We start from the raw sequence: 51,282 nt of genomic DNA on the forward strand, positions 1-51,282 counted from the left end.
CTGCCAATGCCGCAGCAGCCGCTACGGCGTCCTGCGGAGCCGCCGTTCCCGCGTTCGGGGACGCTTGACCCTGAACGCCCGTCTGCAAGGCTCCAGCCATGGCTTGGCTGAACGGAGCCACGCCGGCCGCCTTGCCTCCGGCCGCTTGGACAGATGTCCCCGAGCCGGTCGCAGCAGCCGGTTGAGTCGTCGTGATCTCCATGGTTCACCTCCTATTCTATTTTCCCGCCATGAGCTTGCTCACGAGCTGAGACGTCAGCTTTTTGTCCAGTCCCGACATCTCCTGAACGATGGACGAGCGTTTGGAATCGCTGACCGAGCCAAGAATCCGAAGCACTTTGCTCGGGCTCACATCCGACATCGACAGCAGCAGCTGCGCCGCCTTCGCCGGATCCATCGATTCAAACGTTTTGCTGAGCTGATCTTCGCTGAGCAGTGCGGAGCCGGATGCAGGAGCTGCGCTTGAAGCCTGCTGGATTCTCGATTGCAGGGCAGCAATCTGCTGATCCTGGACCGGAACGGAATCCTTCAGTCTCGCTGCCGTTTCGGCTGCCCGCTTTGGATCCATCTTGGCCAAGATCGCTCCTTGGGCTCGGCTGTCCATCGAGTTCAGCACGAGAACGGCTTCATCCAAGGTCATATTCTGAATGATCGGAGCCGCTTTGCTTGGCGTCATCGAGGCGAACATTCCCCCAAGCTCCGCAATTTTGGCTTGATATTCGCTGCTGCTCAGCTTTTTCTGCTCGTCGCTTTTGATCAGCTGGTCGAGCTTGTCCTGCAGGTCGTTGATTTCCTTCTCAAGGGATGCCTTCTCCGCCTCGGCGGCCTGAAGCTTCCCTTTGGCTGCCTGCAGGTCTCCCTGCAGGCCGGCGATCTGCTTGCGCTGAGCAGCCCCGTTGTCCGGAGCAGGGGCGCCGGATGCGCTCCGGCTCTCCGGAATGAGCGACCCGACTACCGGTATGCTGCGGCCGGTATCCATCAGCCGCGAGCGCAGCGACGGATTGAACACCACTAGAAGCACAAGCACAAGCACCAGCGTGAACAGCAGCGGCGTAACAAAAAACAGGAAGCGTTCCATTCCGCTGTAGCTTTGTTTCTCACGTTCTTCTGCCAACATTTCATCCCTCCCGGGGGCATGAGTCGTCCCCGACTGCTTCATCTTGCCTTCTGCTAAAGCGCTGCGCGCGAATGGCGTTGGACCGCGATTTCATCGAGTTCCGCCTGCTCTCCGGCAAGCTGTGCAGCCTTGAATCGGTTCAAGGCTTTTTCTTTGGATTTCAGCCAGATCTTCTCCTGGATCTTGCGTTCGGCCAGACGATGCCTGGAGGATTCGACTTCGTTCTCTGCCGCCTGTACGACTTGCTGCTTGCTTCCGATGCAGGCATCCAGATGGGAGAGGAACCGCTGGATCGCTTGCAGCTCCATGAGCGGACTGCCTAGCATGCCGAGCTCTTCAAGCTTCCCTTCCCAGCGCAGACGCTCCGCGTTCAGCTCGGACAGGGACATCTCCTCCGCATGCAGCAGATCAAGCGCGGCCGTGAGTCCCCATTTGGCTTGCGTCGTCTCGCTTTGCTTCAAGTTGACAATGCTTTGATAGGCATAGCGGAATGAAGTCACGTCTCTGTTCAGCTCCCGTTGAATTGCCGGATCAGATGGTCCAGCGTCTCGTCAAAATGGGCTTTTTCATTCGTTCGTTGCTGCGTGAAATCCAGAATTCCGTCCATTTGGCTCATCGCCTGGTCGATTTCCTTGTTCGATCCGGGCTGATACGCCCCGATATTGATCAAGTCCTCCGAATCTTTATAGACAGCGAGCATCTTTTTGAGAGCGGAAGCCGCCTCCTGATGCTCGGGCTCTATGATCTCCTTCATGACCCGGCTCACCGAGGCGAGCACGTCGATCGCCGGAAAATGGCCTTTCTGAGCCAAGTCCCGGCTTAAGACGATATGTCCGTCGAGGATGCCTCTCACGGCATCCGCCACCGGCTCATTCATGTCGTCCCCATCCACGAGAACGGTATAAAAAGCCGTTATGGACCCCGTCGGCCCCGTTCCCGCTCTTTCAAGCAGCTTGGGAAGGCCGGCGAACACAGACGGCGTATACCCTCTCGTCGCCGGAGGCTCTCCGACCGCCAGCCCGACTTCCCGCTGCGCCATCGCATACCGGGTGACGGAATCCATCATCAGCATGACGTTCATCCCCCGGTCCCGGAAGTACTCCGCTATCGTCGTTGCGATCACCGCGCCCTTGATGCGGATCAAAGCCGGCTGATCGGATGTCGCCACGATTACGACGGAACGGGCCAGTCCTTCCGGTCCCAGATCCTTCTCGATGAACTCGAGCACCTCGCGTCCCCGTTCGCCGATGAGAGCAATGACGTTGACGTCGGCTGCCGTATTGCGGGCGATCATGCCCAGCAGCGTGCTCTTTCCGACCCCCGATCCGGCAAAAATGCCGACGCGCTGGCCCTGTCCTACGGTAAGCAGACCGTCGATCGCGCGAACCCCGATGCCCAGCGGCTGCTGGACGCGCGGTCTGAAGAGCGGATTGCTCGGAGGAGCGGTCGTCGGATAGCGGATCATGCGGCTGGGAATGAAGCTGCCGTCAAGAGGCCGCCCCAGGCCGTCCAGCACTTTACCGAGCAGCTCCGCCCCGACCTGGACCGTAAGCGGCTTGCCTGTGCCAACAACGTCGCATCCGGGCGCGATCGCATTGAGATCTCCGAGCGGCATGAGAATCAGTCTGTTGTCCCGGAAACCGACGACTTCGGCAAGGAGCGGGGGCGCCCCTTTTCCGGGATAGATCTGGCAGACATCCCCGATGCCGGCATCGGGTCCTTCGCTTTCGACGGTAAGTCCGATGACCTGGGTTACTTTGCCGTTGATGCGCACGGGATCGATGCCGGCGAGCTGCTCCGTATATCTCGAAGCCTTGGGAACCCTGGAGCTCATGAAGCAGGCGCCTCCTGACCTTCGCGCTGGGAAGCGATTCCCATCAGCTCCCGCTTGATTTCGGACAGCTGCGTGTCGATGCGGGCGTCGATGCTGCCGAATGCCGTCCGGATCACGCAGCCGTGATCCTTGACCGATGCGTCGGGCAGGATCTGCAGCTCGGCCTGAGAATCGATCGACAGCTCCAGCTCGTCCCTGGCGGCGAGAACCGATGAAAGCTGCGCGGGACTGACGCACAGAACGATGCTTCCATTCTCTCTTCGCCGGGAAAGCATGCTCCGGATAAGCTCGATGGCGATTTCGGGCTCAAGATCCAGCTGCTTGCCGACCAGCTTCTCTGCAATGGCGCAGCTCAGCTCCACGAGGAACGGCTCCGCCTCCTGGATGATCTGCTCCTTCATTCGGAAGGAGGATTCAAGAATGGAGGAGGATTCCTCGATTCTTTGCTCCCATTCCTTCCGCAGCGCGGCTTCGGCATCCCGGCTGCCTTGGCTGAAGCCCTCGCCATATCCGGCCTGGCGGGCTTCTTCTGCGATTCGTTCATCGTCCGCCCGTCTGGCATGCCACCAATCCTCGGCTTCCTGACGGGCCTGTTCCAGCAGCTCCTGGGCCTGCCTGGCCGCATCCGCCAACGTATCCTCGGCGACGCTCTGGGCGTCGCCGAGAATCTGGCTGCGCAGAGCTTCCGTAGCGGCATCCGGGCGGATCTCGCCGCGGTAGGCCAGCTCGCCGAAGCCGTCCGAAGCGGTGTCGGCACCGCTGGCTGCGGCAGGTTTCCGGTAAAATCTTTCCAGCCGCTGAAGCTGTTCCTGAGGGACTACCTGCGAGGATTTGAACAGATTAGACAATGATGTCATCTCCTCCGCCGCGGGCGATGATGATGTCGCCGGATTCCTCCAGCCTGCGGATCGTTCCTACGATGCGAGTCTGGGCTTCCTCGACGTCACGCAGCCGCACGGGACCCATGAATTCCATTTCTTCCTTGAACGTCTCGGCCATCCGCTTGGACATGTTCCGGAAGATCGCCTCGCGCACTTCCTCGCTTGCCACCTTGAGCGCAAGCTGAAGGTCGGCGCTCTCGATATCGCGGATGATGCGCTGGATGGAACGGTTGTCGATGCTGACGATGTCTTCGAAGACGAACATCCGCTTCTTGATCTCTTCCGCCAGCTCCGGGTCCTGAATTTCCAGGGAATCCAGAATCGTCCGCTCGGTGCCGCGATCGACGCCGTTCAGAATCTGAACGATGGAGTCGATGCCTCCCGCGTTCGTGTAGTCCTGGGTCACCGTAGCGCTCAGCTTCTGTTCCAGCACCCTCTCCACCTGGGAGATGACCTCAGGAGAGGTGCTGTCCATTAGCGCGACCCTGCGGGCGACTTCCGCCTGCTTCTCTTGGGGAAGCGAGGACAGAATATGAGAAGCCTGCTCCGGCTGGAGGTAAGAAAGCACGAGAGCAATCGTCTGGGTATTTTCGTTCTGGATGAAGTTCAGGATCTGGGTCGGTTCCGCCTTGCGGGCAAAATCGAAAGGCCTCACCTGCAGCGTCGCCGTAAGCCTGCTGATGACTTCCAAAGCCTTTTGCGAGCCGAGCGCCTTCTCGAGGATATCCTTCGCGTACGCGATGCCGCCTTGGGAGATATACTCTTGAGCAAGGCAGATCTGATAGAATTCGCTCATGATCGTGTCCCGCTCCGAGCTGTCGACCTTCCTCACGTTGGCGATTTCCAGAGTCAGCTGCTCGATTTCCTCTTCCCTCAGATGCTTGAAGATCTGGCCGATACATCCGGGCCAAGCGTAATCAGCAGAATGGCAGCCTTTTGGCGCCCGCTCAAGCTTTGCAGCGCTTTAACCATGAGTTGCCACCTCTATTCCTCTACTAGCCAGGTGCGAAGAAGGTTGACGAAATCATCCGGCTTCCGCTTGGCGAGTGTTTCCAAATTCTTGCGCACTTGATTCTCATTCGTGACGCTCTCCAGGTTGATCGAAGGATATTCGACTCTCGGCGCCATTTCCTCAATGATTTCCTCTTCCTTGGCGCGGCGGCGGCGAACGGCGAGCACGATTCCGCCGATAAGCGCGGCAGCTGCGACAGCGATGGCGGCGATCCATCCGGCGGTAAGGCCTTTGCCGGAAGCGGATGCTCCTGCTGCGGCAAAATTTTGACCGATGACAGAAACCTTTTTGGCTATGAGCGCGTCATTACTAACATCCTGTCCGGATTCCACCAGCTGGGAACGGACGAAAGAAGTTAGATATTGGGTGATTTGATCCTTTGTTTCCTGGTTTAATAATGAAGTAGGAATGCCGACGCTGATGCTGAGGTCTTTGACGGAGTAAGGGCCGCCAATGATCGTATTTTTGTAGCGGTTCGGCTCATAGTTGGTTGTGCTGGAGGTTTTTTCCGCCGTGCTGCTGCCCCCGCTCGATGTCGAGGAATACCCGGGTACATCGGTTTCTCCAGTGCCGGCAACGCCGCCGGCGTTCCCTTCCGTTCCTTCCGAGCTTTCGCTCGATTGCTGCTGGCTGATCACGAGACCGTTGTTGTTGTTGTTGTCGAGAGGCTTGACCAGGCTTTCCTCGCGGCTGACCTGATCGAAGTTCAGGCTGCTCAGCACGCTGACGGCAAGATTATCGCCGCCTACCATCGTTCCAAGGAACTGCTCGATATTCCTCTTCAAATCGCTCTCGTATTTCTTTTGGATCTGGAATTGAGAGTTCGCGCTGCCCGAGTTGTTCAGCGTCCCGCCGATTTTGGAGGAGGCTGTCAGCTCGCCTTGAGGGCTCGTAATCGTGATATCCGCGATTTTAAGATTCGGCACCGAAGTTTTGACGAGATTGAAGTAACCGTCGATCTCATCCTGGCTGGGCCGGAATCCCGGCTTGAATTTCATGACGATGGAAGCCGACGCGCCGCTGGTTTCTTCCGTTTGGGCAAATACGCTTTCCTTCGGAAGATTGACGACGACTTTGCTGGAAGCGACTCCCTGCATCCCGTTGAGCAGCTGCTGGATCTCTCCGTTCAGGGCGCTGCGGTATTTGACGTTGAATTCGTTGTCGGTCATGCCGAACTGTGAAGAACCCGTATTGAACGCGGCGAAGCCGATCGATCCATTCTGGACCAGACCTTGCGATCCCGCTGCGACCCGCACGCGATCTGCTTCGCTGCTCGGAACGGAAATTGAATTGCCGCCGTCTCCAAGCCGGTAAGAAATGCTGCTGCTGTCCAGATAATTCATGATTGCCTGGGCATCGGTGCTGTCGAGATCCTTGAACACCGTTTCGTATTGCGTTTTGGTCAGGATCGAAGTAAGCAGAATGATCGTCAGCAGCAATACCCCGATCGTCGCTCCCAGCCAAATCTTTTGCTTCTTGCCCATCGCTCCCCAGTAATTTTTGGCGGAATCGCGCAGGCGGGCCATCTTTTCGTTCACATCTTCACCCCGCAGAATGCTATTGCAATGCAGTCAGCTTTAAATTTGCATGCGCATGATGTCCTGATAGGCCTCTACCGCCTTGTTCCGGACCTGCGTCACCAGCTGAAGGCTGAGCTCAGCCTGCTGCGAGACAATCATGACTTGTGAAATATCCGCTTGGCCAACCAAGTACTGGTTGTTGACCTGATGCACGGTTTTTTCTTGCGCGCTGACACTGTCCAGGGCGTTTTTGAGCATCGTCCCGAAGCTTTCGGTCACTTCGCTCGGCGATGCGGCTTGCGTCTTGGCCGTAATAGCCGGTGTGTTCAGAGGAGAGACCTGTGCAAGCGTTATAGGCTGGATCATTGTGGACTATCCTTTCGGCTTTTATTTTCCGATTTCAAGAGCTTTGACGAACATCGTCTTCGTTGCATTCAATGCGGTCACGTTCGCCTCGTAGGAACGGGACGCCGAGATCATATCCACCATTTCCTTCGTAACGTCCACGTTCGGCATCTTCACATACCCGTTCTTGTCCGCATCGGGATGAGACGGATTGTAGACCAGCTTGTCCGGAGTGCGATCCTCCTGGATCCGGCTTACTTTAACCCCTTTGGACGCCTCTCCCATCTCATTTTGAAGCATCGATGCGAAGCTGCCTTCCTTCATGGGCTCCAACACGACCATTTTGCGCTTATAGGGCTGGAACTCGCCATTTACATAGGAGGCTCGAGTCGTCTCGGCATTCGCGATATTGGATGAGATCACATCCATTCGGAGCCGCTGGGCGGTCAATGCGGAAGCACTGATGTCAAATCCGTTGGTCAGCTTCATTTCTTACCCTCTCCCGTCGATGGCAGTCCGCATCATCTTGATCTCGTGATTGATCTGTTGAATGTAGGAATTGTAGCGGAGCTGATTTTTGGCAAGCAATGCCATTTCGCGATCAGGATCCACGTTGTTTCCATTATTATTCATGACAGATTTTTCATCCGTGACAAGCTGCATGGTTGGAATCTGGTCATTTCGACCTATGTCCATATGCATTTTTTGGGTCTTTATACCTGCTAAATCGTGGTTTTTCTGGCCGTTCAGCTGGTCATTCAGCAGCTCCTCGAATACCAGTTCCGAACGTTTGAAGTGCGGCGTGTCAGCATTGGAAATATTATCCGAGATTACCTGCTGCCTTGCTTCAGCGGCTCTCATTGCCCCTACAAGTCTGCTGAAATCCGCGCCGTTCAAGACATTCAATGCTGTTTCACCACTTTCTTCCTTAATGGTTTATCACTTATTCAACAAATCTTCAGGCATTCCTGCATCTTCGACATAAAATAATTAAAAAAATGAGAGATCGATGTCGAGATTTGCCGAGTACGATAATCTTCCTAAAATTTCATATTTATTACAATGAGAAAAAAGCCCTATCTTTATATAAAGATAGGGCTTTCCTGGGTATAAAGAACCTCTTTTACTTCTTCATCTTGCCTAATTCTTCCAAAAGTTGATGGTTCAGGATGCGGATGTAAGTGCCTTTCATTCCTAAAGATCGCGTTTCGATAACTCCAGCGCTCTCGAGTTTGCGGAGCGCGTTCACAATCACGGATCTGGTTATACCGACCCGGTCGGCGATCTTCGACGCAACGAGCAACCCTTCCTTGCCTTCCAGCTCCTCGAAAATATGCTCGACAGCTTCCAGCTCGCTGAAGGACAGCGAGCCGATCGCGACTGCGACGACAGCTCTGCTGCGCGCCTCAAGCGCGATTTCTTCGGCTCTCTCCCGCAGGATTTCCATGCCTACGATCGTGGACCCGTATTCGGCGAGGATGAGATCCTCATCGTCGAATACTCCGCTCAGACGCGTGAGGACGACGGTACCGAGCCGGTCTCCGCCGCCGGTGATCGGAACGACGCACATCATCTCCTGGGCGTTCATGAAGCGGAATACATCCGCGATGCCGGGATCGGGAACGACATTGGTCTCCGGCTCCCTCATTTGCAGGAATCGGCCGTTTGTCTCCTGAGGAAAGCGCAGCTCGGCTTCCGCTGCCAGGCTCCGGAACTGATCATGGTCGAAACGGTCGACTGCGGCGCAGCCAAAATCTTGCCTCTGCGGCTGACAACGAAAATGTTGGCTTGAATGACGGAGCTGAGAACTTCCGCCATCTCCCTGAAGCTGAGTGCCTTGCCCGCCGCTTTTTGCAGCAGCCGGTTCAGCGATCTTGTTTTGGTCAATAATGTCATCTTTCTGCTTGCCCCCCGAACTACCCTACAATATATATTGGCTCAAATCCCGGTCTTGCGCAATGGAGGATAGCTTTTCCTTCACATACTCCGGCGTGATGAGCAGACTTTCCAGCGTTAGGTCCGGCGCCTCGAAAGACAAGTCCTCGAGCAGCTTCTCCAGAATCGTATGGAGCCTGCGCGCGCCTATGTTTTCTGTATTGCGGTTGACGTCAGCCGCGATGGACGCAAGCTCCGCAATCGCCTCATCCGAAAATTCGATTGCGATTCCTTCCGTCGCCAACAGCGCGGTGTATTGTTTGGTCAGAGCGTTTTTGGGCTCCTTGAGAATCTGCACGAAGTCCTCCAGCGTCAGCGATGTCAATTCCACCCGAATCGGGAATCTTCCCTGAAGCTCAGGGATGAGATCGGACGGTTTGGAAACGTGGAACGCTCCTGCGGCGATGAACAGGATGTAGTCGGTTTTGACCGCTCCATATTTCGTCATGATGGTAGAGCCTTCGACGATCGGCAGAATGTCGCGCTGTACGCCTTCACGAGACACGTCAGGACCCGACCCCTTGGAAGGACTCGCGATCTTGTCGATCTCGTCCAGGAAGACGATTCCGGACTGCTCCGCCCTTCTCACCGATTCGCCGATGACCTCGTCCATATCAATCAGCTTGGCCGCCTCTTCCTGCGTCAATACCTTGCGGGCTTCCTTGACCGTAAGCTTGCGGCGCTTGGTCCGCTTCGGCATGAACTGTCCCAGCATCTCCTGCATGTTCATGCCCATCATTTCATTGCCCTGCCCCGACATCATATCCATCATCGTCGGCGAAGTATCCTCGACATCAAGCTCCAGCAGATCGTTTTCCAGCTCTCCGGCTTTAAGCTTTGCGCGGACAGCCTGCCTTTTGCCCAGAATATCGGGATCGTTCACCTTCTCTTCCTCATCGTCCTTGGACCCTTGATTGCCGAAGAGCATTTCAAGAGGATTTTTGCCGCCCTTGGACTTGACCGGAGACGGAACAAGAAGCTCGACGAGCCGTTCGTTGGCCTGCTCTTCCGCCCTGTCCTTCACCCGTTCGGTCCGTTCGGCCTTGACCATGCGAATCGACACTTCCACGAGATCGCGGATCATCGATTCCACGTCCCGGCCGACATAACCGACCTCGGTGAATTTCGTCGCTTCGATCTTGACGAACGGCGCTCCCACAAGCTTGGCCAGACGCCTGGCAATTTCCGTTTTGCCGACGCCGGTCGGACCGATCATCAGCATGTTTTTCGGAACGATTTCGTCCCTCAAGGCTTCGTCGAGCTTGCTGCGGCGGTAACGGTTGCGCAAGGCGACCGCGACCGAGCGCTTGGCCTGCTTCTGGCCTACGATATATTTGTCCAGTTCAGCAACGATTTGCCTTGGCGTCAAATCTTCCTTCACAGGCTCACTCCCTCTGCATACTAATAATCGCTATCGCGTTAAGGGCAGGAATCTTCAGACTTCTTCCACGATGATGCTGTGATTGGTGAATACGCAAATCTCCGCTGCCGTCTCAAGCGCTGCCTGAGCCATTTCCCTGGCGCTGAGATTAGGCGCGTGCCGCTTCAATGCCCTCGCGGCAGCAAGGGCGAAGCTGCCACCGGAGCCGATGGCCAAAATGCCGTCATCCGGCTCAATGACTTCCCCGTTGCCCGAAATCAGCAGCAGTCCGGTGGTGTCCATGACGAGAAGCATCGCCTCGAGCCGGCGAAGCACCCGGTCCGACCTCCACTCCTTGGCGAGTTCGACGGCAGCTCGCTGCAAGTTCCCGTGATGCTCCTCGAGCTTGCTTTCGAACTTCTCGAACAAGGTAATCGCATCCGCAACCGAGCCGGCAAAGCCCGCGGCTACTTGGCCGCGGTACAGACGCCGGACTTTTTTGGCGGAGCCTTTCATGATCATGCTGTTGCCGAAGGTCACTTGACCGTCGCCCGCTATGGCGCCTTTTCCATTATGGCGGACGGCGCATATCGTCGTCGCGTGGAACTGCATTTCCATGAACATGTCTCCCTTCGTGTCTGGCTCCTAAACGGACGGAACCGCTCCTAGAACATCGCGCTTGAAGGATTCAACCGCTTCGATCGCTCTTGCCGCGATCATCTCGTTCTTTTCCTTCTTGTTGCGGATCCGCTTCTCCAGCGGAGGGAATAGGCCGAAATTGGCGTTCATCGGCTGGAAGTGGCGGAAGTCGGCCGTCGTTATATATCCCGCCATGCTGCCGAGAGCCGTCTCTGCAGGCAGGACGAGCGGCTCCAGCCCTTTGGCCAGCCGTCCGGCGTTGAGGCCCGCCAGCAGGCCGGAGGCGGCCGATTCCACATAGCCCTCGACCCCGGTCATCTGGCCGGCAAAGAAGAGGTTCTCGCGGCCCTTGAACTGGTACGTCGACTCCAGCAGCTTCGGCGAGTTGATGAACGTATTGCGGTGCATGACTCCGTAACGGACGAATTCCGCATTTTCAAGCCCCGGGATGAGAGAGAATACCCGCTTCTGCTCTCCCCACTTCAGATGCGTCTGGAAGCCGACCAGATTGTAGAGCGTGCCGGCGGCGTTGTCCTGGCGCAGCTGGATGACCGCATGCGGCAGCTTGCCCGTACGGGGATCGATGAGCCCGACCGGCTTCATCGGACCGAACAGCACCGTCTGCTTGCCGCGCTGGGCCATGACCTCGATCGGCATGCAGCCTTCGAAATAGACTTCCTTCTCGAATTCCTTTAAGGCGGCCGTCTCTGCGGTAATCAAGGCTTCATGGAAGATGTTGAATTCCTCTTCCGTCATCGGGCAGTTCAGGTAGGCCGCTTCGCCTTTGTCATAACGCGAAGCCAGATAAACCTTCTCCATGTCGATGGAGTCCTTCTCCACAATCGGAGCGGCGGCGTCGTAGAAGTAGAAATACTCCTCTCCCATCAGGTCCTTGATCGCTCCGGAGAGCGCTGGCGCCGTCAGAGGGCCGGTAGCGATGACCGTAATTCCGTCCTCCGGAATCGAGGTGATCTCTTCGTTGCTTACCGTAATCAAAGGATGATTGCGCAGCGTTTGCGTAATATCTCCCGAGAATCCGTCGCGGTCAACGGCTAGCGCGCCGCCGGCTGGCACCGCATTGCGATCGGCCGATTCGAGAACGAGAGAGCCGAGCCTTCTCATTTCTTCCTTCAAGACGCCGACGGCATTGGTGAGGCCGTTGGCGCGCAAGCTGTTGCTGCATACAAGCTCGGCGAATTTGTCGGTATGATGCGCAGGCGTGCGGGTAACCGGACGCATTTCGTACAGATGGACCGGAACTCCCTGGGAAGCGATCTGCCAGGCGGCTTCGCTGCCGGCCAGACCGGCTCCAATGACGGTAACGTGCTGTGGTGTGGACACTTGCTATTCCTCGCTTTCTTTCATTCAAAGGACTTCATAACCGCAGGGAAGCGGAAAGCATGTCGAGACGGCTTTCCGCTTCCACGTGGGTATAGGTTACAGCTGATCGAGATCCTGGTCTTCGGGAAGCTCTTCCGTATAATCGCAGGAAGGGCATTGGAGACGGGCTCCGGTCTTGTTCCGCTTCACGACGAGCATGCTGTCGCACTGGGGACATGGCTTGCCGGACGGCCGGTCCCAGGAGACATAGTCACATTCAGGATATTGATCGCAGCCGAAAAAGATTCTTCCTTTTTTGCTGCGGCGTTCAATGATGTGGCCTTTCTCGCATTTCGGGCACACGACTCCGATGCTTTTGACGATCGGCTTCGTATTCCGGCAGTCCGGGAATCCCGAGCAGGCCAGGAATTTGCCGAAGCGGCCCATTTTGTAGACCATCGGCATGCCGCATTTCTCGCAGGTTTCATCCGAAACCTCGTCTTGGAGCTCGACTTCCTTCATCTCTTCCTCGGCTACTTCCAGACGCTTCTCGAAGGAATCGTAGAACTGGGCGAGCACCTTGACCCAGTCCTCCTTGCCTTCCTCGACATGGTCAAGGTCGCCTTCCATATGGGCGGTGAACTCCGCATCCAGAATTTCGGGGAAAAACTCTTCCATGAGCTGGATGACGAGGTCGCCAAGCTCGGTCGGCATGAATTTCTTCTCTTCGATCGCGACGTAACCGCGCTTCTGGATCGTCTCCAGCGTCGGAGCGTAGGTGGACGGACGGCCGATGCCGAGCTCTTCCAGCGTTTTTACGAGACGCGCTTCCGTGTAGCGGGGAGGCGGCTGCGTGAAATGCTGCTTGGGAACCATGGAATCCGTCTTCACCGCGTCTCCGACCGACAGTGCGGGGAGGAATTTGTCCTCTTCCGTCGTGCCATCGTCGTTGCCTTCGACGTACACCTTCATGAATCCCGGGAATTTCACCTTGGAGCCCGCCGCCCGGAAGACGACTTCTCCTGCAGCGAGATCCACCGTCATCGTATCCAGCACGGCCGAGCTCATCTGGCTGGCAACGAAGCGCTCCCAGACAAGCTTGTACAGGCGATACTGATCCCGGCTCAAAAACTCTTTGACCGCATCCGGCTCCCAGGCCATCGAAGTCGGGCGAATCGCTTCATGCGCATCCTGCGCATTGCTGTTCTTTTTGAGATAAACCCTGGGCTGCTCGGGATAATACTCCGCGCCGTATTTCGATGTGATATATTCCTTGGCTTCCTCTTGGGCTATCGGGGAAATCCGGGTCGAATCGGTTCTCATATACGTGATAAGACCCGCTGTGCCTTCCTTGCCGAGATCGACGCCCTCGTACAGCTGCTGGGCGACGCTCATCGTCTTGGAGGCGCGGAAGTTCAGCTTGCGCGCGGCTTCCTGCTGGAGCGAGCTTGTAATGAACGGCGGAGCCGGATTGCGCTGGCGCTCCTTCTCTTTCACTTCGGCTACCGTGAAGGACTTGCTGCCGATGGCATCCAGAACGCGCTGCATTTCTGCTTCGCTCCGCAGCTCTCCTTTTTCGCCGGCAAGGCTGTGGAACTTCGCTTCGAATTCGGATTTGCCCTTGGCGAGGCCCGCTGTAATCGACCAGTACTCTTCGGGAATGAAGGCATCGATCTCATGCTCCCGGTCGATGATCAGCTTCACCGCTACCGATTGGACGCGGCCTGCGGAAAGTCCTTTTTTGACTTTCTTCCATAATAGGGGGCTGATCTTGTAGCCGACGAGACGGTCGAGAATACGGCGCGCCTGCTGCGCGTTGACCAGATCCATATCGATTTTGCGCGGAGTCTTGAAGGCGTCCTTGACGGCCTGCTTCGTAATCTCGTTGAAAACGACGCGGCAGGTGTCCGTCTCGCTGATGTCCAGATAATGCGCCAAATGCCAGGCGATCGCTTCCCCTTCGCGATCGGGGTCAGCCGCCAGATAAACTTTTTTTGACTTTTTTGCTCGCGTCCTTGAGTTCCTTGAGGACGGAGCCTTTGCCGCGAATCGTAATATATTTGGGGTTGAAATCGTTCTCGACTTCGACGCCGATCTGGCTTTTCGGCAAATCGCGGATGTGGCCCATGGAGGCTTTCACAATGAATTTGCTTCCCAAATATTTGCCAATCGTCTTTGCTTTTGCCGGTGATTCGACAATGACAAGTGAATCGGCCATTCTGGCGTCCTCCTTTCACAGCTGTAATTACAATGCCATATATATGGAACCGCTTTGCTGTTCAATCTTATGTTTTAAAGATAAATTTATCAGAACTGCCTGCAAAAGTCCAAAAGGCATGTTCAAGGCTTCCAGCAACCCGTCTGCAGATCGCGGTCCATCCTGCAGGAGGCGGAGAACCGCCTCCTCTTCAGCCGTCAACGCGGCGCCGTCCCGCTCCGGTTCGGGCATGCGTCTGCAGCTGTCCGGATATTCCTCGCCGATCTGGCGCGCATCGCTGAGAAGACGGGCATAACCGCAGCGGATGAGCTCGTTGCAGCCCACGCTGCGTGTCGAGCCGAGCGGGCCCGGAACCGCGAATACATCCCGGTTCATCTCGAGCGCCTGCTCCGCCGTAATCAGGGAACCGCTCCGCGAAGCGGCCTCCACAACGACGGTTCCGAGACTCAATCCGGCAATGATGCGGTTGCGCTGCGGGAACATGCCGGGATGAACCGGAGTTCCGATCGGATATTCCGAGAGCAGCAGGCCGTCGCGGGCGATCCGTCTGTACAGCGGCCGGTTCTCCGGCGGATATGCCGTATCGACCGGCGTCCCCAGGACGGCGATCGTACCGCAGCCGGCATCAAGGGCGGCCTGATGGACGATGCCGTCAATGCCCTTGGCCATGCCGCTGACGACGGTAAAGCCCTGCCGCGCGATTCCTCCGGCAAGCGCTGAAGCGGCCTGCCTGCCGTAGACGCTCGGGTTGCGGGTGCCTACAACCGATAGGCAAGGAGTGCTCAGCAGACGTCGATCTCCGATTCCGTACAACACCCATGGCGGCTGCGGGATCTGTCTCAGCAGCTCCGGATATTCCGAATCGAGCGGCGTCAGCCTCCAGCCTCCTTGGCCGGCCAGGGCGTCTTCCCATGCCGGCTTGATATTTCCGGTCCAGCGCCGGCAAAATTCCTCGGCCGGCTGCGCCCTGATGCCAAGCCGGATCAGCTTGTCGGCCGTTATCGTCTCCTTCAAGCTCATGCCGGACATCAGAACCTTGTTGACCGACGCCCAGCCGATGCCTGGAGTCTCGCTCAGCGTTACGATGAATGTTCGGATAACCTGTTCGTTGTCATGATTAGGGAGCCAAGTCACCATCTGGCGGATTCGTCCTCTCGCGATAAGGATCGGCCGGCTCCGCGCTCCTTCCTATTGTGGGGCACAAGAATGGAGATTGCAAGCGCAGCCGGGCCGGCAAAACAAAAGGCAGCCTTCCCCAACCCCTGACGGGTCGAAGAAGGCTGCCTGCCTTCAGCTAACTAGTTTGATTGGATTCAGTGGGTTTTGCATTTCTCCAGAAGGCCTTGCTCTTCCAGAACGCCGACGAGAGTCGAACCCATGTCGGACGGAGTCGGAGCAACCTTGATGCCGCAAGCTTCCAGCGTCGCGATTTTTTCCGCAGCCGTTCCTTTGCCGCCGGAAATGATGGCGCCTGCATGGCCCATGCGTTTTCCCGGAGGAGCCGTAGCGCCGCCGATGAAGCCGACTACCGGCTTCTTCATGTTGGCTTTGACCCACTCGGCCGCTTCTTCCTCAGCCGTGCCGCCGATCTCGCCGATCATGATGACTGCATAGGTGTCCGGATCTTCATTGAACAGGTTCAGGATGTCGATGAACTCGGATCCTTTGACCGGGTCGCCGCCGATGCCTACAGCCGTCGATTGGCCGATGCCGCGGGTCGTCAGCTGATGAACCGCTTCGTAAGTCAGCGTCCCCGAACGGGAAACGACGCCTACATGGCCTTTTCTGTGGATATATCCAGGCATGATGCCGATTTTGATCTCGTCCGGCGTAATGACGCCTGGGCAGTTAGGTCCGATCAGGCGGGTTTTCTTGCCTTCCATGTAACGCTTCACGCGCACCATGTCCAGAACCGGAATGCCTTCCGTGATGCAGATGACGAGATCCAGCTCCGCTTCTACCGCCTCCAGGATGGAGTCGGCCGCGAATGCCGGCGGCACGTAGATGACGGATACCGTCGCGCCCGTGTCGGCAACCGCTTCGCGAACCGAATTGTAGACCGGCAGCGATTTCGTCTCGCCGTTTTCAAGCGTGATGTCGACGGTCGTGCCGCCTTTGCCAGGAGTTACCCCGCCAACCATCTGGGTGCCGTATTCAAGAGCGCCCTTCGTATGGAACAGACCGGTTTGGCCGGTAATGCCCTGGGTGATCACTTTGGTGTCTTTGTTGATCAAAATGCTCATCGCAAATTCACATCCCCTAACAGAATTCGTATCTGCAGCCCCAAGGGCATTATTTTACGAGCGCAACGATTTTTTGAGCGCCGTCGGACATGCTGTCCGCCGCGACCAGATTCAGGCCCGATTCGTTCAGAATCTTCTTGCCGAGCTCTACGTTCGTGCCTTCCAGGCGTACGACAAGCGGACGCTCCAGACCGAGCTCGCGCGCAGCCGCGACAACGCCTTCGGCGATGACGTCGCAGCGCATGATGCCGCCAAAGATATTGACGAAGATGCCTTTGACGTTGGCGTCGGAAAGCAGGATTTTGAAGGCTTCCGTTACTTTCTCCTTCGTCGCGCCGCCGCCTACGTCCAGGAAGTTCGCAGGGTCGCCGCCGTAGTGCTTGATGATGTCCATCGTCGCCATGGCAAGGCCTGCGCCGTTGACCATGCAGCCGATGTTGCCGTCCAGAGCGATGTAGCTCAGGTCGTATTTGGAAGCTTCGATTTCTTTCGCGTCTTCCTCTTCGAGGTCGCGCAGCGCCAGGATGTCCTTGTGGCGGAACAGGGCGTTGGAATCGAAGTTCAGCTTGGCGTCGAGGGCCATGACGTTGCCGTCACCCGTAACGACGAGCGGATTGATCTCGGCGATGGAGCAGTCCTTGTCCACGAAAGCGGTATAAAGCGCTGTCATGAACTGAACCGCCTTCCGGACCAGTTCCTTCGGGATATTGATTGCATAAGCGAGGCGTTGCGCCTGGAAAGGCAGCAGGCCTACAGCCGGATCGATGACTTCCTTGATGATTTTCTCCGGGGAGTGCTCGGCGACTTCTTCAATCTCCGTGCCGCCCTCTTCGGATGCCATCATGACGACGCGGCCCGTAGCGCGGTCGACAACGACGCCGACATAATATTCTTTCTTGATGTCGCAGCCTTGCTCGATCAAGAGGCGCTTGACTTCCTTGCCTTCCGGACCGGTCTGGTGGGTAACGAGCGTCTTGCCGAGAATCTCGGACGCGTATGCGCGGACCTCGTCCAGGTTTTTCGCAACCTTGACGCCGCCTGCCTTGCCGCGGCCGCCCGCATGGATCTGTGCCTTGACAACTACGACGGAAGTGCCAAGTTCCTTGGCGGCTTCGACAGCCTCGTCTACCGTGAAGGCCACTTTGCCTTCAGGTACGGCTACCCCGTATTGTTTCAAGACTTCTTTGCCTTGATACTCATGAATATTCATTCACGACATCCTCCAATCCTCTGACTCAGGTGGAACAGCTGGGAAACTATCAAACAAACATCTGTCATTATAACACAATCGAAGCAAGCCTTCCTGCAAAATAATCTTTATCATGTAAAATATTTTTTGATTTTGCCGCTCTTTGCGGCAATGAATCCAAATGTTGACAAATTCCGCCGGCATGCCTATCCTGTAGCTAACAAGTTTGTTTACAGATGGAATGTGAGGAAGCACCTTCGCCGTCTTATTTCGGGAGGTGTTTCTTTGTCATGCCCTACAGCAAATGCATAAGCGCGAGCGTGCTCGGCGTCGACGGCAAAAGCATTACCGTGGAGGTCGATCTGTCCAGCGGACTGCCTCAAGTGAATCTGGTCGGCCTTCCCGATCCATCCGTCCGCGAATCGGTGGAACGCGTCCGCGCCGCCATGCGGAATTCCGGCTTCAAATTCCCGCTGGAACGAGTGACGGTGAACCTCGCGCCCGCCGATCTGCGCAAGGAAGGAACCGCCTTCGATCTGGCTATCGCGGCTGCCATCCTGACGGCCAGCGGGCAGATGGATGCCGATGCCTTCGACGGCATGCTCGTCATCGGCGAGCTCGCCCTCAACGGCGGGCTGCGCCCCGTGCCCGGCGTGCTTCCCATGGTCGAGGAAGCGCGGACACGCGGCTTGCGGCGCGTGCTGCTGCCTCCGGACAACGCCCTCGAAGCCGCGCTTGTAGGCGGCATGGACATCTATGCGGCGGCCGACCTGTCTTCTTTGGCGCTCTGCGGAGGGAGCGGCGATGGCTGGGAGCGGCTTGCTTGGCATCCTTCAGCCGGAAACCCGACGGCTTGCGAACCTGGCTCCAGCGGCGAAGGAGCAGCAGCTCCGGACTACGCCGACGTATTCGGTCAGCATCATGCCAAGCGAGCGCTGATGATCGCCGCCGCCGGCAGGCACAACCTGCTGCTGAGCGGACCGCCCGGAACGGGCAAGACGATGCTCATCCGCCGGCTGCCCGGCATTCTCCCTCCCATGAGCGAGGAGGAAGCGCTTGAAGTGACCAAAATCTTCAGCGTCTCCGGCAAGCTTGCGGCCTCAGGCTCCCTCGTCTCGGAGCGTCCATTCCGCACTCCGCATCATACGATTTCCACCGGCGGCCTTATCGGCGGCGGCTCCATCCCCCGTCCCGGAGAGGCGACGCTCGCCCATCGAGGCGTTCTCTTTCTCGACGAGCTGCCGGAGTTCCCCCGCTCCGTGCTCGAGGTGCTGCGCCAGCCGCTCGAGGATCGGGAAGTGACCATAGCCAGAGCGAGAGCGGTGTTCCGCTTCCCGGCTCATTTTCAGCTGGCTGCCTCGATGAATCCCTGTCCGTGCGGACAGCATGGCTCCGACGTTCCGGGGCAGCGCGGCTGCATCTGTTCTCCGGTGCAGATTGCCCGCTACCGCTCGCGGATTTCGGGACCGCTGCTCGACCGGATCGACCTGCTCGTGGAGGTGCCTCGGCCGCAGCATGCCGATGCCATGCAGCCCGGCATGAGCACCGCCGACATGAAGAGCTTGATAACTGGCGCCGTCAAGCGCCAGAAAGACAGAGAGCAGGAGACGGGCGTAGCGTGGAACGGCGATCTAGCAGGCAAAGCGCTGAAGCATGCGGCTCCGCTGCAAGCCGAAGGGGCACGGCTGCTTCAGCAAGCCTACGACCGGCTTGGAATCAGCTTGCGCGCCCATGAGCGGATCCTGAAGCTAGCCCGCACGATCGCCGACGTGGAAGGCTCCTTGCAAATCCAAACCGCTCATGTCGCCGAAGCGATTCAATACCGCAGGCTGGAGCTATGAGGACTCTCCATCCATTGGCACGCTTCCATAGGAACAGGTATAATCAATTCATATTGGAGGGGATGGGTATCATCATCAATATGGAAACGATTCATACCAGCAGCCGCCGCTTCCGCTCCGCCCTGGATTCTGTCCGGAGGCATGAGTTCAAAAGCCCGCGGCTGGGAAGCAACGACTATCCCAAAGGCGCATCGAGCGACGCGTCGCTGCTGCTCGGCATCTACTTGTTGAACGAACACGGGATCGATTGCGACTATGTGGCCGCATCCGACGGCAGCGGCTCCAGCCATGCCTGGCTGGAGCATGAGGGCCTCTTCATCGACATTACGGCCGACCAGCTGCCGGGCATGCAAGGCAAAGTCGTTGTCGGAGAGGACCATTCTGTACATAGCCTTTTCATCGAAGCGGGCCGAAGCCGCATAAGCGAGAATGACCTCAGCGACCTGGCCGATGACTATGATATCGTGATGGCGGGAATGATCTAAACGCATTTTAAGGTCCCGGAATAGCAGGGCAATGGTCTTGAAAGAGCAAGCCAAGTTGATTAACCTTGAAACCGCAAGGCAAGTCCGAGGAGCCTTGAAACCGCAAGGCCGATCCTGATGCCAGGATCGGCCTTTTTTTCGTTCAGAATGAAAGCAAGATCAACTCAGAAGGCATTTCGTACATAAGCGACCTCAATCGGCCTTATGCCGGCAGAATCAAGCGTAACGGCAGCCGCATCGAAGCGGACCGTCTTCTCCTGCCACCCCTTTTGACTCAAATACTGGCGGGCGATCTTGCGCACCTTATGCTGCTTGCGGGCGTCGATCGACTCCAGCGCGGTTCCGAACCGGCTGCCCTGCCGCAGCGAACGGACTTCCGTCACGACGAGGGAGCCGCCTTCAACGGCGATAATATCCAGCTCTCCCTCGCGGCAGCGCCAATTGCGCTCCAACAGCCTGAAGCCGCCGGCTTCCATCCATTGGGCGGCTGCATCCTCGCCGATCCTTCCAGAGAGGCTCCTGGCAGCTCCGATGCGCGTGCCCGCCTTTCGAGACTTGTCCGGATCGGCGTTTCCGGGCTTGTTCTTCATGCGCTGTCCCCCGCCTCGCGGTCAGCCCGATATAAAAAGCTGAGAATCTCGGCGACCAGGCCGTACAGCTCCGGAGGAATCTGCTGGTCCAGATCCAGCTTGGACAGAACCTCTACGAGCGAGCGGTCTTCCTGCACCGGCACTCCGCTCTCTCGAGCCCGCTGCAGAATCTCGTCGGCCAAATGTCCGGTTCCCTTCGCTACGACGACCGGGGCTCCGTCTTTCAGCGGATCGTACTTGAGCGCGACAGCCTTTTTCTTCGCTTGAACGGGCTCGTCCGCATCCGCGCTTCCATATTTGCGCTCATCCTCGCTCATACCCTCAGATCAACTCCCTTGTACGGCTCTGCCGCTGCAAGCGCCGCATCGGGGACATTCATCTTCTTCTCCGCAGCCTTGCGCTCTTCCGGATGAACGACTTTCATGCCGAGAAGACGATAGCCCGAAGCTTGAAGCAGCTCGGCCAATGCCGTCTTGCCGGCATCGGCCAGCAGCGGAACGGCAGGATGGCCGTTGAACACCGTCAGGCTGACGACTTTGTCCGCGACAGCCACGTCAACGACCGTGTCCCCGATGACATCCATTCTCAGGTCGAAAAGGAGACGGCAGTTGGATGCGTCCAATCCGCCCTTTGCATTCCGTCTCGACTGTACATGCACGGAAGCAGTCTGTCCGCCGTTAGCCGTTTGAATAGGAATCTGCACCGTGAGCTGCGAGAAAAACGTTCCGCTGCGCTCCGGCGACAGCATGAGCTGCTGTCCTGTAATATGCTGCAGCAGCTGCTGGGCCGAGTCCTTTGCCGCCGGTGGCAAGTCCGCCGACTGCAGCAGCGTGAGCAGCGCGGACTTGATTGTCGCCGTTTCCGGCACCGCCGCCTCCTTGACGCCGGGCGCCAAGGCCGGCAGGCCGGTTTCTCCATGAGCGGGTCCGGCAAGCGGTCTCGCCGCTCCTTCGGCTGCAGGCTTGCCATTCGCCAGGGAAACATCTCTTAAGGCAGCAGTCCGTTCGCTTTCCTTCGCGCCTTGCGCGCTCGGTTTCGGCTCGTTCGCTTTGGCTCCGGCTGGCTCCGCGGCTGTGCTGGCGTTCATCGATGGAGCTGCCTTCGGACCGCCTGGTTTCTCCGGGCTATCCATGTCATCCAGCGCACCAGGCGCAGACGGCGCCTGCTTGGCCTCTGGAGGCGAAGTCGGGATTTCCTTTCCTCCGCCTGCTGCCCCCTTGTTCACGATATCCGCTGGGATCGACGGCTTTGCTCCTGAAGCGGTCGATGTCATGGCAGCTGAGCTATGGGAAGCAAGGGCACCGCCGCGCTCCATGAGTTCTGCCTGTACATCCATGCTTCCGTCCTGCGGCATACGGACCGCGCTTCCGGCAGCACGCTCCGCCGACAGCTGGTTCCGCAGCTGATTCTCATGGCCGGCTCCAAGCCAATCCAGCATTTTGCGCGCCCAGTTCCCGGCTGGTTCGGCCGGCTCGGTTTCATTCTCCATCAAAGCCGAATCGGCAGCGGTTCCCTTGAGCTGCACCGCATGTGGACCTGCTCCGTCTGCTTGGAGCAGCTTCCCTTCAACATTCGCCGTCTTGGCGGCTTGAATGAGCTCTTTGCCCTGTGCATGCACACCTTGTTGATCTCCCGCGGCAAGCTTTACCGGCCTTGTATCTGCGTTGTCCGCCGTTTGTTCCTGAGCCGTTTTCACGTCCGGGGACAAAGCGACTTTCAAATCAGCAGGAAGGTTGGATTTCATGCTGCCTCTATCCGCCGGCTGCTTGGCTAGTTCATTGGCACCCGGCCAGCTCCCGCCGCCGTCAAGCAGCTCCAGCAAGCGGGCGGCGTTGAGCTTGGCCGCCCTATCGTCTCCGGATGCATGTTCGGTCATTGCCTTTAATGCCGATGACAATTGTTCCAAAAGCTCGTGCACAGGCGGACCGGATTGAATTTGCCGCAGCGACGACACCGTCGCCTCCGTCATCGGCAATCCCCGCTGAATGGCGACCGCGGCTGCTTTCAGCCATTGCTGCGGATTCTCGCCTTCCGGCATGAATTCGGCCGCTTCAGCCAGCGCGCCGGCAGTCGCGCCGTCTATCGCGACGCCCATCGCCTTCAATTCGCGCACAAGAGCTTGACCGGCCTGTTCTTTGCCGCCTGCACCGAACTTAAGTCCGAGCGACTTCCACACTTCATCGGTCGGTTCAGAGGCCGTTTTGCCCGGCTCCTGCCGTTTCAAAACCAGCTTGCCTTCAGCCGTTTCCGACTGCACCTGCAGGACAGCCGTCTGTCCTTGCTTCAATGGCGTCTCCAACTTGGCGACGAGCTGCGTGCCGCCGATCTGCAAAAGCGCTTCATTGTCCCCCATCAGCTCCACGACCTGAGCCCGGACCGTCTGGCCGGGGCGCAGCTCCAGCGTGCGGCTGGCCGCAGGCTGCACGTCCCCGATCAGTTTGATGAGACTTCCGATATTCATCGTCGTTACGGCCTCCGCTCGCTTATGTCCTATTTTCTCTGTAGTCCTTTATCGACATTTACGCGGTAAAACATAATGGTTTTCGATCGGGAACATTTGTTCTGTTCCTGTTTCAAGCCAAGCATGCCATCGGCCCGTTCATTTCCAATCTGCGTCGGCATCAGGACGCAGAGAAGGCTTAAGCTGCCATTTTCGACTGTTAGGCTGCCATTTAATAAAAGGAGTCCACCTCCTTGAATCAGGCATGCGAGCTGCTGATGCAGGACCGTCCGAGCTTCGGGAACCCGACGTCATTCAAAGCAGCGCAAAAAAGTTGATATCCCAGAACATTTCCCCTTGTCCGTGTTTGCCCGGACGAACGAATCCGGTCTGAAAGAGGCGAATTCCTGCTCCTTCGCGAGATAAATCCTTATCTGGCGTTACCGGCAAATAGGAAGTCGATCCGACAGCTCGAAAAATCAAAAAACCCTTGCGTTCCCGCAAGGGTCGAATCGGTCTAAAAAAGCGCAAGCTGATCCTCCGGCAAAATCTTGCCGAGGAAGGAACGCCGGTGGAGAGGGCTTGGCCCGTGCTGAAGCAGCATGGAGCGGTGATGCTTGGTCGCATAACCTTTATGTACGGCAATCCCGTAAGCCGGATAATGCAGATCCCATATCTCCTTGCAAAGTCGGTCGCGTGTCACCTTGGCCAGTATGGATGCCGCCCCGATGCTCTGGCTCACCGCATCGCCGTGAATAATGGCTGTCTGCGGAAAGTCCATATCGACGGTCTCCGCATCGACCAGCAGATGGGAAGGCCGTACGCCGAGCGACTCCACTGCCTGCTTCATAGCCAGACGCGAAGCCTGGCGGATGTTGATGCGGTCGATCGTCTCGGAGTCGATTCTCGCGACAGCCCAGGCAACTGCCGAATCGAGGATGACATCGTAGAGCATCTCGCGCTTCTTCTCCGAGAGCTTCTTGGAATCGTCGACTCCGTCGAGCACAAGCCCTCGCGGCAGGATGACCGCCGCAGCGACGACATCGCCGAACAGGCAGCCCCGCCCGACCTCGTCCACGCCGCAAACATGCTCGGCTCCCGATTCCCAGAGCGGCCGCTCATAAGAGAGCAGATCCTTCGGCTCGCTCATGCCGGCAGCAGCGGATTCACCGGGCTCCGATCCTTCTTCCCATAAGGAAGGGGAAGCTTCCGGATTCGGCTGATGCGCTTGACGGCGCGGCTTCATGGCCTTGCCGGAGGCGCTGCTTCCAGCGTGAGGCGGCCGAGCTTGCCGGCACGGAGCTCCCGCAGGATAATTCCGGATACCTTTTCCAGATCGATGCGGCCGCCGCTGAGCAGGCAGCCGCGGTTGCGGCCGATCTGCTCCATGACCGCGACGATCTGCATGTTGTCATCGAAATTCTCAGGCTGTTCTTCCAGACCGAATCGATCCTGCATCTCGGGCCAGTATCTCTCTGCGAGCACGCGGACGGCAAAGTACGCCACGTCTTCGATATTGAGCACCTGCTCCTTGATCGCGCCGGTCATGGCAAGCTTGTAGCCGACCAGCTGATCCTCGAACTTCGGCCACAGGATGCCCGGTGTATCAAGCAGCTCCATCTCCGAGCCGACCTTGATCCATTGCTGTCCCTTGGTCACGCCGGGACGGTCTCCGGTGGCGGCGATGTGCCTGCCGGCCAGACGGTTGGTCAAGGTGGACTTGCCGACGTTGGGAATGCCGACAATCAGCGCCCGCATGGCGCGCGGGTTCATGCCCCTGTCCAGCATGCGCTGGATTTTTTCGTGAAGGATTTCCCTCACCTTGACGGGAATCTCATTCACCCTGGAACCGGTCGAGGAATCGACGGCCAGGCTCACATACCCTTTGGAAGCAAAGTATTGCATCCACCGCTCCGTTTCGCGGGAGTCGGCCAGGTCTGCCTTGTTCAGCAGGATGAGACGTGGTTTGCCCCTCAGGATGTCGTCGACCATAGGGTTGCGGCTGGACATGGGAACGCGGGCGTCGAGCAGTTCGATCGCGATGTCAATCAGCTTGAGCTTGTCTTCGATCTGTCTTCTTGCCCGCGTCATATGTCCGGGGAACCACTGAATCGTCATGCCAGCACCTCATTTGCTCTATCGTCGGAACCTTGGAAGCTGAGCTTCCTTTAGGTTAACCGTGTTTGATGATCTTCATGTCGGAAGGCGGCCAGAAAATGACGTCCGCGCGTCCGATCAGCTGCTTGTAAGGAATGTAGCCGATTCTGCGGCTGTCCTCGCTGTTGCTGCGGTTGTCGCCCATCGCCAGGAAGGAGTCCGCAGGAACCGTTCCTTCGGTTACGTTCTCGTTGGGGAAGTTCGGTCCGGTCTGGTTCCACAGCTCGCCTTTTTTGTTCGCTTCTTCAATGGCTTGCTTCAGGTAAGGCTCGTCCTGCTTGACATCGTTGACGAAGACGTCGTCGCCCTCGACCTTGACCTTGTCGCCCGGGAGCGCGATGACGCGCTTGATGAAATCCCTTCCCTCCTGGGGAACATGGAATACGACCACTTCACCGCGATGCGGCTGCCTGATGTCGAAGATGATCTTGTTGACGATCAGCCGTTCACCCGTATGGAAGTTAGGCTGCATGGAAGGTCCGTCGACAGCGAACGGAGCGAAGAGGAACCAGCGGATCAGCCATACGAGAATGGCCGCGATCGCCAGCGCCTTGACCCATTCAAACACTTCCTTGCGGGCTTTGCCGCCGCGAGTTGCCGCATTCTGCTCTTCTGGAAACTGCTCTTCAGCCATCTGCAGTTCAGCCTTCTTTCGTCACACGAATAGGGTATTGGTTTTATGAGAGGAATTACCGAGGCGCAGAGGCCTTCAGAAATAATGCCTTAAAATAACGAAAAGGGGCTTGTTTGCGGCAAGCCCCTCTTGACGTTCCATTCTTAGCGGCGGATTTCCTTGATACGGGCCGCTTTGCCGCGCAGTTCGCGCAGGTAGTACAGTTTCGCGCGACGAACTTTGCCGCGACGGGTAACTTCGATGCGGTCAATCTTAGGCGAGTTGATCGGGAACGTACGCTCCACGCCAACGCCGTAAGAAATTTTGCGGACGGTGAACGTCTCGCTGATTCCGCCGCCGCGACGTTTGATGACAACGCCCTCGAACAGCTGAACCCGCTCACGGGAACCCTCGATAACCTTTACGTACACCTTAAGCGTGTCGCCTGGACGGAAGCTAGGGATGTCCGTGCGAAGCTGCTCTTGAGCAATCGTTTGTAAAAGATTCATGAGTTTAGTCACTCCTTCCACCATAGACGTTCATATAAGCTAACCGGCTCGCCTTGTGAGCCGGATCATGGCCGATAGAGGACCGTCCGAGTCATTAAAACAACATTTCAAATCATACCATATCCAAGCCCGGAAAACAACCTCATCTTCATGAATCGAGCTGTCTTTCAGGAAAAAGATTCCGGATCCGCTGCCTGGGACTTTCGCTCGCGCAGCCATTTCCGCTCTTTGTCGGTCAGCTCCGCCGTCTCCAGCAGATCAGGCCTGCGTTGGAGCGTCCTCTGCAGCGATTGCTCGCGCCTCCAGGCGTCGATGTTGCGGTGATGTCCCGAGATCAGCACCTCGGGAACATCCCAGCCGCGGAAGCTCGCCGGACGTGTATAGTGGGGGTATTCAAGCAGTCCGGTGCTGTAGGAGTCCGTAACGGCGGACGATTCGTTGCCGAGCACGCCTGGCAGCAGCCGGACGACGCTGTCGATCATGACCATCGCCGGCAGCTCGCCTCCGGTCAGCACGTAGTCGCCGATCGACAGCTCGTCGGTCACGAGATGCTCGCGGATGCGCTCGTCGTAGCCCTCGTAATGGCCGCAAATGAAAATCAAGCGTTCCTCGCGCGCGAGCTCTTCCGCCTTGCGCTGGCTGAACGGCTCCCCTTGCGGACACATCAGAATAATGCGCGGAGGCTTGCTCTCCGCCGCCTGAGACTCGACAGCGCCGCCGCTGAGGGAAACAGGTCCGTTTTTGGTTTGGGCACACCAGCCGGCACATCAGCCGGGCACAGCGGCGATGCCGCAGCGGCATCAAAGCATCACAGCGTATGGGATGCGCCGATGACCAGCTCGGCCTCGACGGGCTCGCCCGGCTGGACGAGCACGAGCTCCTCCTGGCGGTTAAGCTCGCCGTTCAGAGCCATCCAGGGCTCCACGCAGACGAACGGCTTGTCCTCTACGCTCCACAGGACGACGTAGCGGAAGCTGCCGCTGTAGCGCATCCGGACCGCAAGGTTTCCGGAAGGCTTGAAGGCGATCTCCGGAGCCGCCGCATCCAGCAGAGCGGCCGATTCCTTCATGCTCCCGAGATCGAGGGAGCCTTCGTACGGCTTTTCCTGTCCGTCGTTGTAATCCAGGTACCGGGTAGCATCCGTTCGATAGGAAAGGTTTTTGGCATCCGCGGCAAAGTAGGGATGGAAGCCGGGATACATCGGCATCGGAGAATCCGACAGATTGCGGTATTGCTGGGAGATGGACAGCTCGCCGTTCTTGAGGGTGTACGTGAACAGCAGCTCGAACTCGAACGGGAACTGCTCCAGCGTCCGCTCGCTGCTGCGCAGTCGGAGGGTGACGGAGGCTTCCCGGTCATCGGAGATGCCGGCGATTTCCCAGGCTTCGGTGCGCGCGACTCCGTGATTGCGCATGCGGTATTTGCGTCCGTTCCACTCGTATTCTCCATTGGCCAGCTGGCCGCTGATCGGGAAGAGCACGGGATTGCCCCCGCGTATGTTCGCTTCCGGATCCAGGAACGTGGCCTCGTCGAGATAGAACAGCTCATAGCCGTTCAGCCGGCATTGCAGGGCGATGCCGCCGCGTTCCGGACAGATCAGCACGCGGGAGCGGGTTGCCGCCTCCGTCAGCTCGACCATTTCGAATTTTTCTTTGTATGTTTTGACTTCATATTGATATGACAATAGGTCTCAACTCCTATAGAAATAATTCCTTTCAAAAGACAGCATCTTCCATCATTCGTCTTTCATACGGGACCTAAAGGTCATAAATTTGAATATTGGCTCTGTTCAAAGCTTTCCAGGATAAGGTATGCTACGGATAAAGCTTATTTTTCCCATATTAATGCAGCGGCCGCTATTTGTATAGGCATCCATAAGTCCTGCCTTTTATTCCACCATTCGTCCCGATGCGGTCATACGAGGTGATCTTCAGTCCCATGCGCGCTCCTCACCGGAAGCTGCTTACGGCTGCTGCATTCATACTGCTGCCCCTGATTCTGTTCCAGGCTTTGAGATGGTCCGGAACTCTGGACATCTATTGGCATTCCCCAGTCGGACATTTTTATATCGTGACGATCGTTTCCGTCTTCTCCTTGCTGCTGGCGGGGGCGATGGGCTACACCGGGATGAAGCTGCGCAACATCGGCGTATCGTTCCTGGCGCTGGCCTACATCTCCATGACGGCGCTGATCATGCTGCACGGACTCGCCACGCCGGGATTCATCATGGAGCACAACTCCGTCCAGGGCATTTCCTCGCAGCTGGGCATCCTCATCGCCTCCGTATGGCTGGCGCTGTCCGGCGTGAACGCGGCTCGTCCGCTCGTCCTGTTCCTGGGGCGCTTCCACCGGTGGCTGGTTCCTGCCTGGACAGTCGTTCTGATGCTTTATTTCTTCTCCGCCATGAACCACCCCCATATTCTCGCGGGGTGGTCGGAGAGGGACTCCACGAGAACCGCATCGACGGCGATCGTGCTTATCCTGCTCGCCAGCGCCGCACGGAGTTATTGGAAAGGCTACAAGGCCGCCAGGATGCCGCTGCAGCTCTCCATCGTCTACAGCTGCGGCTGGCTAGGCGCGGGTCAGCTCATCATGGTTCTCGGCGAGCCGTGGCGTCTTAGCTGGTGGCTGTACCATGTGCTGCTTCTGCTGTCCTTGCTGGCTGTGGCGGCGGGCATCCTGCTCCAATATGCCAGCTCCCATTCCTTGCTGGATTCCATGAGAGCCTTGTTCCGCTCGGATCCTAAGGAATGGCTGCAGAAATGCATCTCGCCGAGCGTCCAGGCGCTCATCCAGGCGACGGAAGAGAAGGACGGCTACACGGCGGGCCATAATTACCGGGTCGCCCTGTACGCCCTGAAGCTGGCCGAGCGCATGGGGCTGGCTTCATCCGACCTCATGGCGATCGGCCAGGGCGGCATCATCCATGACGTGGGCAAGCTGCAGATTCCGCAGTCGATCCTGAACAAGCCCGATGTGCTTACCCAGGAGGAGCGGGCCGTCGTCGAGCTCCATCCCGTACACGGCTATGAGCTGTGCCGCAAGCTAGGCTTCATGCGGGAAGAGCTTGCCGTCATCCGCTCCCATCATGAACGGTGGGACGGCACCGGCTATCCGGACCGGCTGCGGGAGAAGGAGATTCCGCTGTTCGCGCGCATTACGGCTGTCGCGGACGTGTACGACGCGCTGACCTCGTCCAGGTCCTACCGCAAGGCGATGACCCATGAGCAGGCGCTCGGAATCATCTCGGCTCAGCGCGGCCGGCAATTCGATCCGGCTTGCGTCGATGCCTGGCTGAGCCTGGCGGAGGAAGAGCCCGGGTTTTTCGCGGAAACGGCTACCGACATGCATGTCGTCCCGCCGCGCACCCGCACGCTGACCGTCTGAGCCGGTCCTGGATCGGCCAAGCCAGCGCCGATTTCTCGAGGTATAATGAGCATAGCTGGACGCCGGTTTCATCATGACCGCTGCCGGCGATTATAGAGGTTCAAGGAGGACAATGGAGATGGGATATCAAGCTCATTCCGGGCGGTACGAATCGATGAAGTACAACCGCGTCGGACGCAGCGGGCTGAAGCTGCCGGCAATATCGCTCGGACTGTGGCACAACTTCGGAGGAAACGACCGCTACGAGAACGGCAGGGAAATGGCGCGCAGGGCATTCGACCTGGGCATCACCCATTTCGATCTGGCGAACAATTACGGGCCTCCGCCTGGTTCCGCCGAAGAGAATTTCGGCCGGATGCTGAAGGATGATCTTGCGCCATACCGGGACGAGCTCGTCATCTCGACCAAGGCGGGCTATTACATGTGGGAGGGACCTTACGGCGAGTGGGGCTCGCGCAAGTACATCCTCTCCAGCCTCGACCAGAGCCTGAAGCGGATGGGCCTGGAGTATGTCGACATCTTCTATCACCATCGTCCGGATCCGGATACGCCGCTCGAAGAAACGATGTCGGCTCTGGACCATGCGGTCCGTTCCGGCAAGGCGCTCTACGCCGGCATCTCGAACTACAGCGCCGAGCAGGCCAGGGAAGCGGCGTACATCCTGAAGCAGCTCGGCACGCCGTGCCTGATCCATCAGCCGTCCTACTCCATGTTCAACCGCTGGATCGAGGACGGGCTTCAGGATGTGCTGGAGGAAGAGGGCATCGGCTCGATCGTCTTTTCCCCGCTGGCGGGCGGCATGCTGTCGGACCGCTATCTGCAGGGCATACCCGCGGATTCCCGGGCCGGCGGACCAAGCGTATTTTTGAGCGGCAGCCAGATTACCGAGGGCCGGCTGGCGCAGATCCGCGAGCTTAACGCTCTTGCCCAGGAGCGCGGCCAGTCGCTGGCGGCGATGGCGCTTGCCTGGACGCTGCGCGGCGGGCGGGTCACCTCCGCCCTCATCGGCGCAAGCCGGGTATCGCAGATCGAGGACAATGTCCGCGCGCTCGACAACCTGGAATTCAGCGGAGAAGAGCTGGAGAAGATCGAGAGCATTTTGCGCCGCGAGGGTTAATCAGGGAATGGGTATGGGCTGACCGGACAATCATCCATAAACGCCAAGCAGGCGCAAGGGAGACACTCTCCCTTGCGCCTGCTTGTGCTGATGCCAAAATCCATTGAGAGGCCGGACGGAGTTCAAGCCTTCTGCCGGAGCAGGGCGGCCCGGACTGAGCCGCCGGCGGGCAGGGCCTAGCCTACTTCCAGATAGAGCTTCGTTCCGTCATGATATTGGAAGATCGCCACGTCGCGCGACATCTCGACGGATGCGATCTCTTTCCATCGTTTGCGAAAATCGAAGTTGAGCTCAAGCTCCCTCAGCTTGCCCGGGAGCGCCTTCAGCGCTTCCTCCTGTCCCGGGGGGTAGTAGACGGGGACAGAACGGTTTTTGAACGTGATCGGCTGCATCATATCGGACAGCACCCCCTTGTGAAATTAATCTTTCCTTCCCTTATTTTACATTAAACGCATTAAAGGAATATGAACGAAATAGGAACATTATTCAACAAGCATCGTTATAGCGCCTGTTATTCGCATGAAGGGAGGAGGGAAATGACAGGCAATGGATGATGAAGGCTGAGAATTGATGTAGAATATAGGCATACAAAGAAACTGACGGAGGCTGGCATGGCACTATCCAAAGTTTTCTTCATGAACATCAGCCTGCTTATCACAATCGCCTATTTGTTCAATCTTGGCTATAAAACCGCCTTCCAATGGCTGCGGCCCGGCATACAGGAGGCGCTGGCCTCCATCATCTTTATCGCATCCGGCTGGCTGACGATGGTATTCGGCCTTCGGGTGAACGACCATATCCTGTTCGATCTCCGTTATGTGCCGCTGATCATGGCGGTCCTGATCCTCAGCAAGCTTGGCAGATTATGGCTATCGGGATCGGGATCGGCTTGGGCAGGCTTCTATTCGGCATCCATGCGGCCTCTCTTGCCGGCATGGGCAACATGTTCGTCCTGGGCGCCGCCGGAGCGCTGCTCGCCTTCTTCCTCGGCCGGAGCCGCTGGACCTTTTTCCGGAAGGCCGTTGTGATCATACTCGTCATCAACATGCTCAACTGCATCAATATATCCTGGCTCGGCGTGCTTCCATTGTCCGTCTATTGGAGCGAGTACGCGCCGCTGACGCTGCTGCTCTCGCTTCTCCTCAGCGCCTTCTTCGTGTACATGATCCGCGACTTCAGCCTCGATCAGCAGCGGATGGTCGATCTCAAGAATATGAACCTGATCCTGCGCAGGCAGACCAAGGAGCTGAGGGAAGCCAAGCGGGATGTGGAGGACAAGGCTCGCCAGCTGCTGCTCTCGTCGCGCTACAAGTCGGAATTTCTGGCCAACATGTCCCATGAGCTCAAGACGCCACTGAACAGCATGCTGCTGATCTCGCAGCTGATTCAGGAGAGCGGCGACGAGGCGTACGGCGAAGAGGACAAGCGTTATGCGGGCATCATAAAAGCAGCGGGAGTGGATCTGCTTCATCTTATTGACGATATTCTCGATCTGTCGAAGGTCGAAGCCGGCAAGCTGCAGCTTACCCTGGAGAACGTTCCGGCCATCGAGCTGCTGCATTCCGTCCAGGCGCAGTTCCAGCCGGTCGCCGACCGAAAAGGGCTCCCGTTCCGGGTCGAGATCGAGCCGGATTCCCCGCAGATGCTCTTGACCGACGCTCTGCGCGTCAATCAGGTGCTTCGCAATCTTCTGACAAACGCCTTTAAGTTCACCGAGACCGGCTTCGTGGAGCTCAAGGTTTCCGGTGAACGCAGGGCGCTGCTCCCGGCACCGGACGAAGAACTTTTCGGAACCCGCGCGTCCGCACGGTTGCGTAGCAGGGGGAATTCCCGGCAGCCGATGCCGGCCTTGCCCGAAGTGGACTGGATCGTGTTCGCCGTCAAGGACACCGGTATCGGAATCGACAAGGAGAAGCAGAACCTCATCTTCGAGGCCTTCCAGCAGGAAGACGGCAGCATTACCCGCCAGTACGGCGGAACCGGCCTCGGCCTCTCCATCAGCCTGCAGCTGTCCAAGCTGCTCGGAGGCATGCTCGAGCTGCAGAGCGACAAGGGAGAAGGCAGCACGTTCATCTTCCGCATGCCTGCCGACAGCAGCTTCGGCGGGGCTGGAGAGGAAGGCGATGAACCGCAGCGGATATGAGCGGCCGCCCTTCGTTCCCGCAGCGGAAGGGCTTGTTCTACTTCCTGAGCGGCATATGGGAAGCCGACAGACATGCAAAAGCGGAAAAGAGCCGTCCGGCTCTTTTCCGCTTTTGTCCGTATGGCTCCCTTTGAAAAGCCGTGCTGGAACACGCTTTGTCCGGCTGTCCGCCTATTTGACGACGAGCACCGGCACCTTGGCATGCTGGGTCACGTAATGGCTGACGCTGCCCGTGAACAGCTCCTTGAAGCCGCCTTTCCCGTGGCTTCCCACGACGATAAGATCGGAGCCGCGTTCCTCCGCCATCGATGTGATCGTCTTGCCGGGATCGCCCTCGGCAATAAGCACCTCGATCGGAGTATCCGTTACCGAGGAGATGATGGTGCGGGCTTCCGCAGCTACCGTCTCGGCTTCGAGCTTCATGGATTCCGTTGCCGCGGGCGGCGAGCCTGCGACCGTCTCGCCAACGACGATCGGCGTCAAATTATAGACATGGACGACTTCAATCAGCGCTTTGAAGGTAGAAGAAAGCTCCATCGCCGATCTCAGGGCACGGACGGACTGTTCCGAGCCGTCGTATCCAACAATGATTTTGGAATAGGGCATGTTCGATGCGCCTCCGTTCTGTTATGCTCGCTCCGGTCCGGACCCATTCCGGCATCCTTATGCAGCGCGAGTCTTACTTGTCGTTACATTACCCGCCGCTGGCATAGCGGAAACGGCGGACATAAATTCGTCACATGTGCAGCGGCAGAAACCCGTCGACAAATGCTTGACATTATTCGCGAAAATGCGTATTCTATAAAAGTCGCCGCTGACGAAAACTTGGTTTAAAACAAGGACAAGCAGACGTCGCGACAACCAAGGATTTGCTGATGTAGCTCAGCTGGTAGAGCAACGCATTCGTAATGCGTAGGTCGGGGGTTCGAATCCCTTCATCAGCACCATTTCAACTTTTCAGGATTCATTCCCTTCGCAAAAACGTTGTTTTCGACATCTGTCGGGAGCGGCGTTTTTTTTATTTTTTCCGACAAAAGCTCCCGGTCGTCATGCGCCGGGAGCGGTAGCTTTTTCGAGCCATTCCAGATAGGCGAGGGCATCGTCGCGGGAATCGCCGCACATATCGGCTGCTGCATGAAGCTCTCCGCATACGGCAGGCCTGTCGGGCTTGCCGAACAGGGCGCAGCGCAGATCCGGCAGCAGCTGCACGCAGGGAACTCCGGCGGGCTTGCCGTCAGGCATGCCCGGAATCGGAGACGAGATCGAAGGGGCGATGCAGCAGGCGGCGCAGCCGCTTCGGCAGATCATAACGAGTCACCTCTTTGCATAGAATAGATTCAATCGCCCGGCAGACCGGACGCGAAGTTTGTGAAAACGCTTCACGGGGTAAGACAAGTCAACCAAGCTCCGTCTAAATGGCGGCCGCAAGGGCCATAATGTATCCATTACGGAAAACAGGGAGAGATGTCTCATGATTCGACGGGAAGGCCATTTGCTGACCGGATTGTTGAACGGACTGGCTCTGTCGCTGCCGTTTTGGGCGGCCTGCGCGGCATGGCTGGCGACCCGCTGAACGCAGTTCAAGGCGGCGGGCGGCAAGGACGGCGGAAGAATAGAAGACAGAGGCTGCGCGCAAGCGCAGCCTCTTTGCTTTGGGAATCAAAAGAGCAGTCTCCGCCGGCGGCTCTCCCGCTTATCGCCCGCTGCGGCGAATACGTCGAGCAGGAGGCTCCCTGCTTCGGCATCGCGGGAATCCCAGGCCTGAGCGAAGCGGACCACGTGGGAAACTCCTAGAATATCATATTCCGCGGCAAGATGCTGCCTTGCCGAGCCGACAATCAGCGTATGGAGGCGTACGCTCCTGCGGGCGGAGAGCCGTGCGAGACGCTCCCGCAGCGGGGGAGTTATCTCGCCGACGCCGTCGGTCAGCATGACAAAATCGGCGGCGGCAAATCCGCGGACATGCTCCACGATGTCGATGCCTCTCGCGAGGGGAGCGTCGAAGTTCGTACCGCCGCCATAAGCGAGGGAGGCCATGCCGTAGAAACGGTCCCAGTCGGGCCGCTGATGATAGAGGCGATGCTCGATGACCTCGCCCTTCGCGCCGAACAGCAGCAGCGTGAAGTCCCTGCGTTCCGCCAGCGCGAATGCGGCGAACGCGGCCGTGAACACCTGGACGAGACGAAGCTTGGACCCGCGCATGGAATGGGAAGTATCCATCATGCAGATGACCGGGCCGCGCTGGGATTCCTCGGCCTCTCCTTCCGGAGAATAGGCGAGCAGCTTGCGGTCCAGCAGCTTCATCAGGAAATAGGGCTCGAAGTCGGGATCGGCAAGCAGGCTTGCTTCTCCCGGAAGCATGCGGGCGATGTCGCCGGCGAGCTCCAGTCCTCCATAAGCTTCATGGACGCGCAGCGAGGAGGCTTTCTTGCGCATAGCTTTCAGGGAGTGCACGCTGCGGCCGACATCCTCCAGAAAAGCGAGCAGATCCTTGCGGCCCCGCAGCTGCTCGATCCAGCGGCTGTATTCCTCGAACGTCTGGCGCCGCAGGCGGCCGAGCTCGCTTCCCCAGCGCCGGTTGGCCAGCCGCTGGCTCGCCTGCATGAGTCCGAAGATGTCGCCGCTGTCCCGGCTCTCCCGCTCCAGCGAGCCCCCGCAGCGACTGGCCGAGCCAATCGCCGAGCTCATCCTCGATGCGCTGCATGGCCGCCGCCTCGCGGGCGCTGACACGGGACAGACGGCGTTCCAGCTGCTGCAGCTCGGCTTCGGCCTTGGACAGCTTGGCCCTCAGCTTGTCGCGGCGCAGGAAGTCGGTTCGCATCGCCTCGCGCAGCTCATCGACCCGCTGACGCAAGGCGCGGCGCTCCTCGAGGTCCAGCGGGCGGCTGTCCTGCTCGCGCTGCTTGTCCTCTACCGTGCGCCGGCCCTGCTGGAGCCGGTAGCCGACGAGCTGCAGCTGCTCCAGCTGGCGCTCGCTGAGCCGCTCTTGCAGCTCCCCGGCAGCCTCGCTGCCTCCGGGGCCCTTGTCCTGCTCGCCGGCCGACAGGATCGGCCTTTTCTCCCGTTCCCGCCGCTTCGCCTCCTCCTCGTAGGATTCCGCCAGCCAGGACAGCGCCTTGAGCGCCGTCTTGAACGAGGCATTCACTTCGCCGATCGTCTGCGGATGGATGAGGCGGTAGAAATGCTGCCGCCGCAGGGAGGCGAGCATCCAGCGATGGAACGGATCGCCTCCGACGGGATGCTCGAATACGGGCTCCGCCAGATAGAAGCTCATGAAGAAATCGGCGAACAGCTCCAGATCGAACCATGGGGCTTGCCGTTCGGCCTCCTTCATCCATTCGCGGGCGGTCCGCGAGGAGCGGACGAACGCGTCGAACTGATAGCGGTCTACCCGGGCGCTGCGAATCAGCATCGGCCTGCCTCCTTCCGGTTGCCGTCAAAGGGTATAGTCATAGGAAACGCCGGGAATATCCTTGTCGAACAAAGTGCGGTACAACCCCTGGAGCTGCTGGAGAACCTTCTCGCCTCCGATGCGCAGATGCGTGAAGCGGACAGCGTATTCATCGGCATGCAGGATGAACACCGATTGCGACTCGATCCATGCGGGCAGCTGCTTCTCCTTCTCCTGCCAGGCGACTAGACGTCCTTGCAAGGAACGGGCGGTTTCCTCAAGCTCGCTCCTCGCCTCGTCCGTCATCGAAGCGAGCCGTTCCGCCTGCGTGCGGCCGAGGGAAGAGCCGACCTCTTTGCGGAACTGGAAGCCGCTCAGCTCTTCCTCGCGGGACAGCCATTTCTGGAGCGTATCGCGGTAGGAGGCCAGAGGCAGCTCCTTGTCCATTTCCTTGGCCAGCAGCTCCTGCCAGACGCCGGCAAAAATGCCGCGCAGCTCCTCGAGGTCCTCGGGGAAGTCCCAGAGCAGATGCGGAGTCAGCACCGTATCCCAGACGCTGACGGCATCGCGGCCATGGATAGCGGCGCTTACCTGCCAAGTGCGGCCGATCCGGCGCCAGCGGCGGTCCGACAGGATGTATTCCTTTTCTTCCATCAGCGTCTTGAGCCGGAACAGCATGACGAGCACCGGCTCAGGCAGGGCGACCCCGGAGGCGGAGTCCTGGATGCGCCGGACATCGCCGGCATCGAGCAGGGCGGGCGGGGGCGTATCCGGCCCCTGGAACATCCGCTCGAAGCTGGCGATCTGCTGGAGATAGCGGGTTTCGTAGCGGAAGAGGAAGCGGTCGTAGAGGGCGGCGAGCCCTTCCTGCTCCTCCGGCAGCTCGTTGGACGCAGCTATGAGCGAGAGCAGAGGCACTTCCTTGGCTTCCGCCCCATTGTAGAAGATCCGCTCGTTCAGAATCGAGAGCAGCGAGTTCAGGATGGCGCTGCTCGCCTTGAAGATCTCATCGAGGAAGGCGAAGCGGGCCTCGGGCAAATAACCCTGCGTCTGGCGGACGTAGCGGTCCTGCTTGAGCTGCTGCAGGGAGACGGGGCCGAACAGCTCGTCGGGCGTCGTGAACCGGGTCAGCAAATAATCGAAGCTGCGGCTGCTGCCGAACAGGGCGGCAGCGCTCCGGGCGAGCTGGGACTTGGCCGAGCCTGGAGGCCCGACCAGCATCAGATGTTCGCCGCTCATCAGCGCCAGCAGGAGAACGCGGATCAGCTCCTCCCGTTCCTGGAAGCGGTTCTCCAGATGGGCGGCGGCTTCGCGAAGCTTATTGGGTAGGTTATGGCTCATGGCGAATGCAGCCCTCTTGCCGGAGCAGCGCCGGCGGGTCTGCTCGATCCCCCTTGTTCTTGTTCGGATGCCGCGGTAGCGGTCTTCTTATTGTACCAGAGCGGCCCGGCCGAATACGAATCGATGCGGCGATCAAAGCGTTCCTGAAGCGTATCGGGAAGGATCTTATTTGTGCTAAGCTGGAACCGAAGCTGCGAAAGAAAGGGGACGGACTCATGCGGATTGGACTCGTATCGGATACGCATCTTGGCGCTTCGGCATCCAAGCTTCCGGATGCGCTTGTGGAAGGGCTGCGCGGAGTGGACTATATCCTGCATGCCGGAGATTGGACGCATCCCCGCGTCGCCGGCCTGCTGGAGGACATCGCGCCGGTAGACGGAGTCGCGGGCAACAATGACGGCCCCGAGCTCGTGCGCCGCTACGGCAGGCGCAAGCTGATCGAGCTCGCAGGCTGCCGGATCGGCATCGTGCACGGCGACCTGGGCCAAGGCCGATGGACGGAGCAGAAGGCGCGGTCGAATTTTCCTGACGAGGGGGTCGGCCTGATTCTGTTCGGCCACTCCCATGCCCCTTACAGCAAGCGGGAGGGAGACCTGCTCCTGTTCAACCCCGGATCTCCGGTCCAGAAGAGGCGCCAGCCCCGCTATTCTTACGGAATTCTTGAACTATCGGGCGGGCGGATGCACGCCGAGCATCGTTATTACGACGACCGAAGCTGACCGAAGCTGACCGGAGCGGACCGGAGCCGAGTGGAATTCACCGGAGCAGTCCGGAGCGGAAGGCACTAGCCCGAGGGCGGCTGCATATCCTGTGGTAGCAACCTATGGACCAGGGAGGGCCTTCCACGATGATTATTCCCAATTTTCCAAGCGATCTGCTTGAAGAACACCGCCGGTGGCATCATGCCAACCATGTCATGGACAACGACAATCCTCCGATTGGATGGGGAGACAAGTTCCTGAGCTTCCACCGGCAATATATCCGCAAGGTGCTCGACTGGTACCGCGGCCAAGGGCTCGACATGTCGCTGGTGGCTCCGTGGAGCGAAGTTCCGCAAGGCATCCGCATGTCCTCCTGTTACGACGGGAACGGCGAGATGCGCGTCCGTTACCAGCCGCAATCCTTTGCGACGTCGGACGATCTGGGCCGCTTTATCGAGCATATCCACGCCTGCATCCACGATGCCGGCTCCGAGGTGCTGGGCGAGCCTATCCTGCGGGATCTGGATATTGCCCCTCGCTCGACCTACTTCTACCAGATCCACGGACTGATCGACAACTGGTACTCCAACTGGCAGCGGAGCCAGGGTGCGGGCGGATTACCGGGAGGCCTATCGCCGCAGCCCGGCTTCATGCCAGGAATGCAAGGTATGGGAACAATGCCTGGAATGCCCGGAATGCAAGGTATGGGGACAATGCCTGGAATGCCTGGAATGCCTGGAATGCCTGGAATGCCTGGAATGCCTGGAATGCCTGGAATGCCTGGAATGCCCGGCTTGAGCGGCTTCGGAGGCGGAGTGCCCGGGCCGGGAGCCCCGGGACCGATTCCCGGCCTGCTGAGCAGCGTCGTTCCGGCGGGAAATGTCCGCAAGAAAGCTTCCAGACGCGGAGGCGCCCGCAAAGCGGGTGCAGGATCCGCCCGGAAGGCGGCTGCAGGATCCGCCCGCAAAGCGGCTGCGGGATCCGCCCGGAAGGCGGCTGCACCTGCCGCCCGCAAAGCCGCCAAAGCCCTGAAAACCGCCAGGGCTGCAAAAAGCCGCCAGGTCTAACAAAACCGCCAAAGCCCTGAACGGCGTCGCATTGCCCAAAAAGCCTTGCCGGCTCCCGATGGAGAAGGCAAGGCTTTTTGGTTCAAGGAAGCTCGCTGAGACGCCTGAACAGCGAGGCGTAGTAACCGGCCGGACGAGGAACGAAGTCCTCCGAGCGGATTTTCCGGGTGACCGGCACAAGCCCGGTTTCGGATAGGGCCGTATCCGCCCCCGCGCCTGCGAGCTCCGGCCATTCGGCTCCCTGAACGGATAGCGCCTCCAGCCTGCCTTCGAACAAGCCGATCAGTCCCTCGGCCGGCGCCTCGTAAATGCCGGCCACCTCCTCATGCTGGAGCCGGTGCTCCAGAAGGGGGAGGGAGCAGCGGAGGGCGAACTCCTCCGAGCGCTCGTGGTCCACGAAAGGGACGCCTCCCGCTATTCCCTCCGACCTTTCAATCGAATAGCCTAGCGGCAGCAGGTCCTCAAAGGCGGCGGAGATTCCAAGCTCCTCCTCAAGCTCGCGGACGGCATCGCGGATATCTTCCCCTGCGGACAGATGGCCGGCGGCCGTAATATCGTACAAGCCGGGATAGGTATCCTTGCTTTCCCGCCGCTTCTGAAAGCGGATGAGGGCGCCTTCGCCGGAGCCGCGGACGAGCCAGCAATGGAAGGAGCGGTGGCGCAGGCCGAGCCGGTGCGTTTCGGCGCGGGTGGCTGTTCCGATGCGGGTCCAGCTGTCATCGAAAATATCGAACAGTTCTTTTTTCATGGGCGGATTCCTTTCATCTGCTGCTGCGGTGAACGGATGGAACGGCATCGTCAAAAAGACGATTCTTCATTCCAAAAGGATTTTTCGCGGGTACGTCGAATTTCAAGGCGAAATCCATTTTTTTGCAGCCCATTTCTTATACAGAACGGGATGATTTCGACGATGCAGCTTGACCATGCCTTCTACATGTCCTTAGCTTATACGATCATCGTCTTCTCCGCCTATACGATGTTCAGCATGGTTGGTAATTTGAACAGCCGCCGCCCGTTCCGCCATTACTGGTTTCTCGGCTCTTCAGCCGTATTCGCCCTCGGCGTATGGTCCATGCATTTCGTCGCCATGCTGGCTTCCAATTACCTGGTATCGATTACGGCGGAATCCTTCCTGGCGTTGTTCCTGCTGGGAGGAGCGGCTTATTCCGCCTTTCTGCTGCTTGGAGAAGGGGGGACAAGCAAGCTCCGGCTGGGGGCTTCTTCCCTGATTATCGCCTCTTCTGTCGCTTTCATGCACTACATGTGCGTCTTGATGCACCATGTCCGGCTTTTCGACTTGAATCCATCGCTGCTGGCCGCCGGTTTGGCTGTCTTGCTGGCCGGTACCTACTCTTCCTTGCAAGTCTATATGAAACATGGGGGAAAACGCCGTTTTCCGGCCAGCTTCGTCTTCGGAACCGGGGCGATCGCCTTCCATCTGCTCGCCCTCGAGTCCCTCTCCTACGGCCGGGGCTCGTCGGAGCAGCCGACCGCCAGGATCGACCAGTACCTGATGTTCATGGGGCTGCTGCTTGCCCTTGCAACTGTCATCATCTTCAGCTTCAGCATCGTCGCCTGGGTTGCAGACCGCCGCTACGGATTGATCAATGAACGCTACAAGCTGCTGGTGGAGAATTCCATCGATATGATTGCCGTCATCAGCGAAGGCAAGTGGGAATTCGTGAACCGTTCCGGACTGAGGATGTTCGAGGCGGCGGATGAATCCGACATGGTCGGCAAGTCGGTCTACCGGTTCCTGTGTCCGGACTGCCACGAGCGTCTGCGCAGCCATCTGGCCCGCCATCCGCGCGGAGGCAAGCCTTCAAGCAGGCCGTCTCCCCAGGCTCCCGCGGTCGCGATCGAGCTGGACTGGTTCACATTGGGAGGCCGGCCGATCAGCACGGAGCTGATCCATTCGGAATCGACCTTCTCCGGCCAGCCGGTGGCGATCGTCATCATCCGCGACATATCCGAACGGAAGAAAAACGAAGAGCTGCTGATCAACTCCGAGAAGCTCTATGTGGCCGGTCAGCTCGCAGCCGGAATCGCGCATGAGATCCGCAATCCGCTCACCTCGCTGAAAGGCTTTCTGCAGCTGATCGCCAGCGGCCGCACTTCCGGCAGCCCCTACTTCGACATCATGAAATCCGAGCTCAACCGGATCGAGAATATCGTCAGCGAGCTGCTGATGCTGTCCAAACCGCAAGTATATGAGATGGATTATACGGACGTGCGCGAAACCATGCTCGACACCGTGCTGCTTCTGGAGTCTCAAGCTTCCCTGTACGGCATCGAGATCGAGGCCGTATACGGATCCGAGCCGCTCTGGATTTACGGCGTCGAGCCCCAGGTGAAGCAAGTGTTCATCAACGTGCTCAAAAATGCGATCGAGGTCATGGTCGAGGGAGGCAAGATCATCATCTCCACCGAGCTCAGGGAGGAAGAGGTGCTCGTCACCGTCAAGGACGAGGGACCCGGCATCGACGAGGAGCAGCTGTCCAAGATGGGGCAGCCCTTTTATACGACCAAGGATAAGGGGACGGGGCTTGGCCTGATGGTTTCCTACAAGATCGTGGACAACCACAAGGGAAGGATCCGGGTGGCGAGCGAGCTGGGAGAAGGGACCTCGTTCCAGATCTATCTGCCCTACTGCGCGGACGCGAGAAGAAGCTCGCTGGGCAGCCTGGGCTCGTGACGGCGGGGCGGAGGAGCGAGGAGCAGGACCTGCCGATAGGAGCGCAGATCGGGATTCATGCCCGGTCCGCGCTTCTTTTTTGATCCAAGCGATGTTGCTCTGGTTTCAAACCGGGAGGCAAGCCGATGCCGGGTATAAATTGAAATGAAAAAAATGTACAATATAGCAGTTGCCCGAATTCGAGCGGGCATGGGATACGTTACAGGCAATGGAGCAACAGGGTATAAGAGGAGAAGAAGAATACCCATTCGCCTGCCTGAGAAGGAGGATTTCAACCCTTATGACCATCGGGGCCCGAGTGCTAAAAACCGGCATTGCCGTTGCGCTGGCCATCTACCTGAGCGAGCTCTTCCAGTTCAGCTCTCCGATTCTGGCTGCCGTTTCAGCCATATTCACCCTGCAGCCGTCCATTTTCCGCTCGTGGCAGCAGGTGAGCGACCAATTCCAGACCAATCTGCTCGGCGCGATGATCGCGCTGGGAGCCGTGCAGCTTATCGGCAACAATCCGATCGCGGTCGGCATTGTCATCATAGCCGTCATACTCGTCAGCATCCGCTTGAAAATGGAATCGACGGTGGGGCTGACGCTCGTAACCGTCGTGGCCGTCATGGAAGCCAATGCGACCGGCTGGACGTTCGCCGTGGAGCGCTTCCTCCAGGTATTGACCGGCATGGGAGCGGCCTTCGCCGTCAACGTGCTCGTCTTCCCGCCGAGGCCGCGCAAGCAGTTCCACAGCGACGTGCACCGATCCTACCAGCAGCTGTCGCTGCTCCTGCGCACCTCCATCTCCGACGAAATGAAAGAGCAGGTGTACAACGACGAGAAGGCCAAGCTGCACGGGACGATCGGCAAGCTGGACGAACGCTACAAGGTGCTCGTGGACGAGCGTTCCCTGCGGGCTTCGAGCCGCGCCGAGCGGGCGCGCCAGCTGCTGCTGGCCAAGCAGCTCATCAAGGCGGTCACCAAGGGAGCCGACCTGCTGGACGTCGTGGAGGAGCATTACTTCGCCTCTCCCGGAGCGGAGGATTGGGCGGTCAAGCTGGACGCCCAGATCGAGGAGCTGACCAAGTACCACGAGCATCTGCTGCTCAAGCTGGACGGCAAAATCAAGCCGCATGCCTGCGTGCCATCGGAAGCGATTACCGGAACCCGGCTGGCCCGGCAGCTGACGGATTACCTGCGGGACGATCCGGATCAGCACCGGCGGCTCGTGTTCGTCGCCGCCGCACTGTTCGAATACGGCTATCATCTTCGGCGGCTGGAGAAGATCATTGATCAGGTGCACAGCAGGGACAGGGAAGCGGAGGACAGCCGTCCGGCGCTTGCAGCCTCCGAAGAAGCAGAGCCGAGCCGGATCAAGAACTGATCCATTCGGCTTCGGCTGAATTCCGCTTGGCCGGCACCATAAAAAAGGCGTACTCTCTATGAAGAGGGTACGCCTTTTGCTTGTCGCTTATTCGTCTCCGCGATGCTCTTTGTGCTTGTGGCGGCGCGGATGCTGCAAGTGGTTCTCGGGGTCGTTCGCGCTGTCATGCGGGATTTCACGCGGGTCGGTATGGCCGGCATGATGGTTGCTGAATTCAAGCTCGGCCAGCTTCCACTCCGTCGTTCCCCACATCGGATCCGCGGGGAAGGCATCGCCGCGCTGCAGCTTTTCCTGACGGCCCCACTGGTTCGTATAAACGCCGTCGACCTCGACATGCTCACCCGAGATCGGCTCCATTTCATTATGGCTAGGCTTCTCGCTCATGCGATCCCTCCTGAGTGTATAGGGTCTGGTTAGACGCCGTGCTTGCGGACAGCGGCGGCATCCGCTTCGGACTGCTTGGCGCTGGCCGCGGCTTTGCCTTTGCCGGAGCGGTCTGCTTCCGACTGGGCTTTGCGCGCGAAGGTCTGCTTGAATGAAGGCTGTTCGCCGGACATGGCCATCCTCCTTTCGCGGGAGATGCCTATACAGTTTGTGTAGGGGAAGCGGCCGCTAATCGGAGCCGAAGCGGCCAATATCGACCATAGCCGTCAAAGAGATGCCTGATGGGGAAGGGAGTGCCGGCTTTCCTTGCCTGGCCGCCGCGCAGCTGCGCAAGCGGAACTAACGCCCAAAAGGCCCCGTCTTCCGGACGAGGCCAAACGGAGGGCGCCATATCCCCTATTTCAACCGCGGCAGAAAGGAGAGAATCTGGGGACGACAGCGAACAGAAAATGATTTCCGTCTGCTGCGACTCCTTTTTCCGAGGCCTTCCGCTGGACAAGGCTTGTCTTATTTAGCCAGGTAACGGGTTTCGAGTCTTTTTCCGCCCAGCCACATAATGACCATGACGCATACGGCAAGCACGATGCGCCATGGCGCCAGATCGCCGATATTGAAGCTCAGCAGGGAGATGATGAAGATCATGACCGCCTTGCCGAGAACGACCGCGACGAAGAAGGTGCGGAACGGGACGCTGCTGAGGCCCGATGCGATGTTGACGAGCACCGAAGGGGAGAACGGGAAGCAGGCGAGCAGGAAGATCGGCGTGAAGCCCCGGCGCTCCAGCCAGTCGAAGAATACGCCCACGCGCGGAAAGCGGCGCTCCAGCCACATCCCGAGGCCTCCGCCCATGGAGCGGGCGATCCAGAATACGCAGATGGAGCCTGCAGAGACGCCGATCCAGGAATACAGGAAGCCCCAGCCCAATCCGTAAATATTGGCATTTGCCGCAATGAACAGAAAAAGCGGCAAAAAAGGCATGAATGCCTCGGCGAGCGGCAGCAGAATTCCCGGCAAAGGGCCGTAGGAGGAAAATTGCTGCAGCGTATGCTCCAGCTGCTGGGGGTTCATGGTTTTGATTTCGCGTATCCAGTCCTGGACGATGCTCATGCTTCACACAACCTGTTCTATTTGGGATCGAGCTTGCCGGCTTCGGCCAGCGGAAGAAAACAGTAGCAGACGCCGATCAGTCCGAACAGCAGGGCGCTGATCCAGACGACGAAGGGCTCTCCTCTCCAGGAGGCGATCAGCCCTCCGAGCACCGGGCCGATCATGCCGCCGATGCCCTCCACAGTGCTGAGCAGACCCCAGCCGAGTCCTTGCTGGCCCGGTGGAATATAGGCTGCGAGCAAGGCGTTCCATGCCGGCAGGACGGCTGCGTAGGACAAGCCCAGCAGAGCGGCGATGACGATGCACAGCCAGAGGCCCGAAGCGTAGGCGAGAGCGTAGAGCGCAGCCGCAACGGCGAAAAAGCCGATGACGAGAAACCAGCGGCGGAACGATCGCAGCCGGTCCGACAGCTTGCCGAACGGGACGAGCCCGGCGAGCGTGAATACGCCTCCGGCTGTCAGCAGGAGGGAGTATTGGGCGCCGGTGAGGCCCAGCCGGCCGGTGGCCAGCGTCGGAAGCACGGTCACGAGCATGCCTGCGCCGGCCGTCTGCAGCACCATGCCCGGAAGCAGCAGCCTGATCTGGGACAAGCGCTGCTTCATGGCGGGCAGCTGCTCCCGCAGCGGCACCCGCTCGACGGCCGAGCGCTGCTGTCCGCTGATGAAGAGCGACAGAACAGATGCCAGCAGGACGCTGGACAGGATCATCAGATAAGCCGCGCGGCTGCTGTGGTCCATGACTATATTACATACAATCGGCCCTGCGCCAAGTCCCCCGAGCCAAATCATGTATAAAAACCCCATCTGGGCCGCTCTTCGTTCCTCTGTCACCTGGGTCAGGCAGACGATCCAGATCGGCGAGATTCCGATTCCGTAAATGGCGGCCGCGAGAATGAACAGCCAGGGAACGTCCGCAAAGGGGAGAAGAACGACGCCGGCGATCGATGCGATCATGCCCGCCATGACGACAAAACGGATGGAGAAGCGGTCAAGCAAATAGCCGATGGCCATCTTGAGCACGGTATCGGTGAGATAATGCGCCGTAATGGCGGCACCTACCGCATCCAGCGTAAGTCCGAGCTCACGCTTGCCGTACAAGGGCAGGAAGCTGATGAGGACAGCGCCGCGCGCGAATTCCACGAGCAGAAGAATGACGGCATAGAGGGGGATCTCGGTTCCTCCGATGCCAAGGGAGCGGTTCAGGAATCGATTCATGTACGGGTTCCTCCTTGCTCGGCTGGTAAGGCCTGTTGCCATTAAGTATACCCGCCCAGACGCCATAGCAAATCCTCGGCGACGGCATCGGCGCCGCCGGGGAGGCCCAGAGAGGAGCTTGCGAACCTTCTCTCGGTAAGACGTTCAGGACTGGCAAAGAGTTTCATGATTTCTTCCGCGAGCCGGGCCGGGGACCGGACGATTTCCACGGCTCCCTTGGAAGCGAGATAGGAGGCGTTGCCGAGCTCTTGTCCCGGCACCGGGCGGTAGACGAACAGAGGAACCCCGGCGGCCAGCCCTTCGGCCAGCGTGAGGCCGCCGGGCTTGGTCACGAGGCAGGAGGCCAGCGGCATAAGCTCGGGCATCGTCTCGACATAGCCGAACAGATGCAGCCGCGACCGTTCCGGATGCCGCTCGAACCTTCGGGCGGCCGATGCCCGAAGCGCTTCATTCCGTCCGCAGATGACGGCGATCTGAAGATTGTCCATCCTCAGCAGGCGGCTGCAGGCGTCGAGGATTCCGCTCATGACGCCGCTGCCTCCGCCCATGATCAGCACGAGCGGCAGACGGGGGTCGAGGCCGTAGCGGGCGAACGGCTCCGCCGCCCGCTCGGGGCTCTCCGGCATGCGGAAGCCCTTTTTGACCGGAATGCCGCTGACGCAGATGCGCGAGCCGGCGATGCCCAGAGCATGAAGCTCCCGGCCGAAGTCCTCGGTAGGCACATAGTAGCGGTCGATGCCGGGATGCACCCAGCGGCAATGAAGATCGTAATCGGTGACGACGGCGGCGGCGAGCATGCCGGGAAGAAGCGTCTGCTTGAAGGCGAGGCCGGCGAACAGGGGGAAGGTATGGAGCACCGCGTCGGGGCGCTCGCGCAGCAGCACCTGGCGCAGCTTGTTTCGTCCGAAAGAATGCAGCCATGCCGCGAGCCTGGAATCCGGCTTCATCGGCCGGGTACGGTCGTAGAGCCAGCCGTACAAGCCGGGCATGACCGTATAGCTGGAGCGGTAGGCGAGACGGGTCATTTCATTGAGCAGCGGGTGGGCTTCGGCCATCAGATCGATCAGCACCGTCCGGTCGTTGCCTTTGCGGGCGAGCGATTCCTTCACGGCCAGAGCGGCTTGAAGATGGCCTTCTCCATAAGAAGCGTACAGGATCATCAGCTTGGGCTGCCGGTGCGGAAGCTCTGCGTGCTGCATGGTCACGGTGGCACCTCCTGGGGCGTGGATAAGTCTGTCTTCCAGTATACGGGTCTCTTGTTAACGTAAGATCATGCGGAGATGGAGATTTTGAAATTTGCCGGTAAAGTTGTTTTCGGCGTCGGACGGCGGCGGCCTCCGGCCTACTCGCAACGGAGATTATACGCAGCAGTGATTTATGGTATAAAGGAATAGTCTGCCAGCCATCTTGCCATTGATCCTCATTTCTCTAGAAAAAGGAGTTGGAAAGCGATGGAATACACTACGCTCGGACGAACGGGGCTCAAGGTGAGCCGCCTGTGCCTGGGAACGATGAATTTCGGAGTCGGCACGGAGGAGAAGGATGCCTTTGCCATCATGGACGCGGCGCTGGATGCCGGAATCAACTTTTTCGATACCGCCAATATTTACGGCTGGGGAGAGAATTCCGGCCGGACGGAAGAAATCCTCGGACGCTGGTTCGCCCAGGGAGGCGGCCGCAGGGAACGGACCGTGCTCGCGACAAAAGCTTATGGCGACATGCATGACAGCCATGACGGCCCCAACAGCCAAGCCGGACTGTCTGCCTATAAGATCCGCCGCCATCTGGAGGGCTCGCTGACCCGCCTGCAGACGGATCATATCGAGCTGTACCAGATGCATCATATCGACCGCAGCGTCCGTTGGGACGAGCTTTGGGGCTCCTTCGAGACGGCTGTCGCCCAAGGCAAGATCGGCTACGTCGGCTCCAGCAATTTTGCCGGCTGGGATCTCGCGGTCGCGCAGGGAGAAGCCAAAGCCCGCGGCTTCCTCGGGCTCGTCTCGGAGCAGCACAAGTACAACCTGCTGACCCGCCTGCCGGAGCTCGAGGTGCTGCCTGCCGCCAAGGCGCTCGGCATCGGCGTCATTCCATGGAGCMCGACCTACGGTGCGGCGCTCGTCGCTGTCGTTCTCGATCTCGACCGACATGTCGTAGATGACTCCGTAGTTGCCGGGGTTCAGGACGGCGGCGCCGCTCGTGGCGTCCACGCCTTGCTCGTACTCTCCCGGCATGAAGTCGGCCCATTGGCCGGTAGGCGACGAATCGACCCGAAGCAGGGAGTTGCCGGCAGAGGTTTTGTAGACCAGCGTGCCGGTACGGTCGTAATGCGGGAAGGTGCCGCGGATATGCCGGTCGGGCGGCAGCACAGGCTCGGCGAGCGGATCGGCCGGCCGCATCGCATAGCCCAGCGTAGTGACGGTCACCGGCGCGGCGCCGCCGGAAGCGGATTCCGCGCGCAGCTGCAGGAAGCCGCTGAGCGTATGCGTCGCGGGCACCTCGGCGGTCCGCCAGTAGGTTTCCCCCCGGCTTCAGCACGGCCGCCGGCCGCTTCGAGCCGCGATCCTTGAGAAAGGCGGCGAGGGCGATCTGGCCGGCTACGTCCGGGTAGTAGTCCACTCCCGCTCCCGAGCCTTCCTCGTAAAGCTTGACCGTGTAGCCCGACGTATTGGTCACCGCGGCGCCGATCTGCAGCGGCGCTCCCGTATTGTTGAGATGATGGTAGAAGACTCGGAAGGAGCCTGTCACCCGATCCCGGTAATAGGCGCCCGGGGCGGTCGGCATTTCCGGAGAATCGCTGAGGATGAGCTGGCCGCCCGTTGGAGCCAGTACCGGCTTCTCCATGGCCTGGGCCGGCTTGAGCGATTCTATCGGGACGGTAACGAACGGCTGGTCTTTCGCCATCGCCTGCAGGCCGGCTCCCGATTCGGGAACGGCGGGCGGCGAAGCGGATACTGTCCCCCCCAGCAGCAGACTGGCGGCAACGAGGCTGTACGCAAGCTTTTGACCATGTGATCTCATGAACAATTCCTCCTGTTCGATCATGGGTTTTCTAGCCTGGCTTCCTTCAGCGGCGGATCGGAAGGGATTTCCCCTTCGACCCTATTGTCCAATATCCCGTATCGTCCATGCTGCTCTTTCCTTCGATTCCCTTTTCCATCCGGTTTCATGCCTGTCGGAAAAATGTTCATAAAACTCGTTCCCGGCTTCTTTTCGCAGCCTGAACTTTTCGCCCGCCTGATGATTGCTCCTGTTTCATTTCCTATAGCTCTCGTCATTCACCTGCCCGGATGTCATCCTGCTCCATGAAGCCGTATAGCCGCAAGCCTCACGCTCCCTCGACCACCTCCTTCTCCACATCCTCCGGCCAGTGCATCTCCACGCCGCGGGACGCCAGCAGCTCCTGGTAGCCGGCCAGCTGCTCCGCATCTCCGTGCACCTCGCGCGGCCTCAGCCCGGTGCGAAGGCAATAGGCAGCGAGCGCTCCGGCCGCTTCGCCGATGTTCCATTCCGTGGGATGCAGGCGGTAGCAGCCGTTGGAGATCTGGGTCGTCCCGATGTTCTTGCAGGCGGGAAGCAGGTTGTTCATCCGCACCGGGATGAGGGCTCCGAGCGGAATCTCATACGGATAGTTGGGAATGTAAAAGCTCCGGTAGGTCACGGTCGTATGATGCAGATCGAGATGGTAGCTGCCGACTCCGACGCTGTCCTCGTACCGTCTTATGCCCTCGCTGCCGCGCATCTCCTTGCTGACGTCGGCTTCCGTGATCGTCTGCAGCGCCTTGATGCGGCGGGACTCCCGGATGTAGACGGACTTGGCGAGGCCGTCCTTCGTCCCCAGCACGTCCGGCCGCAGACGGACGCCGGGCCAGCCCTTGCCGCCGTCGAGCCGCGGCGCCTCGGTCTGCAGCCAGTAGACGACGGACAGCGTCAGCTGCCTTGCGGCATAGAGCCGATCATCCTTAACGGTCGAAGGAACATCCAGAATCGTGCCCAGATAATAATCGTTCTGAGCCCAATTGAGCAGGGACAGATCGCCATCATAGAGAGGAGAGGCTAGATGGCGGGGATCCAGAATCCGGCGGTAGTCCCACAAGGAGGTGACGCCCTTGTCGTTGGGCAGCAGGGTGAACTCCTTTTTCTTCGTCGTGTCGCCCGCATCGGTCGCGAACCAGCTCAGCAGAGGGTAAGGGGAAAAGGGCGGGACGAGATCCCTCCAGTACGAATACATCTCCGGAGGCTTCTCCGGCGTGAAATCCGCTCCCGGAATGTACTCCAGCGCCGCCACATGGGTGAACGCCTGCACATCCTCCGGATCGCCCGTCTCCGGCGCATGCGGCTCTCCGCTCTCGCTGCGGGATTCCGAGCCGACCGAATATTCCGTCCCCGTCATCGGGAGCAGATCTCCGCCTTCCGTCGCATCCAGCACATAAGGCGCGCGCAGCACCGTGCGGCGGTCCGACCTGCGGCAGGCGACCGTTACGGAAGACACCAGATCTCCCTCCGTCTCTGCGCTTACGGCGGCCGTTTCCTTGAGAATCCGCAGCTTGCCGCTGTTGACGTATGGAGCCAGCATCGCCTCCAATACGGACAGCGCGACGCGCGGCTCATGCGCCAGTCGGCTGACCCAGCCGTTGCCGGGGTTGAGCAGCTTGTTGGCCCGGGCTGCTTCCGTAAGCGGATAGTTGTCCCGGTAATAAGCGCGAATCCGCTCGCGAAGCTCGCGGAACGAAGACGTGCAGCCGCATCTCTCGATCCAGCGATGCTCGTCCGGAGGCACCGCCTGAGAGGTCAGCTGCCCGCCGATCCAGTCGCTCTCCTCCGTCATGATGACCCGGCATCCTTCCCGCGCCGCGGCCAGCGCCGCGGCCGTCCCTCCAAGACCTCCGCCGATGATCAGGACATCGGCCTCAAGCTCATGCATCTTCATGCCGTCTCCTCCTCCGTCGTTCTTCCCATCAGGTCCAGCGCCATCCTTGCGGCGCCGCAGCAGCCTGCCGCYTSCCGAGCMWSGSCGAAGGACAGGCATGACCATTCTGACGCTGCTTTTGTTCGCTGTCGCAGGCACGCTGTTCGTCATTCCGACTGCAGCCGAGATTCCGTTCGTGCAGGCATTCACCTCGC

At 59.1% G+C, this 51,282-nt stretch carries 47 protein-coding genes, 1 tRNA gene and 4 pseudogenes; 13 read left to right on the top strand and 39 right to left on the bottom strand.

Going from position 1 to position 51,282, the window contains the following annotated elements:
• The 18 genes and pseudogenes from BN871_RS13010 to sucC all read right to left on the bottom strand — a co-directional run.
• The coding region (locus tag BN871_RS13010; protein WP_048746473.1) for a hypothetical protein at positions 1 to 202 on the bottom strand (202 nt) is incomplete at its 3' end.
• Positions 203 to 217: 15 nt separating this feature from the next.
• Positions 218 to 1,117 (bottom strand): MotE family protein, encoded by a 900-nt coding sequence (locus BN871_RS13015; protein WP_048746475.1) that lies wholly within the window; start codon positions 1,115 to 1,117, stop codon positions 218 to 220.
• Positions 1,118 to 1,170: 53 nt separating this feature from the next.
• On the bottom strand, positions 1,171 to 1,617 hold the full coding sequence (gene fliJ / locus BN871_RS13020) for a flagellar export protein FliJ (RefSeq protein WP_021882259.1): 447 nt from the start codon (positions 1,615 to 1,617) through the stop codon (positions 1,171 to 1,173).
• Positions 1,618 to 1,625: 8 nt separating this feature from the next.
• Complete coding sequence (fliI, locus tag BN871_RS13025; protein WP_048746477.1) at positions 1,626 to 2,951, bottom strand: flagellar protein export ATPase FliI; 1,326 nt, start codon at positions 2,949 to 2,951, stop codon at positions 1,626 to 1,628.
• A complete protein-coding gene (locus tag BN871_RS13030) occupies positions 2,948 to 3,799 on the bottom strand; it encodes a FliH/SctL family protein (RefSeq protein ID WP_048746478.1) in 852 nt (283 codons plus the stop codon). The genes fliI and BN871_RS13030 overlap by 4 nt, the downstream gene beginning before the upstream one ends.
• Positions 3,792 to 4,804, bottom strand: a pseudogene (fliG, locus tag BN871_RS13035) (flagellar motor switch protein FliG). Before fliG ends, BN871_RS13030 begins: the two are co-directional and overlap by 8 nt.
• Before the next feature lie 12 nt (positions 4,805 to 4,816).
• Positions 4,817 to 6,382, bottom strand: coding sequence for a flagellar basal-body MS-ring/collar protein FliF (fliF, locus tag BN871_RS13040; protein WP_048746480.1), 1,566 nt, complete (start codon positions 6,380 to 6,382; stop codon positions 4,817 to 4,819).
• 39 nt (positions 6,383 to 6,421) lie between these two features.
• Complete coding sequence (gene fliE, locus BN871_RS13045) at positions 6,422 to 6,730, bottom strand: flagellar hook-basal body complex protein FliE (RefSeq protein WP_021881387.1); 309 nt, start codon at positions 6,728 to 6,730, stop codon at positions 6,422 to 6,424.
• A gap of 21 nt (positions 6,731 to 6,751) precedes the next feature.
• Positions 6,752 to 7,198: a flagellar basal body rod protein FlgC gene (gene flgC / locus BN871_RS13050; RefSeq protein WP_021881388.1), complete on the bottom strand. Its 447-nt coding sequence runs from the start codon at positions 7,196 to 7,198 to the stop codon at positions 6,752 to 6,754.
• Between the two features lie 3 nt (positions 7,199 to 7,201).
• Positions 7,202 to 7,570 carry a flagellar basal body rod protein FlgB gene (gene flgB, locus BN871_RS13055; protein WP_127507871.1) on the bottom strand — a complete coding sequence of 123 codons (369 nt, stop codon included), beginning with the start codon at positions 7,568 to 7,570 and terminating at the stop codon, positions 7,202 to 7,204.
• 262 nt (positions 7,571 to 7,832) lie between these two features.
• Positions 7,833 to 8,605, bottom strand: a pseudogene (codY, locus tag BN871_RS13060) (GTP-sensing pleiotropic transcriptional regulator CodY).
• Between the two features lie 25 nt (positions 8,606 to 8,630).
• Complete coding sequence (hslU, locus tag BN871_RS13065) at positions 8,631 to 10,025, bottom strand: ATP-dependent protease ATPase subunit HslU (protein WP_021881391.1); 1,395 nt, start codon at positions 10,023 to 10,025, stop codon at positions 8,631 to 8,633.
• A gap of 54 nt (positions 10,026 to 10,079) precedes the next feature.
• Entirely contained in the window at positions 10,080 to 10,622 is a 543-nt protein-coding gene (gene hslV / locus BN871_RS13070) for an ATP-dependent protease subunit HslV (RefSeq protein ID WP_048746485.1), read from the bottom strand.
• Between the two features lie 27 nt (positions 10,623 to 10,649).
• Positions 10,650 to 11,984 carry an FADH(2)-oxidizing methylenetetrahydrofolate--tRNA-(uracil(54)-C(5))-methyltransferase TrmFO gene (gene trmFO, locus BN871_RS13075; protein ID WP_021879145.1) on the bottom strand — a complete coding sequence of 445 codons (1,335 nt, stop codon included), beginning with the start codon at positions 11,982 to 11,984 and terminating at the stop codon, positions 10,650 to 10,652.
• Between the two features lie 96 nt (positions 11,985 to 12,080).
• A pseudogene (gene topA / locus BN871_RS13080) lies at positions 12,081 to 14,181 on the bottom strand (type I DNA topoisomerase).
• 27 nt (positions 14,182 to 14,208) lie between these two features.
• A complete protein-coding gene (gene dprA, locus BN871_RS13085; RefSeq protein ID WP_048746487.1) occupies positions 14,209 to 15,318 on the bottom strand; it encodes a DNA-processing protein DprA in 1,110 nt (369 codons plus the stop codon).
• Positions 15,319 to 15,494: 176 nt separating this feature from the next.
• Complete coding sequence (sucD, locus tag BN871_RS13090; RefSeq protein WP_048746489.1) at positions 15,495 to 16,424, bottom strand: succinate--CoA ligase subunit alpha; 930 nt, start codon at positions 16,422 to 16,424, stop codon at positions 15,495 to 15,497.
• 49 nt (positions 16,425 to 16,473) lie between these two features.
• Complete coding sequence (gene sucC / locus BN871_RS13095) at positions 16,474 to 17,634, bottom strand: ADP-forming succinate--CoA ligase subunit beta (protein WP_021879141.1); 1,161 nt, start codon at positions 17,632 to 17,634, stop codon at positions 16,474 to 16,476.
• A 269-nt stretch (positions 17,635 to 17,903) separates the two neighbouring features.
• On the opposite strand from sucC, the gene BN871_RS13100 reads away from it, so the two are divergent.
• Entirely contained in the window at positions 17,904 to 19,454 is a 1,551-nt protein-coding gene (locus tag BN871_RS13100) for a YifB family Mg chelatase-like AAA ATPase (protein WP_048746491.1), read from the top strand.
• 62 nt (positions 19,455 to 19,516) lie between these two features.
• Positions 19,517 to 19,939, top strand: a complete 423-nt coding sequence (locus tag BN871_RS13105; protein ID WP_048746492.1) for a hypothetical protein — start codon at positions 19,517 to 19,519, stop codon at positions 19,937 to 19,939.
• 164 nt (positions 19,940 to 20,103) lie between these two features.
• Here BN871_RS13105 and BN871_RS13110 read toward each other — a convergent pair whose 3' ends face one another.
• The 9 genes and pseudogenes from BN871_RS13110 to BN871_RS13150 all read right to left on the bottom strand — a co-directional run bounded on the left by BN871_RS13110 (position 20,104) and on the right by BN871_RS13150 (position 27,932).
• Positions 20,104 to 20,529, bottom strand: a complete 426-nt coding sequence (locus BN871_RS13110) for a YraN family protein (protein WP_021879138.1) — start codon at positions 20,527 to 20,529, stop codon at positions 20,104 to 20,106.
• Entirely contained in the window at positions 20,526 to 20,846 is a 321-nt protein-coding gene (locus BN871_RS13115; RefSeq protein ID WP_021879137.1) for an EscU/YscU/HrcU family type III secretion system export apparatus switch protein, read from the bottom strand. Before BN871_RS13115 ends, BN871_RS13110 begins: the two co-directional genes overlap by 4 nt.
• Positions 20,843 to 22,990: a hypothetical protein gene (locus BN871_RS13120; RefSeq protein WP_048746493.1), complete on the bottom strand. Its 2,148-nt coding sequence runs from the start codon at positions 22,988 to 22,990 to the stop codon at positions 20,843 to 20,845. Before BN871_RS13120 ends, BN871_RS13115 begins: the two co-directional genes overlap by 4 nt.
• A 496-nt stretch (positions 22,991 to 23,486) precedes the next feature.
• Positions 23,487 to 24,119: a ribonuclease HII gene (locus tag BN871_RS13125; RefSeq protein ID WP_048746522.1), complete on the bottom strand. Its 633-nt coding sequence runs from the start codon at positions 24,117 to 24,119 to the stop codon at positions 23,487 to 23,489.
• Between the two features lie 92 nt (positions 24,120 to 24,211).
• Entirely contained in the window at positions 24,212 to 25,087 is an 876-nt protein-coding gene (gene ylqF, locus BN871_RS13130) for a ribosome biogenesis GTPase YlqF (protein WP_021879134.1), read from the bottom strand.
• Between the two features lie 55 nt (positions 25,088 to 25,142).
• Positions 25,143 to 25,760: a signal peptidase I gene (gene lepB, locus BN871_RS13135; protein WP_048746495.1), complete on the bottom strand. Its 618-nt coding sequence runs from the start codon at positions 25,758 to 25,760 to the stop codon at positions 25,143 to 25,145.
• Between the two features lie 143 nt (positions 25,761 to 25,903).
• On the bottom strand, positions 25,904 to 26,248 hold the full coding sequence (rplS, locus tag BN871_RS13140; RefSeq protein ID WP_048746497.1) for a 50S ribosomal protein L19: 345 nt from the start codon (positions 26,246 to 26,248) through the stop codon (positions 25,904 to 25,906).
• Positions 26,249 to 26,415: 167 nt separating this feature from the next.
• A pseudogene (gene trmD, locus BN871_RS13145) lies at positions 26,416 to 26,961 on the bottom strand (tRNA (guanosine(37)-N1)-methyltransferase TrmD); the annotation flags it as partial.
• A gap of 95 nt (positions 26,962 to 27,056) precedes the next feature.
• Positions 27,057 to 27,932, bottom strand: coding sequence for an aldose epimerase (locus tag BN871_RS13150; protein WP_232313015.1), 876 nt, complete (start codon positions 27,930 to 27,932; stop codon positions 27,057 to 27,059).
• Positions 27,933 to 28,186: 254 nt separating this feature from the next.
• On the opposite strand from BN871_RS13150, the gene BN871_RS13155 reads away from it, so the two are divergent.
• Entirely contained in the window at positions 28,187 to 29,635 is a 1,449-nt protein-coding gene (locus BN871_RS13155) for an HD-GYP domain-containing protein (protein ID WP_048746498.1), read from the top strand.
• A gap of 118 nt (positions 29,636 to 29,753) precedes the next feature.
• The gene (gene mgrA, locus BN871_RS13160; protein WP_048746501.1) at positions 29,754 to 30,752 is read left to right on the top strand and encodes an L-glyceraldehyde 3-phosphate reductase; all 999 of its coding nucleotides are present in this window, start codon (positions 29,754 to 29,756) and stop codon (positions 30,750 to 30,752) included.
• 176 nt (positions 30,753 to 30,928) lie between these two features.
• Here the strand turns inward: mgrA and BN871_RS13165 are convergent, their stop codons facing one another.
• Entirely contained in the window at positions 30,929 to 31,147 is a 219-nt protein-coding gene (locus tag BN871_RS13165; RefSeq protein WP_048746503.1) for a hypothetical protein, read from the bottom strand.
• Between the two features lie 216 nt (positions 31,148 to 31,363).
• Between BN871_RS13165 and BN871_RS28380 the strand changes: the two genes are divergently transcribed.
• A complete protein-coding gene (locus BN871_RS28380) occupies positions 31,364 to 31,780 on the top strand; it encodes a hypothetical protein (protein WP_048746504.1) in 417 nt (138 codons plus the stop codon).
• Positions 31,777 to 32,895, top strand: coding sequence for a HAMP domain-containing sensor histidine kinase (locus tag BN871_RS13175; protein ID WP_048746505.1), 1,119 nt, complete (start codon positions 31,777 to 31,779; stop codon positions 32,893 to 32,895). The genes BN871_RS28380 and BN871_RS13175 overlap by 4 nt, the downstream gene beginning before the upstream one ends.
• 171 nt (positions 32,896 to 33,066) lie before the next feature.
• Here the strand turns inward: BN871_RS13175 and BN871_RS13180 are convergent, their stop codons facing one another.
• Positions 33,067 to 33,501, bottom strand: coding sequence for a universal stress protein (locus BN871_RS13180; RefSeq protein WP_021879319.1), 435 nt, complete (start codon positions 33,499 to 33,501; stop codon positions 33,067 to 33,069).
• Positions 33,502 to 33,766: 265 nt separating this feature from the next.
• Between BN871_RS13180 and BN871_RS13185 the strand changes: the two genes are divergently transcribed.
• Positions 33,767 to 33,842, top strand: a tRNA-Thr gene (locus tag BN871_RS13185).
• Between the two features lie 100 nt (positions 33,843 to 33,942).
• Here BN871_RS13185 and BN871_RS13190 read toward each other — a convergent pair.
• The 3 genes from BN871_RS13190 to BN871_RS13200 all read right to left on the bottom strand — a co-directional run bounded on the left by BN871_RS13190 (position 33,943) and on the right by BN871_RS13200 (position 37,627).
• Positions 33,943 to 34,203 carry a zinc/iron-chelating domain-containing protein gene (locus BN871_RS13190; protein WP_021879320.1) on the bottom strand — a complete coding sequence of 87 codons (261 nt, stop codon included), beginning with the start codon at positions 34,201 to 34,203 and terminating at the stop codon, positions 33,943 to 33,945.
• Positions 34,204 to 34,554: 351 nt separating this feature from the next.
• Positions 34,555 to 35,583, bottom strand: a complete 1,029-nt coding sequence (locus BN871_RS29915; RefSeq protein WP_332310217.1) for a hypothetical protein — start codon at positions 35,581 to 35,583, stop codon at positions 34,555 to 34,557.
• A 748-nt stretch (positions 35,584 to 36,331) separates the two neighbouring features.
• Positions 36,332 to 37,627: an AAA family ATPase gene (locus BN871_RS13200; RefSeq protein ID WP_048746508.1), complete on the bottom strand. Its 1,296-nt coding sequence runs from the start codon at positions 37,625 to 37,627 to the stop codon at positions 36,332 to 36,334.
• A gap of 215 nt (positions 37,628 to 37,842) precedes the next feature.
• On the opposite strand from BN871_RS13200, the gene BN871_RS13205 reads away from it, so the two are divergent.
• Positions 37,843 to 38,346: a metallophosphoesterase family protein gene (locus tag BN871_RS13205; protein WP_048746509.1), complete on the top strand. Its 504-nt coding sequence runs from the start codon at positions 37,843 to 37,845 to the stop codon at positions 38,344 to 38,346.
• 128 nt (positions 38,347 to 38,474) lie between these two features.
• The gene (locus BN871_RS27705) at positions 38,475 to 39,395 is read left to right on the top strand and encodes a hypothetical protein (RefSeq protein ID WP_053086978.1); all 921 of its coding nucleotides are present in this window, start codon (positions 38,475 to 38,477) and stop codon (positions 39,393 to 39,395) included.
• Positions 39,396 to 39,477: 82 nt separating this feature from the next.
• Here the strand turns inward: BN871_RS27705 and BN871_RS13215 are convergent, their stop codons facing one another.
• Positions 39,478 to 40,143, bottom strand: a complete 666-nt coding sequence (locus BN871_RS13215) for an NUDIX domain-containing protein (RefSeq protein ID WP_048746511.1) — start codon at positions 40,141 to 40,143, stop codon at positions 39,478 to 39,480.
• Between the two features lie 162 nt (positions 40,144 to 40,305).
• On the opposite strand from BN871_RS13215, the gene BN871_RS13220 reads away from it, so the two are divergent.
• Together BN871_RS13220 and BN871_RS13225 are read left to right on the top strand one after the other, a co-directional pair.
• Entirely contained in the window at positions 40,306 to 42,090 is a 1,785-nt protein-coding gene (locus BN871_RS13220) for an ATP-binding protein (RefSeq protein ID WP_048746513.1), read from the top strand.
• A 280-nt stretch (positions 42,091 to 42,370) separates the two neighbouring features.
• Positions 42,371 to 43,456, top strand: a complete 1,086-nt coding sequence (locus BN871_RS13225) for an aromatic acid exporter family protein (RefSeq protein ID WP_048746514.1) — start codon at positions 42,371 to 42,373, stop codon at positions 43,454 to 43,456.
• An 87-nt stretch (positions 43,457 to 43,543) separates the two neighbouring features.
• Here the strand turns inward: BN871_RS13225 and BN871_RS13230 are convergent, their stop codons facing one another.
• The 5 genes from BN871_RS13230 to BN871_RS13245 form a co-directional block, all read right to left on the bottom strand.
• Positions 43,544 to 43,840, bottom strand: a complete 297-nt coding sequence (locus BN871_RS13230; protein ID WP_021879326.1) for a hypothetical protein — start codon at positions 43,838 to 43,840, stop codon at positions 43,544 to 43,546.
• A 29-nt stretch (positions 43,841 to 43,869) separates the two neighbouring features.
• The gene (locus tag BN871_RS28385) at positions 43,870 to 44,013 is read right to left on the bottom strand and encodes a hypothetical protein (protein ID WP_021879327.1); all 144 of its coding nucleotides are present in this window, start codon (positions 44,011 to 44,013) and stop codon (positions 43,870 to 43,872) included.
• Between the two features lie 334 nt (positions 44,014 to 44,347).
• The gene (locus tag BN871_RS13235) at positions 44,348 to 44,947 is read right to left on the bottom strand and encodes a TVP38/TMEM64 family protein (protein ID WP_021879328.1); all 600 of its coding nucleotides are present in this window, start codon (positions 44,945 to 44,947) and stop codon (positions 44,348 to 44,350) included.
• A gap of 17 nt (positions 44,948 to 44,964) precedes the next feature.
• Positions 44,965 to 46,161: an MFS transporter gene (locus BN871_RS13240; protein ID WP_048746516.1), complete on the bottom strand. Its 1,197-nt coding sequence runs from the start codon at positions 46,159 to 46,161 to the stop codon at positions 44,965 to 44,967.
• Between the two features lie 41 nt (positions 46,162 to 46,202).
• Positions 46,203 to 47,360, bottom strand: coding sequence for an MGDG synthase family glycosyltransferase (locus tag BN871_RS13245; protein WP_048746518.1), 1,158 nt, complete (start codon positions 47,358 to 47,360; stop codon positions 46,203 to 46,205).
• 252 nt (positions 47,361 to 47,612) lie between these two features.
• Here BN871_RS13245 and BN871_RS13250 point away from each other — a divergent pair, with 252 nt between their 5' ends.
• Together BN871_RS13250 and BN871_RS13255 are read left to right on the top strand one after the other, a co-directional pair.
• Positions 47,613 to 48,728: an aldo/keto reductase gene (locus BN871_RS13250; RefSeq protein WP_232313016.1), complete on the top strand. Its 1,116-nt coding sequence runs from the start codon at positions 47,613 to 47,615 to the stop codon at positions 48,726 to 48,728.
• A gap of 233 nt (positions 48,729 to 48,961) precedes the next feature.
• Positions 48,962 to 49,165: a hypothetical protein gene (locus BN871_RS13255; RefSeq protein WP_048746521.1), complete on the top strand. Its 204-nt coding sequence runs from the start codon at positions 48,962 to 48,964 to the stop codon at positions 49,163 to 49,165.
• A 321-nt stretch (positions 49,166 to 49,486) separates the two neighbouring features.
• On the opposite strand, the gene BN871_RS13260 is transcribed toward BN871_RS13255, so the two are convergent.
• Positions 49,487 to 51,088: an FAD-dependent oxidoreductase gene (locus BN871_RS13260; RefSeq protein WP_048746533.1), complete on the bottom strand. Its 1,602-nt coding sequence runs from the start codon at positions 51,086 to 51,088 to the stop codon at positions 49,487 to 49,489.
• Positions 51,089 to 51,282: the final 194 nt, after the last annotated feature.

It is taken from the genome of Paenibacillus sp. P22 (assembly GCF_000469945.2).
Classification (GTDB): Bacteria; Bacillota; Bacilli; order Paenibacillales; family Paenibacillaceae; genus Paenibacillus_O; species Paenibacillus_O humicus.

Coding starts and splice junctions, on each gene's coding strand:
- hslV (WP_048746485.1), bottom strand. CDS start 10,622: ATGGAAATGCAGTTCCACGCGACGACGATATGCGCCGTCCGCCATAAT.
- BN871_RS13245 (WP_048746518.1), bottom strand. CDS start 47,360: ATGCAGCACGCAGAGCTTCCGCACCGGCAGCCCAAGCTGATGATCCTG.
- BN871_RS28380 (WP_048746504.1), top strand. CDS start 31,364: ATGGCACTATCCAAAGTTTTCTTCATGAACATCAGCCTGCTTATCACA.
- BN871_RS13110 (WP_021879138.1), bottom strand. CDS start 20,529: ATGAAGAACAAGCCCGGAAACGCCGATCCGGACAAGTCTCGAAAGGCG.
- BN871_RS13255 (WP_048746521.1), top strand. CDS start 48,962: ATGAGCTGGCCGCCCGTTGGAGCCAGTACCGGCTTCTCCATGGCCTGG.
- lepB (WP_048746495.1), bottom strand. CDS start 25,760: ATGGCTGAAGAGCAGTTTCCAGAAGAGCAGAATGCGGCAACTCGCGGC.
- BN871_RS27705 (WP_053086978.1), top strand. CDS start 38,475: ATGATTATTCCCAATTTTCCAAGCGATCTGCTTGAAGAACACCGCCGG.
- BN871_RS13105 (WP_048746492.1), top strand. CDS start 19,517: ATGGGTATCATCATCAATATGGAAACGATTCATACCAGCAGCCGCCGC.
- mgrA (WP_048746501.1), top strand. CDS start 29,754: ATGGGATATCAAGCTCATTCCGGGCGGTACGAATCGATGAAGTACAAC.
- BN871_RS13165 (WP_048746503.1), bottom strand. CDS start 31,147: ATGATGCAGCCGATCACGTTCAAAAACCGTTCTGTCCCCGTCTACTAC.
- BN871_RS13100 (WP_048746491.1), top strand. CDS start 17,904: ATGCCCTACAGCAAATGCATAAGCGCGAGCGTGCTCGGCGTCGACGGC.
- BN871_RS13220 (WP_048746513.1), top strand. CDS start 40,306: ATGCAGCTTGACCATGCCTTCTACATGTCCTTAGCTTATACGATCATC.
- BN871_RS13205 (WP_048746509.1), top strand. CDS start 37,843: ATGCGGATTGGACTCGTATCGGATACGCATCTTGGCGCTTCGGCATCC.
- BN871_RS29915 (WP_332310217.1), bottom strand. CDS start 35,583: ATGAGCTCGGCGATTGGCTCGGCCAGTCGCTGCGGGGGCTCGCTGGAG.
- flgC (WP_021881388.1), bottom strand. CDS start 7,198: ATGAAGCTGACCAACGGATTTGACATCAGTGCTTCCGCATTGACCGCC.
- BN871_RS13120 (WP_048746493.1), bottom strand. CDS start 22,990: ATGAATATCGGAAGTCTCATCAAACTGATCGGGGACGTGCAGCCTGCG.
- BN871_RS13240 (WP_048746516.1), bottom strand. CDS start 46,161: ATGAATCGATTCCTGAACCGCTCCCTTGGCATCGGAGGAACCGAGATC.
- BN871_RS28385 (WP_021879327.1), bottom strand. CDS start 44,013: ATGTCCGGCGAACAGCCTTCATTCAAGCAGACCTTCGCGCGCAAAGCC.
- BN871_RS13230 (WP_021879326.1), bottom strand. CDS start 43,840: ATGAGCGAGAAGCCTAGCCATAATGAAATGGAGCCGATCTCGGGTGAG.
- BN871_RS13115 (WP_021879137.1), bottom strand. CDS start 20,846: ATGAGCGAGGATGAGCGCAAATATGGAAGCGCGGATGCGGACGAGCCC.
- BN871_RS13225 (WP_048746514.1), top strand. CDS start 42,371: ATGACCATCGGGGCCCGAGTGCTAAAAACCGGCATTGCCGTTGCGCTG.
- BN871_RS13235 (WP_021879328.1), bottom strand. CDS start 44,947: ATGAGCATCGTCCAGGACTGGATACGCGAAATCAAAACCATGAACCCC.
- rplS (WP_048746497.1), bottom strand. CDS start 26,248: ATGAATCTTTTACAAACGATTGCTCAAGAGCAGCTTCGCACGGACATC.
- BN871_RS13190 (WP_021879320.1), bottom strand. CDS start 34,203: ATGATCTGCCGAAGCGGCTGCGCCGCCTGCTGCATCGCCCCTTCGATC.
- BN871_RS13125 (WP_048746522.1), bottom strand. CDS start 24,119: ATGAGCGAGCCGAAGGATCTGCTCTCTTATGAGCGGCCGCTCTGGGAA.
- dprA (WP_048746487.1), bottom strand. CDS start 15,318: ATGGTGACTTGGCTCCCTAATCATGACAACGAACAGGTTATCCGAACA.
- sucC (WP_021879141.1), bottom strand. CDS start 17,634: ATGAATATTCATGAGTATCAAGGCAAAGAAGTCTTGAAACAATACGGG.
- fliE (WP_021881387.1), bottom strand. CDS start 6,730: ATGATCCAGCCTATAACGCTTGCACAGGTCTCTCCTCTGAACACACCG.
- BN871_RS13200 (WP_048746508.1), bottom strand. CDS start 37,627: ATGAGCCATAACCTACCCAATAAGCTTCGCGAAGCCGCCGCCCATCTG.
- BN871_RS13215 (WP_048746511.1), bottom strand. CDS start 40,143: ATGAAAAAAGAACTGTTCGATATTTTCGATGACAGCTGGACCCGCATC.
- BN871_RS13260 (WP_048746533.1), bottom strand. CDS start 51,088: ATGAAGATGCATGAGCTTGAGGCCGATGTCCTGATCATCGGCGGAGGT.
- ylqF (WP_021879134.1), bottom strand. CDS start 25,087: ATGACGATTCAGTGGTTCCCCGGACATATGACGCGGGCAAGAAGACAG.
- fliI (WP_048746477.1), bottom strand. CDS start 2,951: ATGAGCTCCAGGGTTCCCAAGGCTTCGAGATATACGGAGCAGCTCGCC.
- BN871_RS13180 (WP_021879319.1), bottom strand. CDS start 33,501: ATGCCCTATTCCAAAATCATTGTTGGATACGACGGCTCGGAACAGTCC.
- flgB (WP_127507871.1), bottom strand. CDS start 7,570: ATGAGAGCCGCTGAAGCAAGGCAGCAGGTAATCTCGGATAATATTTCC.
- sucD (WP_048746489.1), bottom strand. CDS start 16,424: ATGAGCATTTTGATCAACAAAGACACCAAAGTGATCACCCAGGGCATT.
- BN871_RS13155 (WP_048746498.1), top strand. CDS start 28,187: ATGCGCGCTCCTCACCGGAAGCTGCTTACGGCTGCTGCATTCATACTG.
- BN871_RS13015 (WP_048746475.1), bottom strand. CDS start 1,117: ATGTTGGCAGAAGAACGTGAGAAACAAAGCTACAGCGGAATGGAACGC.